Below are 53,935 nucleotides of genomic sequence, written 5' to 3'. Positions count from 1 at the left end.
CATTGTATTACTTCTATTTTAAAATAAAAAAGACTGCAGACAAGCACGATTTTCATCGAGTTTGTCGACAGTCTGAAGAGTACAGTGAAAAACTGTACTCTTTTTATCATGGCAGAAAAATTTTATGCTGATTTAGCAGAAGCCTGTCACTTGATTTTTGAGGACTGGGATCGTTCCATTGCCAGACAGGGAGAGGTGCTGGATAATCTATTATATTATCGGAAGAAGGCATAAAAAAATCATCTTCTATATTGGTTTGTTTTCCATTATTGGGACCCAGACTTTAGCTTCAGCTAAAATAGATATAATATTCCCAGTATAGAGTCTATAAAAGGAAGGCCTAAAAAAGCTGCTGCTGGAAGCTGGATTCCGTCAGTTTAAATGGCTTCACCATGAAGAATCTGGTTTTTCTCAGCCAATTATCATAGCTTATAATTAAAAAAAGGCCGAATGGCCTTTTTTTAATAGAAATTATTTAGAATAACCAGCTGATTATCGCGCCAATTACCACAATTGCTCCAACTACCATAAAAATTGTACGTATCATCTATCTTCACTCCAATCACTATGCAATAAAATGGTCACTTATAGCTGAAATGTTTCAGCTGAATTGATTAAGCGTTTTTCTGACATGCGAAGAACTGAAACATGGTTGCTGCACATTTCTTTGATTTCTTCCAGATGCTTCTGAACTTCATTTCCTTCAACAATGATTTTTAGGGTCGTTTGCGGCTTCACTGTTAATAGGAAAGACACTAATTTAGACAGATTTGAGGCATCCACAGCTTTGTGTTTGCTGTAGAGGTATGTAGTGCCTTCAAATTGTTTTGCTACTTGATAAATTTCAAGCATTTTCTTCATTGTGAACCTATTTTGGACTAAAACATTGGTAGAAATTATTTCTTTCATTTTAAAAATCTCCTTTTCAAAAAGTATTTTATATATTAATCGATTAATGATATTAATGATGTGGTTGTACTAGGGATTTACCCATGTAATCTGAACCGTAAACCACCCTGATTCAAAGTGTGAATAATTACCTTTTTAAGTCGCTAATGATATCAGGGGTGAGGCACTATCAGTCTCCAGCAGGAGATAAAAACCATCAAAAGCCGCTTAATCAATTGTTTGTCACTAATTAAACTGGAGATATAAACCGGGAAACTGAGGTTAAAGGGATGAAAAAATTCAAAGAAATCTTTCAAAATGCCAATTATGTGAAATTGTTTTTCGCTAACTTTACTTCTCAGATGGGCAGTACAATTGGTTTAACAGCATTCATGTTTTATTTGCTTGACCGTTTCTCGGAACAGCCTTTTTATGCTACATTAACTGAATTGATGTTCTCCGTTCCGACTCTGGCGGTGTTTTTTTTAGTTGGAGTGTTTGCGGATAGGATGGATCGCCAGAAAATTGCTTATTATTGTGACTGGATCAGCTCATTATTATCAATTGTACTTTTGCTGACTGTTCTCATTGGCTGGATGCCGCTGGTATTTGCAGTATTGTTCCTGAGGAGTGCAATCCAGAAATTCTTTTTTCCCGCTGAGCATGCAATGATTCAAGGAATATTGAAAAGTGAAGATTATACCACTGCTGCGGGCCTAAATCAGGTTGTGATGAGTCTTTTCATGCTGTTCGGAAATGGTCTAGGCATTTTTGTATACTGGACAGTGGGAGTATACGGCGCAATTATGACTGATGCTCTTACCTTTATCATCAGTGCATTATTAATAAGATCATGCCATATCCCCGAAGAAGTCCGCCTGCCGAATGGCGGCCATAAGCTTAAAGACTTAAATATAGCGCTTGTCCTCAAGGACTTTAATCTTGGAATGAAATATATTCTAAATCACAGGTTATTATCTGCTTTGCTTGTTGGTTTCTTCGTTTTCGGAGTGGTAAACGGCGGGTTTTCCATAATGCCAATTTTTATGCTGAAATATAAGCTGGAGCCGCACGCCTATGAGGAATACTCAGTCCTGCTTGGAATAACCTTTGGGATTGGCATTCTGATTGGCAGCTTTGCTGCCTCTTTGCTTGCTCAAAAATTCAAACTTTATCAGCTGATCATTGCCGGATTATTGTTATCAGGAAGTTTCATCATTGCTGCCTCTTTTGCTGAAAATACGATCATTTTCCTTTCTTTATTATTTGCTGCAGCATTTGGCCTGCCTTTAGTGAACATTGCCATTGGCGGCTGGATGCCAAGCATTGTTGATCCGAAGATGATGGGTAGAGTACAGGGATGGATAAGCCCGCTGATGATGCTTTCCCAATCCTTAACACTCGGATTTATTGCTGTCAGCTTTCCTGGACTCTTCAAAGTAGAAATGCTTTATTGGATGGTAGGGGGCTGTTTAGCACTTGTTGGTGTTTTTTACAGCCTTATCCTTCCGGGATTGACGAAAAAGTCAGAAAAAAGCAGTGAAGCACATTCTTTGAAACAGACTGGTGCAGTATAATGTAATAAAAGACTAAAAGTCCCTATTATAGGGGCTTTTTATGTATGAAAAAAATTTTAAAATAAAATATGAACGATTTCATCTCTTGAACGTCTTATGAGTGAAATAAATAGGTAACAATGGGATGATAGAGAAGAGAGGAAAGAAGCTGATGGAGGAGAAAGACCTTATAATAAGCGCCAAACGAGGAGATCAGCTCGCTTTTGCCATGCTTTTTAAAAATAACTATCCCTTTCTGGTTAAATACTTAATCAAAATCACTATGAATCCCGATGCAGCTGAAGAGCTTGCCCAGGAAACAATGGCCAAATGTGTTGAGAAAATCGGCCTGTTCAATGGCAAGGCGAAATTTTCTTCCTGGCTGATTTCCATTGCGACGAATTTGTATATTGATCAGAAGCGAAAGTCGAAAAGAGAGAGGAACTGGAAAGCAGAGGAAGAAGTATCCAGACGCATGAAATGGCACCTTGAAAGCCGAAATGAAGAATGGAATGATGCCTTATCGGCATTGGGAAAATTAAAAGACGAGATAAGGATACCTATCGTACTTAAACATTATTATGGCTACTCATATGAGGAAATAGGAGAAATGATGAAGATATCTTCAGGCACCGTCAAGTCAAGAGTGCACAATGGGATCATGTCTGTAAGAGAGGAGTTGAAGCTTCATGACGAACAGGAAATTACTGCAGCTCGATCACGATCATCAAGATGAGAATTTTCTGGCTGCTGTAAAGAAGATAGAAGACGGATTGGAATCGCTGGAAGAAAATGTCCCGGTATATACACCTGATCTGCAATTTTTTGAAAACTTAGTTGCAGAGCAAAAACAGTCGATGAAAAGGAAATTGATCAGGGACTTAGCTATCTTCACTGTTGCAGCACTCCTCATTGTAACTTCTTTATTATTCATGCTGTATCAGGTTCCAGCTGTATTTTTTATTCTGCAGGGAATTGTCACTGTTTTTATTATGGCTTATAGTACAGTCAGCTTTGTTAAGCAGGTGAATGGCACATGAGCAGCGAAGAAATTTCCCTCCCTTTGCTGATTGTTGTGGGGATCATCTTAATTGCACAGAGTACCTTCCTATTCCTGGATGCAAGAAAGCATGGCCACAATTATTGGCTATGGGGTATTATCGGTTTAATTCAGGCGCCAATGCCTACGCTGTTTTACTTGATTTTCGTCAGAAAGATTTGGCAGAAAAAAGACTAATTGAGGGATGAAGGATGAAAAAGTTAAAACAGATGCTGCTGCTTACAGCCACAGGAGGCCAGCTGCTTGGAATCGCCATGCTGTTTATCAATATTAAGGCAGCGATTATGTTTTATATCTTATATGCTTTAATGATTTTTGCGATATTTATTGTACTGATTGCAGAAAGAAAAAAAGAAAAAGAGGAGGAAGAGCAAAATGATTATCGTGACTACTGATGCGGTACCTGGGAAAGAGATTAAAGAAATTAAAGGCTTTGTAAGAGGGAGTACAGTACAGACAAAACATATTGGAAAAGATATTCTAGCAGGATTGAAAACAATTGTAGGCGGAGAAATTGGTGAATATACTGAAATGATGGATGAAGCAAGACAGAAGGCAATAGGCAGAATGGTTGAAGATGCAAAAGCTAAAGGGGCCAACGCAATCATTGGAATGCGGCTGCAGACATCAGCTGTTATGCAAAATGCTGCAGAGATCATTGCATACGGAACCGCAGCTATAATTGAAGAATAACAGGAGAAAAACCAGCTGACACTTTAGCTGGTTTTTTTTATTTTGATAGATAGGACTGGTTTTCTTTTGTGAAAAATAGGGAAAGATTTGCAGGTGAATATTTGGCAGAAAATACTTAAAAAGAAACTAGTGAATTTTATATGATTTTAAAAGCAATTTACATTGAAATCCTTTACAATAGAGTGAAACTTCTTTTAATAAGGCTATTTTTGTTTATATAAGTTAGTTTAATTTTCTGAGTTGATTGGAATGGAGGGCACTTGACTCCTCGAAAATGCTATCGCATTTTCTTCGTGCGGTGTTCACTCGAGGAAGCTTATTCAATGTCCTGCGGGAGAAGAGGGAGGAGCTCTTTTCCTCCGCGGAAAGCAACTGCCCGCAGTCGAAATCAATGGGCTTAGTTCATAGGCAAAAAGACAATCTCTAAGAAAATAGCCTTTAAAAACAACACTATGAAAATGACATTTGAATGTAGATTGGAGTTTATATGCTATATTACCGTACGTATGTAAAAGATGAATCATTGCCATGGGTTACCTTTGTTCATGGTGCAGGGGGCAGCTCTGCAATTTGGTATAAACAAATGAGAGAGTATAAAAAGCATTTCAATGTTCTGCTGGTAGATTTGCGGGGACATGGTCAATCTGGAAGAGGCACATGGGAAGAAGGAGATCATTTTTCGGAAGTATCTCTGGAAATAGTTGAGGTGCTTGATCATCTCCATATCCCCGAGTCTCACTTCGTAGGGATCTCGCTGGGAACAATAGTGATTCAGACAATTGCGCAGGATCATCCGGAAAGAGTGGCTTCCATGATTTTGGGCGGAGCGATAACAGAATTGAACTGGCGTACAAGATTTTTGATAGCCATTGCCAATTTAACTAAGTATATGCTGCCGTATATGATTCTTTATCAGCTGTTTGCCTGGATTATCATGCCAAAAAGAAATCATCTTGAATCAAGACATGCCTTCGTAAGACAGGCAGCAAAAATGTGCCAAAAGGAATTTATCAACTGGCTGTCCTTAACAAAGTCAGTCAATCCTTACCTTGGAAAAATCCAGTCAAGCATATCCCACATCCCTACCCTTTTCATCATGGGGCAGGAAGACCATTTGTTTATTAAGTCTGTAAGAAGCATTGCCCAGAAAGCAAAAACAGCTACAGTCAAAGTCATTACAGGTGCAGGACATGTATGCAATATTGATAAACCTGATGCCTTTAACCAGATAACCATCGATTTCATCAGGAGGCAGAAAAGAAGATTGGCATCATAAGAAAGCGGAAGCGCCTTGTCCACAAAAGGAATGCAGACTAAGAACGCTACGTCCTGCGGCAACGTCTGCATGACCCACATCCTATGGGCCTCAAGCACAAGACGAGCCCCCCCGGCATGGCCCATGGACGACAGGCATAAGACGGTTCCTGTAAGAAGGCGTACTTCCTTCTGAAAGGAAACGGTTTATGACCCCGAGTCCATAGGAGCCGCAACAAGACAAGCTTGTGACCTCGAGGGGGGATGCGCTCCTCCTAAAAGCTAGCGCTTTTAGTCGTGCGATGATTAAGCTGTCGAAGCATTCCTTGTGGAGCCAGACAGTTCTCGGGGTTTTAAATTTTTTAAATGAGTTAATGACAGAAAATTTTCAAGAATAGGAAAAAGGCTGATTGACTTTTGGTGAGAGCGGTGATAATCTTACCAATATGGAAAAAAATGAAAAGGAGGGTTACAAAATGATCTTAATTCATCATCATCAAAAAACAATTCAAAAAAGAAAATCTGTAACCTATCCTTTAAAGCATATAAAAATGTAAACAGGATCTGCCTGCACATTTTGAAGGAGCACAGGTTACATTTTGTAACGTGTGCTCTTTTGTCTATTAAGACATATCGCATGCCGCGGTATGTCTTTTTTTGTCCAATTATATAAAGTTGAAAGTAGGAGTTGCAGGCTTAGCCTGTATCCATATATGTACGCTTTTATAAGCGGCTGTTTCGGCAGCAATACAAGGATAGGAGGATAATTTTATGAATGCTTTAAGAATGAGAAAGACAATTTTGCCGGAGGATCTGGATGGAGGCTAGTTATGAAATTTGCTGCTGTTTATGTATGAAAGCTCTTGATTAAAACTTGAGCTTCATGCGGGAAAGGGGAGAGATCGTTGTTTTCGATTTTAGGAAAATTAAGCTGGTTTTTTAAAGAAAACTGGAAGAGGTACACAATTGCTATTACTCTGCTAATCATTGTCGGAATCCTTGATGTAATGCCTCCAAGGCTTGTAGGAATGGCAATTGATGACATTCATCTGGGTGAAATGAGCAGTGCTAAAATCATGGAGTACCTTGGTTTATTGGCGATTATCACAATTGTTTCCTATGGAATTACGTATATTTGGATGTATCAGCTCTTCGGAGGGGCATTTTTGGTAGAAAGAAAACTGCGTTCACAGTTTATGGGACACCTATTGAAAATGACCCCAACATTTTTTGAGAAAAACCGGACCGGTGATTTAATGGCCAGGGCTACAAATGATTTAAAAGCTATATCAGTTACAGCCGGATTTGGAATATTGACACTGGTGGATTCCAGCGTATTTATGCTGACGATATTATTTACAATGGGATTTCTGGTTAGCTGGAAACTAACCTTTGCTGCAATATTGCCTCTGCCTATCATGGCTTATCTGATAAAGATTTACGGGAAGAAGATTCATACACGGTTTATGAGTGCTCAGGATGCCTTCGGAGAACTCAATGACCGGGTTCTTGAATCTGTTTCGGGAGTCAGGGTGGTGCGCGCTTATGTGCAGGAAAGAGCAGATCAGCAGCGTTTCCATGAACTCACTGAAGATGTTTACAACAAAAATATTGAAGTGGCTAAAATTGATTCTCTTTTTGAGCCAACCATAAAGGTGATTGTGGGCTTAAGCTATCTTATAGGACTGGGGTATGGTGCTTATCTTGTTTTCCATCAAGCCATCACCCTTGGCCAGCTCGTGTCATTTAATGTGTATTTAGGCATGCTGATTTGGCCAATGTTCGCTATCGGAGAATTAATTAATGTTATGCAAAGAGGAAATGCATCGCTTGATCGGGTACAGGAAACATTGTCCGCTAAGCAGGATATTAAGAATCCTGAATCCCCGTATATCGTTGAAACGCCTGCCAGTGTAACCTTTAAGGATGTTCATTTCCAATATCCTTCTTCAAAAACGGCTAACCTCAAAGGGATTAAGCTGCATATCGAGCGCGGGGAAACGCTGGGGATTGTAGGGAAAACAGGAAGCGGGAAGACCACTTTCATAAAGCAGCTATTAAGAGAATACCCATCAGGCACCGGGATGCTTGCAATTGCTGATGTTCCAATTGAAGAACAGGAGCTTGAAAGAACGAGGGGATGGATCGGTTACGTTCCACAGGATCATGTTCTTTTCTCCAGAACTGTCCGGGAAAACATCCTTTTTGGAAAAGAGGACGCGACTGTAGAAGATATGCAAAAGGCAATTGATTTGGCAGCTTTCCGCAAAGACCTTGAACTGCTGCCTGAAGGGCTTGAAACACTGGTCGGTGAAAAGGGAGTGGCCTTATCAGGAGGACAAAAACAGCGGATTTCCATTGCTCGTGCACTAGTGAAGGATCCGGAAATTCTGATCCTTGATGACTCACTTTCAGCCGTTGATGCCAAAACGGAAAAAAAGATCATTGATAATATCCGGACTGACCGCAAGGGTAAAACGACAATAATTACAACCCACAGGATGTCAGCCGTCCAGCACGCTGATCATATTATCGTCCTTGATGAAGGAGGAATTTCAGAAGAAGGCACTCATGAGGACTTAATGGCTGCAGATGGATGGTACAAGGAACAATTTTTGAGGCAGCAAACACAAGTCTCTGAGGAAGAGGAGGTGATTTCATGACCACTGGGAAGCGTTTAATCCGGTATGCACTTCATTATAAAAAAACGATTATTGCGGCACTGCTGATGCTTACGATAGCTGTAGCGGCAGACCTGGCGGGGCCTTTCATAGCCAAGAAAATGATCGATGACCATATTCTTGGCATAGAATCAGTCTGGTATCAGACAGAGGGCGGAGAAGGTGCCGTAGAATACGCTGGTCATTTTTATAAAAAAGAGAAAAACCTTGATCAGGGTGAGCAGAAAATAGATCAGGCCCGCATCCTGCAGGCAGGAAGCCAATTCGTCTTTATCAGGGGTGACATTGCTTTTGATGGAGAACGAACCTATAAAGACGGCAAACTGCTTATAGAAAAAAGCGGCCAAACCGAAACATATGAAGGGAAGGCTTTGACTGGTGAAGAACTGATGCTTTTTTATTCACCTGAGATTCCTAAGATCGTTCAGCTTTTGGCCTTTTACTTTGGATTGCTGGTCATCGCTGCTTTTTTTCAGTACGGTCAGCGGTTTTTTCTGCAAAAGTCGGCAAATAGGATCATTCAGCAAATGAGAGAGGATGTCTTTGGGCAGATTCAAAGACTGCCAATCAGTTACTTTGACACTCTGCCGGCAGGCAAGGTGGTTGCCCGAATAACTAATGATACAGAAGCCATACGTGAGCTTTATGTGACAGTACTGGCAACCTTTTTTACAAGTGCCATATATATTTCAGGTATTTATATCGCTTTATTTATTTTAGATGCCAAGCTTGCTGCAATCTGTTTAATCCTGCTCCCGATTTTATATGTTTGGGCGATTGTGTACCGTAAGTATGCATCGAAATACAATCATGTAATCCGTTCCAGGGTGAGTGATATCAATGGCATGGTGAACGAATCGATACAGGGAATGAACATCATCCAGGCGTTTGGCCGCGAAAAAGATACACAAAAGGATTTTGAAAAGCTGAATATAGAGCATTTTACCTTCCAGAATAAACTTTTGAGCCTCAATTCACTGACCTCACATAATCTGGTGGCAGTGCTGAGAAACGTGGTCTTTGTTGCATTTATCTGGTATTTTGGGGGAGAGTCGCTAAATGCATTATCTGTCATTTCACTCGGGATGCTTTATGCATTTGTAGACTACATTAACCGCCTGTTTCAGCCGGTGCAGGGTATTGTTAATCAATTGGCCAATCTGGAGCAGGCACTTGTTGCCGGTGAAAGAGTGTTCAAATTACTTGATGAAAAGGGCATTGATATTAGTGATAATATAATATCCCGCTATAAAGGGGATGTGACATTCGATCATGTGCACTTTGGCTATAAAGAGAAGGAATATGTGCTGAAGGATCTAAATTTTGAAGCAAACCACGGAGAGACAGTTGCTCTGGTAGGCCATACCGGATCAGGGAAAAGTTCAATCATGAATCTTCTCTTCCGTTTTTATGATTGCCAGGAAGGCAAAATTATGATCGACGGAATGGATATAAAACAGATTCCAAGGCAGGAGCTCCGCAAACATATGGGCATCGTCCTGCAGGATCCTTTTTTGTTCACAGGAACCATTGCTTCCAATGTCAGTCTTGATGACCCAGAAATAACGCGAGACAAAGTGGAGAAGGCTCTAAAGGATGTGGGAGCAGATAAGATTTTTCAGCATCTTGAAAATGGTTTCGATGAGCCGGTTATCGAGAAGGGAAGCACGCTCTCCAGCGGGCAGAGGCAGCTCATTTCCTTTGCGCGTGCCCTTGCTTTTGACCCGGCCATCCTGATACTCGATGAAGCAACATCAAGCATCGATACTGAGACAGAATTGATTATCCAGGAAGCCATGGATGTGCTGAAAAAAGGGAGAACCACATTTATTATCGCCCATCGTCTATCGACAATCCGAAATGCTGATCAAATCCTCGTTCTGGATAGAGGTAGAATAGTTGAAAAAGGCAACCATGCTGAATTAATGGAGCAAAAGGGTAAATATTATCAAATGTATCAGCTCCAGCAAGGATCAACACTTGCTGGATAGCAGGAAAGCGCCGGATGGCGCTTTCTTTTTTTGTTTTGAGGCTACTTTGATATGATGAGCATATCCGAGAGAATTTGGATTTATCCGCAAATCGCATTCCAAGTAATTTATACAAACATTTTGTTCAATAAAATTTCACTTTTCAGACACAAAATAGTACTGGGCAAAAAATTTCTGATCAGTCATTTCATGGTACTTTGATATTATCAAACATATCTGGAGGAGATTCATATGGAGGAACTTTCTATTACTTTGGTGATTGCAAGTATTATGGTACTTGGATACTTCATAGGATATACTATTGTGAAAGCATAGCTGCCGGCTTTACCGCCCGGCAGTTTTTTTATTCCAATTTTTATCATTAAAGTTTGGAAATAAGGGAAAAGAATAAATATGAATCATAGTGTTAATTTAAGGAGGTATGAAATTTGGCTGATTTCAGAATTGAAAAGGATACACTTGGCGAAGTGAAGGTGCCTGCGGATAAATATTGGGGAGCCCAGACCCAGCGGAGCAAGGATAATTTTAAAATCGGCATTGAAAAAATGCCGATGGAAGTGATTTATGCTTTTGCTAAGGTAAAGCGTTCAGCTGCAGTGGTCAACAATAGACTTGGGAAACTGTCTGATGATAAAAAGGATGCCATCACAAGGGCCTGTGATGAAGTACTTAATCATAAATTTGACTCTCATTTTCCGCTGGCTGTCTGGCAGACAGGGAGTGGCACACAATCAAATATGAATGTAAATGAGGTTGTCGCGAAAAAAGCAAACGAATTGCTGGGCAAGAAGGGTCAGCAAGAAATTAAAGTTCATCCAAATGATGATGTCAATATGTCTCAAAGCTCGAATGATACATTTCCGACCGCCATGCATATCGCAGCTTATACCGAGGTGGAGGAAAAACTGCTTCCATCCTTAAAGGAATTAATAAAGACAGTCAAATTGAAAGAGGAAGCCTTTAATACAATCGTGAAAATAGGAAGGACTCATTTACAGGATGCAACTCCTCTTACATTGGGCCAGGAGATCAGCGGCTGGCGTGCCATGCTTGAAAAGAACGAAAAAATGCTGATGGATGCAAAGCATTACCTGCTTGACTTAGCCATTGGCGGTACTGCAGTCGGTACAGGCATTAATGCAGATACGTCATTTGGATCTGAAATGGCAAACGAAATATCCAGACTTACAGGCTATTCATTCCGCTCTTCTGAAAATAAATTTCAGGCTCTGACCAGCCATAATGAAATTGTCCATGTTCATGGCACATTGAAGGGGCTTGCAGCAGATTTAATGAAAATCGCGAATGATGTCCGCTGGCTCGCAAGCGGGCCGCGCAGCGGAATTGGGGAATTATCGATACCAGCAAATGAACCTGGCAGTTCAATCATGCCAGGCAAAGTAAATCCGACACAGAGTGAAGCCCTTACGATGGTGGTTTGCCAGGTCTTTGGAAATGATGCGTCGATTGGATTTGCTGCCAGTCAGGGGAATTTCGAATTGAATGTGTTCAAGCCTGTTATAATTTATAATCTTCTTCAAAGCATCAGAATTCTTGCAGATGGAATGGCCTCTTTCAATGAAAATTGCATGATGGGACTGGAAGCTAATAAAGAAGTGATTAAAGGGCATGTTGAAAGGTCACTAATGCTTGTAACAGCACTTAATCCGCATATTGGCTATGAAAAAGCAGCGGAAATAGCAAAACTCGCATTTAGAGAAAATTCAACATTGAAAGAAGCAGCATTAAAAACTGGCTATATTACTGAAGAACAATATGAGAATTGGGTAGTACCCGAAAAAATGATCTAACTATTAAATGGCCCTCCTTTAAGAAAGGAGGGCCAAAGCCATATTTATTCAATTGTTATCTTGCTTTATTAGAAAGAACCGCCGCCAAGTTGTTGTTCAGCCATTTGTACAAGGCGTTTTGTGATTTCTCCTCCAACAGATCCGTTAGCGCGAGAAGTTGTTTCTGCACCAAGGTTTACACCAAATTCAGTAGCGATTTCGTACTTCATTTGATCAAGTGCTTGTGATACTCCTGGTACTAATAATTGGTTTGAGGAATTGCTTCTGCTAGATGATTGGTTGTTCATGTGATTTCCTCCTCGAAATATAAGTGTTGGTTTTTTGGTTGGGTTAGCTGGAATTGCACCAGCGCAAGGATTTTATCCTGCTCCACTGCCTGGCGTAACCCATCGTTTTTTTTTTGCGAGTGCTTGATGTCGCTTTGTTACTCTCTATTATGTTTGATTTATTATAGTTTATTCTTTTAGAAAATCGGGAATTTTTTCCTGAAGAGACTTTCTGATTAGGAGTTTTACATAACGAAGCTTAAACAAACAAACCATAGTAAATATCAGATAAGTTAACGAAAGTGAGAGGATTGGAAATGGCGATATGCCCTGTCTGCAACGGGTTTGAGAAACTGGAAGCAACCTGCAGCACCTGTGGAAGCAGTATGGAGGACAGTGGAAGAGTAATGGATTTTTACGATGATTACAGTGCCTATATGCCAATTGACCAGATGAAACTGGAAGATGGCTATCCCCAGGATTATCAAAGGGAAGAATGTCCGCATTTGCTGAAGTGTCCATCATGCGGTCAGGATTCAGTAAAGTTTATCAAAGAGTAGAATGGAGCTGACAGTATTAAAAAACCCCGTCTTCGACGGGGCTTCAATATTATTCTTTTTCAGAACGAATTCTTCTTTCGGAGTTTGCATCAAAGAAATGAGCTTTATTCATATCGAAAGCAAGCTCAAGATTTTGGCCTGGCTTAATATCTGTGCGGGAATCAACACGTGCAACAAAATCCTGGCCTTCGATGCTTGAGTAAATCATTGTTTCAGCCCCAGTCAGTTCGGAAACGTCAATGCGGGCATTGATTTTAGAACCGGCAGAAGCATCAATAAATACCGGCTCATCATGAATGTCTTCTGGACGAATGCCAAGGACAATGTCTTTGCTTGTATACCCTTGTTCACGAAGCACCTTCATTTTACCCTCTGGGACAGCAATCTGAGTTTTGCCAATGACAAACTTGCCGTCTTCAAGCTTTCCATTAAAGAAGTTCATGGCAGGTGAACCAATAAATCCGCCTACAAATACGTTTTCAGGCTTCTCATAAACTTCTTTAGGTGCGCCAACCTGCTGAATCACTCCATCTTTCATAACAACCAGGCGGGTAGCCATTGTCATGGCCTCTGTCTGGTCATGGGTTACATAGATGGTTGTAGTTTGAAGACGCTGATGAAGTTTGGCAATTTCTGCACGCATTTGAACACGAAGCTTTGCATCAAGATTTGATAAAGGTTCATCCATCAGGAATACCTTTGCATCACGGACAATCGCACGGCCTAAGGCTACACGCTGTCGCTGACCGCCTGACAATGCTTTTGGTTTGCGGTCAAGATAAGGCTCCAGACCAAGAATTTTAGCTGCTTCCTTAACACGGCGGTCGATTTCTTCTTTTGGAAATTTACGGAGCTTAAGACCGAAAGCCATGTTATCGTATACAGACATATGCGGATAAAGTGCATAGTTCTGGAAAACCATTGCAATATCACGATCTTTTGGAGGGACATCGTTGACACGTTTTTCATCGATATAGAAGTCGCCTTTAGAAATTTCCTCAAGGCCAGCAATCATACGGAGAGTTGTGGATTTACCGCAGCCGGAAGGACCGACAAATACGATAAACTCTTTATCCTGTATATGAAGGTTAAAATCTTCTACTGCCGTTACTTTATTGTCATAAATTTTATAAATATTATCGAGCTTTAATTCTGCCATCAGGGTTGCCTCCCAATATTCTTTTCTTAATAACAGTTTAATGGATATCTGGGTTTTCCCATATGGCCAAACTGCACAAAAAAGCTGAAAGCGTTTTTATGCAATGTGCTCAATCATTTTTGCTCGACCAGCAAACAAGCTAAGTAAACAGTCAGGGCACTGTTGAAATCTTTTAATTGAAGGCCGGTTTTCTCAGTGAATTTATCCAGCCTGTATTGCAGCGTATTTCGGTGGACATACAATTTTTTCGCAGTTAATGAAACGTTGGAGCTGTTCTGTAAAAAAACTTTTATGGTGTGCAGAAGTTCAGAGTCTTCTTGCAGTAAAGAAAGGCGTGAAAGCAGGCTCTTTTTTAAAATTGCATCCATACTTCCGGTGACAAGAGATGGAAATAGCGTTTCGTATTTCAGCACCTTTTCGGCTGGAAGCAAAGAGGAGGCTTGCTCAAAAAAACGCTGTTCTTCTTTAAAATAATTGCGCAAATGTGCCTCGAACCTATTCGGAATGCCGATGTAAAAGGCCGTTTTTACAAAAAAATCGCTTTCAAAAGCATTGGAAATAGCAAGGAATTCTTCTTCGGCTAGAGGGGCGTTAGCTTCCTCTACAATGACTCCTCTAGCTGGTCCGTTCCATAAAATCAAAATGTCCTTTTCAAAAAAACCTTTAAAAGCAGCTTCCATATCCTCGCGTATCCAATCGCCTTCAGACATCTTAAATTGAACAAGCCTGTACGGAACATCTTTTGCTAATGATGGAATTTCCCCATTGGAAAATAGGTATTGAAACCAGGCTTGGGATGCGGGAGCATGGTGAATGGAGCAGTCATGGAATTCAAATAAAGTTTTTAAGACCATCAGACTGTCTGCTGATACCTCTTGAGATGGGATGCCCAGCCATTGGCCTGAATCCTCATGATGAAGCCAGTACATATCAGAATAAAAGCTAAAATCAGGTTTTTCATTTTCAAGCAGAGAGCCCGGATATTGGTCATGTAATTTTTTTAACATATCATTACCCTTTAGTTTGATAAATTTTTGTGTTTCTTATATTATAGCAGTTATAATTTAATTGAAAAAATTAACTTATTCTGTGAATGTTTCTATAAAGTGAATTGAAAGTGTAAGGGGGGAGACTCATGGAATATTCACCGGAAATGAAAAACCGCTTGAAGAGGCTGGAAGGGCAGGTGCGGGGTGTTATCCGAATGATGGAAGAAGAAAAACACTGCAAGGATGTTGTAACGCAATTATCTGCTGTCCGTTCTGCAGTTGACCGTGCAATGGGATATATTGTAGCTAAAAATCTTGAGACATGCATTCGGGAAGCTGCTGACGAAGGCAAAAATGCGGAGAATGCAATTCAGGAAGCAGTGAATATGATTGTGAAAAGCAGATGATTAAAAAAGCGGAAGGCGCCCGCTTATTAAAGGAACTCAGACTAAAAACGCCACGCCTGTGGCAGTGTCTGCATGACTCACACCTCCCAAAAGCTCCGCTTTCGGTCGTGCAATGTTTATGCTGACGAAGCCTTCCTTGTCCTGTGGGACTCAAGCATAAGACGAGCATGCTGAAAGGTTGTACTTTAACCTTTTGGGCGGATTGGCTTAGACCCGAAAGCCGATGGTACAGGAGCTAAACGGTATCTAATTCAGAATTAATACAATTTAATCCGTATTAAGAGGCACCTGAAGTCAGGTGCCTTTTAATATTAGTCTGCCTCATTTGGAGGTTCTTCCTCATGCAATTCCCTAGCCTGTTCAATATTAACATCATCACCGCGTCCATGAACGGAGCCTCCAGAAAGACCTTCGTTTATGATTCTGTCTATATCCATATAAGCTTTGTCCCTGCCTTCATAGTTCACGTCCTCTGAAACCTGGCGTTTCTTATCCATGTTTGAATCGCTCCTTTAAATGATATATCCTGGCGGGATTATTTTTCCAAAAGAGCTATAAGGTCATACATGGATCCTCTAACTTTTTTCTCATTCATACACATGAAATAACATTAATTCGTGGATTTGGGATTTCAGGCTATCCTCCTGCCCGGCGGGGTCACCGGAAGTCCATTCAATTTTGCCGTCAGGATGATAGATGCCAGTCATTTTTTGCTTTTTAAAATAAAAAGAAAATGTCCATCCCGGCAATTGTTTATTTTCATATAAAGGTTTGAATTGAAAGTGTGTCAGCATTAGGATTCCTCCAGATGTTGTAATATCCCGTTTAATGTTCCTCAAAAGGGGAATGGAATAGATATAGAAACATTTTAACATTAAAAGGAGGCAAAGATGATGAAGAGAAACAATAAATTTATGATGTCAGCCATGGCACTTGGAGCAGCTTATTTAATGAGAAATCCGGAGGCACGCCAAAAGCTTAAAGACCAGTTTAAATCATTCGCCGGAAGTGCCTCTAAAAAAGATAAAATGAAGACAGCGAAAAGCCCTGTAACGACTTATTAATCCTTTTGCGGTTTTGGATGGCACTTGTAAAAAATCGCATAAAAATAGCCGTGCACACTATGGTGTACGGCTATTTTTATTGATGTGCCAGAACCCCGCCAGCGAGAAAAATAAGCGGGTCAGTTCTTCAATTCTTTTTTCTTCTATCCAGACTTCATCAAAACTCATTGGCTTGGAATTTATTTCATAAATTACATAAGTGCCCTGGTCAGTTAATCCTGCATCAATAGAGTATTCTCCATAAAAACCTTTTGTCTTCTCAAGGAGCTTTCCTGCTTCCACAACTGCAGAATGAATAAACTCATCATGTTCTTGCGTACGGACACTTTCATATGGAATCATTACACCGCCATTCGGTATGTGTGTTGTAATATCCTGTTCCTTAGACTGCCTGATGCCTATCCCTGTAACAGAATAGTTGCCTTCGCTGAAATGGGCCAGAATTCTAAAATCAAATCGCTTCCCTTCCTTTCTGGCAGGGCTGATCGCTTTCTGTGCCATATAAGGTTTATTCGTCAGGAGAATACCCCATTGGTTCCAGAAATTTTTATAATCAGTGTAACTGAATGAATCGTGCAGACCGTTCAATCGCATTCCATTTCCCAGCTGGCTTAAATGATAAATCCCTTTGCCCTTGGACCCGTTTGCGGGCTTTAAGTAGATATTATTATATTTGCGGATAAAGTTCTTAAGCTCTTTTGGACCTGAGACAAGAATGGTTTCAGGAATATACTCCTGTAGCGGGGGATGGTCCTTAAATAACTGGAAAACTTCGAATTTGTCCAGAAAACCCGGGTTGAAAAATGGAATATTATGTTCCTTAAAAAAACGGCTCGCTTTATGAAAAGCTTCTGTTTTTTCAATTTTCCGGAAAGGCACCCTGTTGTAGACAAGATGAGGAAGAGGGCACCTTGCCTCAATCCATTTATCCAGCTGGGGAAAATAAATATAGCCATTTACGGAATTCTCCTCCAGGTCTTCTGCCGTAAATACAAAGGAAACTCCATTTTGCTGTAGTATGTTTTTCTGCAGTGCCTTAAATAAAGGGCCATTGCCTGCGATAGACTGGTCCTTTCCTTTTCCGGTCAGGATTCCTATCACCGGTCCTGCATTATCGTTTTGCATTGACAATGAAAAGGAAATCAAATTTTGTTCCGCCTTCGGTCCAATGGTGCTTAAAGGATGAGGATCCCTTCCAAGTGTACAGCTGGTGCTGCTGAACCATGTCCTGCTGGCCCAGTCATAATAAATCTTCATCTGAATATTTCCTGGGGCTTCATAATGGATGCTTCGGCAAGGAAGACTGCAAATGCAAGCGAAAGCTTGCGGGTAAGAAAGTCGAACTCCCGGAGTTGAGGATGTTTAAATATAGATCTGCCAGGCTTTGAGTTTGCTTCGAAAAGCCATACATGGCCATTTCGGTCCAATCCAAAGTCAAAGCCGATTTCACCAATGATTCCTTCTATGTTCCGTTCCAGGGCCTTGCTGATTTTTAATGCCGCCTCACTCAATTTTTCCACTGCTGCCGCTTTTTCAGCATCGGATTCAAACAATTCTTCCAGGGTTTTGATTTCACCGCCGCTTTTAACATGAGTTGTAACACTGCCATGTCCAGCCATTTTTGCAGCTGAAGCTGTTACATTCCATTCCCCATTTTCATCTTTATTCGTATGAATCCTGAAATCAATTGTCCTCTGTTCATGGCGGAGCAAGTGGATTCCCTGCTGAACAAGCATCCGGCTTAAACTCCGTCCTGCAAAAATATTCCCCATCAAATTTTCCAGACTGTTAAACTTTCTCAGGCGGTTTTCATCCCGAACTCTATACCGGCAATAATAATGCCCATCCTTTTTATCATAAATTATTTGATGAATTCCAAGCCCCAGGCTTCCATTAATCGGTTTTAGGAAAACATGACCATAATCAGCCAGCATTCTTTCAATGACAGAAAATGAAGAAAAAGGGTGGGTTTCCGGCAAGTAGTGACTAATATCCTCATCGTTCTGCAGTCTTTCATAAACATCCAATTTATTAAAGAATCCAGGATTATACCAGGGAATTAAATAGTCTTTCTGCAGGCGGTCACGAACTTCTTTAAGTTCGTTTCTTCTTTCGCTTTTCCTATTGGGAAGCCGATCATATACAACATTCGGAAAAGGCACTTCAAACGTTTCCCATCCTTCCTCATGATAGAAAAGCCCCCTGATTGTTCCTTGTTCCCAGTTGATATGCTGGTCACCGAACAAAAACGGAATTGCTCCAACCGTTTTTTTGACAGAAAGCAACTTGGCAAAAAACAGGGTCCGGTCCCCGACTGGCCTTAAAGGAAAGGAGGTGAAGCCTGATGTGAAGATTCCTACAAGCGGGCCGAGGTACAGTGTCCCCTTATTGGCAAATGCATGCAAAGGAATCTTGAGATCAGGGAAATGCAGTGCATCTGCCACATCTTTACTTATGACGATGGAGTTTTTCTTTGTTTTCTGAAGTAAGAAAGCAGCATCTTTTGAGTGTGTGCCAAAGGCCAATTTCGTCAAATGAGTATGAAGGTTAAGCTCGTTAGGAATATAAACTGTTTTGGAGGCAGAATCGGAAATTTCAATTTGATATTGTTTTCTCATGATTCGTACTCCTTTCTAATTCCTTATTGGCTGCCAGGAATTTGGCATAGTGAAGGGGAGCAGTATATAATTCTTCCTTCTTTTCAGGCTGGCTGTTCAGGATGGTTTTTCTGCCTGGTTTTGAGTTAATATCCAGAATCCAAATGGAGCCGTTGTTTTCCACTCCAATATCAATTCCTATTTCAAATAGCGGAGGAAGCTTTCGTTCAAGCGCAGCGGGAAGAGTATCGATAATGTCATAAAGCTCATCGCAAAGAAAACTCCTCAATGAAGATGGGTATTCAATAATCCAGTCCTCAAAAGAAATATTGCTGCCGCCAGTGCTTAAATTGGAAACGATGCCGCCATTTCTGCCTGCCCGGATGCCCCGGCCCAGCTCCTTCCAGGTGCCATTCATGTCCTTTTGAAGTAAAATCCTTATATCAAAGGGCTGTTCTTCCTTGTTCGATAGATTCACATATGGCTGGAAGAGGTACTGCCGTTTTGCGGTCAGGTTATTAAGCCAGCCCGCTGCTTTTTCAGCGCTTTCAAAGCTGCGGGAAACCTGAGCATTCTTTTTATCTGTTTTAACAAGAATGTTTTTGCCTGTTTTCTCAATATAATAGATTCCGTGCCCCTGTGAACCGCTAGCGGGTTTTAAGATGAGGGGATGATCAGACAGGAGGCTATCTAAGAACCTGTCAGCATCAGTATAGGGTGCTGTTTTCAGCAAATAGGGTGAAATGTTTGTGCAGGAGAGGATTTCATATAATTCAAGCTTATTAGGCAAGCCGTAGCCAAGAAATTGGATGTCACTTCTTGCCTTGAGCCAATTCACGATGGAAATGCATTGTTTCGAGTGGGAATCATTTCCGTAAAAACAGCGATCATAAAGGATTTCTGGCGCTGTAAATTCTGCTGGCTCCCATCCGTCTGAAGCAGGGTTATAGAAATCACCTGTAATTCTTTCTGTAATAGGATTGATATCTGAAGGCACAAACCGGAAGCAGTTAATGTTATATTCATTAGCTCTTCTGGCCAATTCCATAAAATATGGCTGTTCACTCCGTTTGTTCAATGTCATGATTCCGAATGAAAGCATGCTGTAATCCTCCTCCTTTTTGGATAAATGATAAAGCCGTTGCATATTCGATCAGTGCCTTGGCTGATGGCCTTACTCTTTTTTCTTTGTCTTCGAAATTTTTAGAGGGCTTAGAATTCACTTCGATGATCCATAGCTTTCCATTTGTATCTAAACCAATATCAATTCCGAGTTCTCCGACAAGCCCTTCGCATTTCTGGCTGATGATTGTTGCTGTTTCAACAGCAAGCTCTTTCAATAAGGCCAGCTGCTGAACCGCTGTTTTCTGATCAGACAGCAACGAGAAAATTCTGAGAGGTTTCATGATTTCACCGCCTCTGGCAATGTTTGAAACAAATTGCTGCTCAGCAGAAATCCTTGCCACTGCAGAAGTGGCTTTCCAGATATCCTGAAAATTTTTGTGGCAGAGCACCCGGAAATCAAGCTGCCTGTTTTTAAAGGTTTGCAGAGGGATGGCCTGCTGAGCCAGAAAAATTGATTTTCTTTGGTATTGCTGGAACCACTGTACAAAACGGGTATAATTTTTGAAAGTGATTGTATTCTCCCTGCCGTTTCCGGTCGATAGTTCTGTCATGATTTCTTCGCCGTTTAAACTTAGCCTGATAATATTCCGGCCCTGGCTGCCGTGGACGGGCTTTAGGAATAATAATCTGTGTCTGGCCAGCATATCTTTGATGGTTTGTTCATTTGCAATGGCCGTATCAGGCAGATAAGGCTGCATATGATCCTCAGAAAAGAGCAGGTCATGAACTTCCTGTTTTGATAGAAAACGGTCATTAAACACTGGGATATTAAATTTTATAAGGCTGTTTTTAAATGATTGAAAAGAGGTACTTGCTTCAAGTATTCGGGAGTGAATCCGGTTATAGATTACACTCGGCAAAGGAACCGGACTTTTTATCCATTTTCTATCCTGCAGGCAGTATCCATGCAGACTGCCTGCAATGAAGTCCCGAAAGTGAAACACATAAAAAAATCCTCCCATAGTTGAAACAACTTCATGCAATTCTTCGCAAAAAGAATGAATAGAGCGGAAATCAGGCTCTTCGCCATTATCATTGAAATCTGTCATCAGCCCTATAATCGGTCCGGCAGTAATAGTAAGGTCCTTTCTGGAATAACTGGCAACAAAATGGAGATCTTCAATTGGCAAGCAGCATTCCTGAAGAAGCGGCTCACTGAAACCAAGCTCATCTTTCGTAATGTTTGCTCCTTCAATGGTTATCTGAAAGGTGTGCTTGCCGATCTGCAGCAAATGGGGCATTTGCAAATCAATATTCCAGTAATGGACGAGAGAATGGCTAATTTTAATGCGAAATTGATTTTCCTGAAACATTTTTACCGGAACAATCGTAATAGGCAATAAAGAAACTGACATGATCATTCCTCATTTGCTAAACTTTATTTGAGCCTTTTCAAAAAATCCGCATGCTGTGTACAAATTGAATGCTAATTTTAACCTGCGGCAGAAAGTGCAAAACTCCCATTGACTAAGTTTTCACTGTATAATGAAAAAATAGGCAAAAGCTGATGCCATATCGTATGTTCTGGGCAATAAAATGGTGCGTCTGGAGAGGCGCTTGTAACTTAAGGAAGGTAGAGATGAGTATGGAAATTGCAATGACAATAATTTTGATGATGTTAATTGGGGCTCTCATTGGCGGGTTTACTAATTACCTGGCTATTAAAATGCTCTTTAAACCTTATAATGCCGTTTACATAGGTAAATGGAAGGTGCCATTTACCCCGGGGCTGATTCCTAAACGACGGGATGAAATGGCTGATCAGATGGGTAAGCTTGTTGTCAATCATCTTTTGACACCGGAAAGCATCAAGAAAAAGTTCATCAATGCTCAATTTCAGCGTGATATGACTGGGCTGGTACAAAAAGAGCTTGAAACTATCATGCTGTCGGAAAAATCAGCAGAAGACATACTTGAAGCGTTTGGAATCACGGATGGGCAAGCGAAAACAGAAAACCGCATTAACTTATTAATTGAGCAGAAATATGAAAAAATCATTAGTGAATATCGGAGCCGGCCCCTTAAAGATGTTATTCCTCAGACTCTTTTGGATAAAATGGATGAAAAAATCCCGGCAATCAGTTCAACGATCCTTCAAAAGGGGATTGATTATTTTTCCAGCATTGAAGGCAAAATGAGAATTCAAAGAATGGCAGATGATTTTGTCCGTGAACGCAGCGGAATGCTGAGCAACATGCTGCAGATGTTCATGGGGAACATCAATATTGCAGATAAAATTCAGCCGGAAATCATAAAGTTTTTAAGTAATGAGGGAACGTCGGATTTGATTACAACCCTTTTGAAAAATGAGTGGAGAAAAGTTCTTGAAATGGAAGCTGCAGTTATTGAAGAGCAGCTTGAAAAAGAACAGATTCTTTCAGTAATAAAGAATATTGCCCATAAGGTCATTAATCTGGAGAGTTTATTTAAAACGCCTTTATCATCTTTTATGGCCCCTTATAGGACTGTATTAATAGATGAACTGGCTCCTAAAAGTGTTCAGATGCTTTCTGATTGGCTTTCAGGAAAAACTGAAATGTTCATGGAAAGACTTCGTCTCGCTGAAATTGTCCGTGAACAAGTCAGCAATTTTTCGGTAGAACGATTGGAAGAAATGGTCTTTTCCATAATAAAAAGCGAGTTAAAAATGATTACTAATTTAGGGGTCCTCCTTGGGGGGATTATCGGGCTCATTCAGGGATTCATAGCCATATTGATTAATTAAGGGTATCGCCTCGCGTTTACCATCATAGTTTGTTATAGTGTAGTGGATGTTCAAAACGGGGAAGATGAATTTTCCTTTTGAATGAGAATCGGAAGGAGTGTTTTTATGGCAGTAAATTTATATGATTCAGCCTATGAATTAGAAAAAGCGGTGCGGGAAAGCGATGAATATAAGGCATTAAAACAAGCATACGATGATGTAAATGCAGATCCGTCTGCCAAGGCAATGTTTGATAACTTCCGTAAAATCCAGATGGAACTTCAGCAAAAACAAATGATGGGCCAGGATATTACACAGGAAGAAGTAGAACAGGCACAAAAGACAGTCGCACTTGTACAGCAGCACGCCCAAATTTCAAAGCTTATGGAAGCAGAACAGCGCATGAGCATGATGATTGCAGAAATGAACAAAATCATCATGAAGCCTCTTGAAGATCTTTATGGTGCAGTTGAATAAATCAGCATTGGAAACCCCCGGAATTAATTTCGGGGGTTTTTTAATAAGAAAAAGCATCATCTTATATTAAACTGAACGAGGTTTGGGTACCTTTATGATAGATATTGATTTAAAGAAAGGGGCAGCAAATTGAAAAAAGCCATTTTTCTGGACCGGGACGGCGTTTTGAACGAGGTTTTATCAGAGAGGGTGAAATTCGTTAATAAGCCTGAGCAGTTATACTTACTTGAAGGGGCAGCAGAAGCTGTGGCAGAGCTGACCCAAGCTGGATATGAGATTTTTGTTGTGACCAATCAGGGCGGCGTAGGACTCGGTTTTTTGAAAGAAAGAGAGCTAAGGAGAATCCATGAAAGACTGCAGGAGCTTGTTGCAGAAAAAGGCGGTCATATTAAAGAGGTGGCCTATTGCCCTCATAAACCAAAAGCAGGGTGCGAATGCCGTAAGCCAAATGCAGGCATGCTGGTGGATTTGGCGGAAAGGCACCATCTTGATCTGGCTAAGAGCATTATGGTAGGCGATCACGAGCGGGACATTGAGGCAGGCAAGAAGGCCGGCTGTAAAACTGTTTTCATCGGCTCTGATCCAACAAGTGCAGATATTCAGGCCTCATCACTTTTTGAGGCAGTGGAAGATATTTTGCAAATGCTTAAATAGGGGAGTGAAAAACCGCTTCCAGGATTGGCTGGAAGCGGTTTTTTATTTTACTATGATTGCACGAAAAAAGACTAGCGTGCTCCGCCAAGCTGCTGCTCAGCCATTTGCACCAGGCGCTTTGTAATTTCTCCGCCTACTGATCCATTTGCTCTTGAAGATGTTTCCGGGCCAAGGTTCACACCGAATTCTGTTGCGATTTCATACTTCATTTGATCAATTGCCTGGCTGACTCCTGATACTAAAAGCTGATTAGAATTGCTGTTTCTTGCCATGTAAATCATCTCCTTGGTGTAGTTTTCTTGATTGTTACACTCATAGCTTTAGGAGAGAAAATAAGATTTATTCATAGTTGCATGTGGTAATTTATGGAACTTTCCTGCGGAATCTAATGTGGATTTGACTTGAAATCAGCCTTGCGCATATAAATTGGGCCTAGGTGCACAGAAAAAATCTTATCCGCACATAAACTTCCTCCATCCGCACATAAATAAATGCCATTCGCACATAACTTTCTAAAGTTCGCCATTATAAAGCTGCAGAAAGCCGAATAGCCATGAAATATAGGCACTTGCCAGCACTGCACCTATAAAAAAGGCGAAATATGCCCAATCCTTCCAGGAAACTGAAATTTTTTGATAGAAATCCCGGTTCCTATCTCCGGTAAACCCTTTTGATTCCATCGCCATTGCCGTCCTTTCAGCTTTACGAATCGCTCCGGCAAGAAGAGGAACTGAATACCTCTTAAGTTCTGCCATTTTTTCAGAAAGTGTCCGGGCTTTGGGTATCCCCCTAATCCGGTGGGCGCTTCTGATAATCTCAAATTCTTCTTTCATTAATGGCAGAAATCGATATCCTGCCATGATTCCATATGCAAGCTTTGGAGAGAGCCGGCATTGCTGCATGAGACTTAGCAGGAACTCTGTCGGCTTGGTGGTTAAAATGAACAGAAGGGACAGCGAGGTAAAGCTTAAAACCCTCATTCCAAGAGATAGGGCACGCTGAAAGCCCTCTTCAGTCAATGTGAAGATCCCCCATGTCCATAGGATGGTTTCACCTTCAATAGTCTTTGAAAAAATCATAGCTGACCAAATATATATTATAGCCATGAAGATAAATGGCGAGAAAAGCAAAATCCATCTTTTGAATGAAACATTACCAAAAATAAAGGTGGTTCCTGCAGTCACCACTAAGGTCAGAAAAGGAGTAACCGGGTCAAAGAAAACGGACAAAATCAATACACAGACAATCACAGTCAGAGCTTTTATGCTTGGGTTAAATTCATGTAAGAGCAAGCTTGTTCATCCCTTCCACGGCAGCCAGTTCGTTCCTGAGTTTTTCTGTGTAAGGAACCTTTAGAGAAGCAATTTTCATAATCTCATGTTCCTTCCATAATGAATCAGGCAATCCCTCGTATATCTTCTCTCCTTCTGAAAGGACAATCACTTTATCGGCATAGGAATGCAGGATTTCCATGTCATGAGTGATCATCACCACGGAGCCTCCGCTATGGATCCTTGTTTCCAAAAGCGCCATTAGGTCAGCAGAGGTCCTGGCATCCTGTCCAAATGTTGGTTCATCAAGGAGCAGCAAATCCTGTTCATTCACCAGCATCGATGCAACACTAAGCCGCCGCTTCTGTCCCTGACTTAAGGAAAAAGGATGCATGTCAGCGTGCTGGAGCAAGTTCACTTGATGCAGAACAGCTTGAACCACTTTTTGTATTTCGGCATCTGTCATTCTCTGTATTTTCAGACTGAAGGCAATTTCATCATAAACAGAATCTGCAATAAATTGGTGTTCGGGATTCTGAAAAACGTATCCTAATTTTAGTCTTAACTCTTGCTCCTGCCACTGGGAAAGGGAGCGGTCATCAAAAAGGATGTTGCCTTTGGATGGAGCATATAATCCTGCAAGCAGTCTGGAAAGCGTTGTTTTTCCAGATCCATTTGAACCGGCTATTGCCACAAATTCACCTTTTCTAACTGAAAAACTAATATTTTTAAGCAAATCCTTCCCATTCTTATGAAAAGAAAGATTCTCCGCCGACATGATGACCTGATCTTCAAAGACTTGATGTATAGTCTTCCTGTTATCTAAAATCTGAAGTGCAGCATAGGGATTTACAAATCCAGCAATTAATTCCCGGTCAGTTAACGGAAGCTTTTCCCCTTTGTAAATCCCTGCCTTTTTTCCTAATAGACCTGCTCTTACTGTGCTTGGAAGCCAGATACCCTCAAGCAGTAGTTCTTCTGCATATTTATTAAAGCAGTCTGCAGTGCTTCCATTAAATAAAATTTCGCCTTCCCGGTTTAGCACCACACAGCGGTCGGTCAAATCAATCCAATCATCCAGCTTGTGCTCAATGATTAGAAGGGAAAAGGATTGCTCCTCTTTTAGCTCTTTGATGATACGGGTAAGTTCATAGCTTGAAGCCGGGTCAAGATTTGCTGTCGGTTCATCCAAAATCAGGATATCCGGTTTTAATGACAATACACATGCAAGTGCAAGTTTTTGCTTTTGTCCCCCCGAAAGGGTGTGGATTAAGGCGTGCTTAAATGGCAGAAGATGAACAAGTTCCAGTGCTTCATCAATCTTGGTCTCAATTTCTGCAGGAGGTGTTTTCATATTCTCAAGGCCGAATGCCAGCTCCTCTTCAACTGTTGTCATGCAAAACTGGCTTTCAGGATCCTGAAACACAATGCCAATGTGCTGATTAATTTCACCTGGCGGGAATTCATCCAGTATCTTTCCTTTGAAGGAAATGGTGCCATCCAAGTCGCCATCAACGGCTTCCGGATACAATTTATTTAAGCAGAAAGCAAGCGTGCTTTTTCCGCAGCCGCTGGGGCCCAATAATAGAACAGCTTCCCCTGAATTAAGGCTGAAATTCACATTCTTAAAAACAGGATTCTTCACATCTTCATGCCGGAAGGACAGCTTTTCTGTTATTAATAAAGGCTGGTTATGCTGAAATGCCATTTTGTGATTTTTCCCTTCTCAGCTCTTTTCCGATAGGGAAGCTGTTTAATGCCCCAGTTTTAGCAAGACTCTTACTCAGCCATTTCCCCAGCAATCCAGCGAGCAAAGCACCGCTAACCAGTCTCACAAAAAACATGGCAGTTACATAACCGGGTGAGAGGGCTGCGTAGCCGGAAATGAAATAGCCCCAAATAAAGCTCGTAACAGAAGAGCCCATGCCGGCAGCAATTAAAACCCATGTCCGGTAATTGTTCCATTTAGTTGCCGCAAAAACAGCTTCTGCTCCAATCCCCTGAATCATGCCTGAAAGAATCAGGCGAGGGCCTACTGCATTGCCAATCATGACTTCAATGGCCGCTGCGATGGTTTCCGATAAAAAGGCTGCTCCGGGTTTTCTGATTATGTACGCTGCGATGATTGAAACAATAAACCAAATGCCAAAAATCAGATCAAAGCCAATTAAGCCAAACATCCCATATAACACGTTGCCAAATTGCATGAACACCAGGTATACAACTGCAAACACAACAGCGAGTACAGATAGGACAATGACCTCACGAAGCTTCCATTTTTCGAGCATTTTACACAGCCCCCTTTTTGGAAGGACTGTTTGCAGACATATTAACCGTCATGACAATATGAGTGGAATCGCTTTTCTTACAGCTTTCGAAAGCATCTTCCAGCGTTTTAAAAACATCGTGTGCATTCCCATCTAATCTTGAAGCATAATGCACTCCTTCAGTAAACGTTCCCTGAGCCTTTGCAAGCTCGACTTGGTTCATAATGACGTTCATGTATCCAGGAATCCCCATCGGATAAAGTGCGAACTGGACAGCGACTTCCTGGCTGATTCCAGCAGATTTTTTTTCATTCGCCTTCTCTTCATTTTCAGCAAGATAAGCATCTCCGGCAGTATCGCCAGGGCATCCATTTGAAAATGTGCCGTTAAATACTACATGATCACCATGCTTAGCAGCTTCAAGATAAATCGCTTTGACTACATCAAAAACATGAATGGACCTGCCGCGCACACAAGTGCTCACATCATCTGTTTCCATCCATATCTTGCTTGTATCCACTTCTTTTAGAGCAGATAAAATAACATCCACAAACCTGTCAGTCATTGGATAAATCGAAAACCTGCACCCTGTAATCTCGCTTGTTCCGCATAAGAAATTTTCCTGCATTTTGCCATCCTCCTGGTTTATATAAAATTAAAAAACTGCATTCCCAAAAGGAAATGCAGTTGAATGATATCAATACACTAGAAATGATAGCCGTTCACCTGCACTTCCCCACGCTGGTATTATCCAGATCGGGTGATAAGAGTCAGAACGGATTGTTCTTCTCAGCCTAAAAGCTCCCCTAGTGCAAAATAAGATATGCAGTTTTTATTGACTCCATCTTAATACGGAGCATCCAAATTGTAAATGACTAATTTACAATTCTTTAAATCAAATGATCTATGAAAACAGATAAACGCCTTCAATAACACAGATAAGCTATGAAAAAATTTCTGCATTGTCCATGTCATGTTCTAATCCAATCCTTCCCTTCATAAAAGTGTAATAGGACAATTTTACACCGAGAATAGGGGGCAAATTGGATGATATATAGAATGCTTGCTTTAAATATTGACGGAACACTACTCCAATCAAATGGAAGACTTCATAAATCAACAAAAGAAGCGATTGAATATGTGCAGCAAAAAGGAATTTATGTAACACTTGTCACATCCAGAAGCTTTCCATCCGCGAAAAAAGCGGCCAAAGCATTGAAAATCAATTCCTTGCTGGTCACACACAGGGGAGCTTATATTGCAGCTTCTCAGGAAAAGCCGATATTTGTAAAAAGGATACAGGAAGATGAAACGTTTGAAATCGTGCGCCTGCTTGAAGGCTTTACCTGTCAAATCAGGCTGGTGCACGAAAAATATTCCCTTGCCAACAAAACCAAGCTCAATACCAATATGCTTGCTAAAACTGTTTTTACAACCGGCGATCCCATTTTTTACTCGCAGCAATTTGTGGATTCATTAAGTGACACCATTTTAGATGAGCCGGTCACACCGCCAAAAATTGAAGTGTATTTTGAAGATAAAGACGACCTTGAGGATGCCCAGGCAGCCATTAGGGGCATGTTTGAAAATGTAGAAGTCATTAAGTTAAGTGATCTGCGGATGGATATTGTACCTGCCGGAGTTTCAAAGCTGAATGGTTTGCTCTATTTATGTGAACATCTCGGAATTTCCCGAAACCAAATGGTCGTTATAGGCGACTCGGAGGATGATCTGGAAATGATTGAAGCCGCCGGCCTCGGTGTGGCTATGGGTAATGCACCTGCCGAAGTCAAAAAAGCAGCAGACTGGCTGACACGATCCAATGACCAGAACGGTGTAAGCTACATGGTCAAAGAACATTTCCGCAAACAGCATCCAATTGATTTCCTGAAGAAAATGAATCTATTAAAATAAAATCAATCAAAGAGAGCTCGATTAGTAAATCGGCTCTTTTTTTGCTTTGCGATACTGGGTATCCATTAGGAATCATTTCCCTTATATTGACCTTGTTTCCCCATTTCTGTACACTAAAAGAAGTTTGTCAACATGAAAAATAGACACTATGCAGCTGCCCCTAAGAAAACAAAGACATCGGCAGATTAATATATTTTCTAAAAAAGGTGATCAATTTGAACATTTCAATTTTAGGTGTACAGGATGAACGTTTCCATCGTCCGCTCCGGCTGATCGGGAACCTCTTTTTTGAAGAATGTGAAGTGATGCTGGGTGAGAATGATGCAGCCGACCTTACAATTAATCTTCAGCTTGAACATGGAAAGCACATTAAAGCCATTGCAGAGCTTTCTGATAAAGATGGCAAGAATCATTCAGCGAATTTTGAGAAGGAATTCGTACCGTCTGAGACAGAAAAAGAGAATTTTAAACAAATAAAAAATGCAGTATCCCACGTATATCTGACTGTTTTGCAGGAATGGACAGGCATTACCCAGAAGTGGGGAATTCTGACTGGGGTACGTCCCACAAAATTGCTTCACCGTGCCATACAGCATCAGACACCTCTCCATGAAGCCCATCAGCAGCTTAAGGAAGAGTATTTGATTACAGATGAAAAGATCCAGCTTATGCAGAATATCGTAGACAGGCAGCTTGCTGTCGTACCGGATCTTTATAACTTAAAAAATGAAGTCAGCATATATATTGGCATTCCATTCTGCCCGACAAAATGCGCGTATTGCACTTTTCCTGCATATGCGATTAATGGCAGGCAGGGTTCAGTAAACTCGTTCCTTGGCGGCCTGCATTTCGAAATGCGTAAAATTGGCGAGTGGCTGAAAGAAAATGATGTGAAAATTACTACTGTCTATTATGGTGGAGGGACTCCGACAAGCATTACGGCGGAAGAGATGGATATGCTTTATGAGGAAATGTACGACTCTTTTCCCGATGTCGAAAACATACGGGAGGTCACTGTGGAAGCCGGACGTCCGGATACAATCACACCCGAAAAGCTTGAAGTGCTGAAAAAATGGAAAATTGACCGCATCAGCATCAATCCTCAGTCCTATATTCAGGAGACCTTGAAAGCCATTGGCCGCCACCATACAGTGGAAGAAACCGTGGATAAGTTCCATCTGGCCCGCAATATGGGAATGAATAACATCAATATGGATCTGATTATTGGGCTTCCTGGAGAAGGTGTGCCGGAATTTTCGCATACTTTGGATGAAACTGAGAAATTAATGCCGGAATCTCTGACAGTTCATACTTTATCCTTTAAACGGGCTTCGGAAATGACGAAGAACAAGCAAAAATATAAAGTTGCCGAGCGGGAAGAAATTGAAAAAATGATGGACATGGCTGAGGATTGGACAAAACAGCATAATTACCATCCTTATTATCTTTACCGTCAGAAAAATATTCTCGGCAATCTTGAAAATGTCGGCTATGCCCTTCCGAATCAGGAAAGCATCTATAACATCATGATTATGGAAGAACAGCAGACAATCATCGGGCTCGGATGCGGGGCCTCCAGTAAGTTCATTGATCCTCAGACAGGGAAAATCACTCATTTTGCAAACCCGAAGGATCCTAAATCGTATAATGACAGTTTTGAGCATTATGCAAACGAGAAATTGAAAATATTAAAAGAACTTTTTAATAAACACGAATCCCTGGCCGAATAGGCGGGGGTTTTTTAAAAGTTTATATTTTAGAAAATTCAGAAAGAAATTAAAGGAATTACTGAAAATAAAGAGAATGAATATAGGTAATAAAGATCATAGAATTCTATGAATCCAAATGTAAGCGTTTTCTAAAAGGGGGAATTGTAATGATGATGCAGACACCTTTGACTATGACGCAAATGATAAAGCGTGCAGAAAAGTATTTTCCAAGGAAAACAGTCGTTTCAAGAACAGCCGGCGGAATTCAGAGATTTACATATAAGGAGATTGCAGAACGGACAAGGAAGCTGGCAGAAAGCCTGCAAAACATAGGGGTGGAAAGAGGGGACAAGGTCGGGACACTTGCTTGGAACCATCATCGCCACTTGGAGGCTTATTTTGCCATTCCATGCAGCGGAGCCGTTCTTCATACGATTAATATACGACTGTCACCTCGACATATTACTTATATAATTAACCATGCTGAAGATAAGGTGCTTTTGATTGATCCTGATATTGTCCCTTTAATTGAGAAGGTTAAGGATGAACTGAAAACGGTCAAGGCTTTCATTATTATGACTGATGAAGATGAATTGCCTGAGACTACTCTTTCGCCGGTTTATCACTATGAAACGCTTATCAATGAAGCAAGCGGTGCATACGAATATCCTGATGATCTGGATGAAAATTCAGCAGCTGGAATGTGCTATACCTCTGCGACCACAGGCAATCCTAAAGGTGTCGTCTATTCCCACAGGGGTATCGTCCTTCACAGTATGGCACTGGGAATGGCAGATAGTGCAGCGGTAAGCGAGAAAGATATCGCCCTTCCGGTAGTGCCGATGTTCCATGTAAATGCATGGGGGCTCCCTTTTGCTGCTGTCTGGTTTGGAACGACTCTTGTGTTGCCGGGCCCATATTTTACACCTAAACTTTTGGCTGAGCTTATCCAATCAGAAAAAGTTACGATAACAGCCGGAGTACCGACAATCTGGCTCGGATTATTAAAAGAGCTGGATGAAAATAAATATGACATGAGTTCACTCCGATCGGTTCTGTGCGGAGGATCGGCTGCACCAAAAGGCATGATTAAAGCTTTCGAGCAAAAACACAATATTCCATTCATGCACGCTTACGGAATGACTGAAACAAGCCCTCTTGTTGTTATTTCGACTTTAAAAAGCTATCAGGAAGAGTTATCACCCGATGAGAAGCTGGACATAAAAGCTAAGCAGGGCATACTTGTCCCCGGATTGGAAATGAAGATTGCCGGCAAGGATGGCGAAGCAGCATGGGACGGAAAGGAAATGGGGGAACTCGCCATAAGAGGACCATGGATTGCTTCTGAATATTACAAGGACGAGCGGACTGATGAGTCGTTCCAAGATGGCTGGCTCTACACGGGTGATGTCGTAACCATTGATGAAGAAGGATTTATGAAAATTGTTGACCGGACAAAAGATTTGATTAAAAGCGGAGGGGAATGGATTTCTTCTGTTGATATCGAAAATGCCTTGATGGCTCATGAATCGGTATTTGAGGCGGCGGTTGTTGCTGTCCCGCATGAGCAATGGCAGGAACGGCCGGTGGCATGCGTTGTTCTGAAAGAGCCATTTAAAGGACAGACAACAAAAGAAGACCTTTATGAATTCCTAAAGCCGCAATTTGCAAAATGGTGGCTTCCGGATGAAATTCTTTTCTTTGAAGAAATACCAAAAACATCTGTAGGAAAATTCCTCAAAATGGCTTTAAGAGATCAGGTCCAAAAAGAATATACAGGTAATGCAAAGTAAATATAGTGCAGCATCCTTCTGAGGATGCTGTTTTTTTGTGCAGGTTTTGGAATACAGCACAATACCTTAATAAGTGACAAAATTAAAAATTTTTAGACAAAACGCTTTTTAAATATAATAATACTCTTTATAATAGAAGAAGCACAAAAAGGAGGGAAAGGATTTTGACAACAGACTTTGTAACTGATACTGTCAGCGTACAGCTTGATGGCCGAGTGGCCACAGTTGAGATGAACAGGCCGGAATCACTGAATGCATTGAATGTGGAAATGATTAAGGGGCTCTTGACTGCGATGAAGGATATAAGCCAAATGGATGAGGTGGATATCGTTGTATTAAAAGGAAAGGGCCGCGCATTTTCCTCAGGCGGAGATATTAAAACAATGCTTTTGGAAACAAATGAAAGCGATTTCCCTGTTGTGATGGATTGCATCAACGAGCTGGTTGTGTCTCTTTATAGCATGCCGAAGCTGACAATCAGTGCTGTAACAGGCGCAGCAGCTGGTTTGGGCTTAAGTCTGGCATTGGCTACTGATTATATTTTGGCAGACAAGAACAGCAAGCTTGCCATGAATTTTATTGGAATTGGATTAATTCCTGATGGAGGGTCTCACTTCTTCCTGCAGCAGCGAATCGGCGAGGATAAAGCCAAGCATTTAATCTGGGAAGGAAAAGTGCTGACTGCAAATGAGGCTTTACAAATGGGGCTGATTCACGAAATAGCAGAAGCTGATTTAAATAATGCTGTTGATGCAAAATTGAGCAAATGGCTTAACAGCCCAACTGAAGCAATGATTAAGACAAAGAAAATTCTTGCTGATAAAAACCGCCCCCTTCTGCTGAAAGTGCTTGAGCTTGAAAAGCTCGGCCAGCATAAAATGAGGCAAACAGAAGATCACCAAGAGGGAATCCAGGCCTTCATCGAAAAAAGAAAGCCTGTGTTTAAGGGGAAATAAGAATGGAAAGAAGAAAGCAAAGAGCTGAGCCCTTTGCTTTTTTTCTAATCTGAATGTACATCGGTGAACTATCTAAGCTGTCCTGCTCCAAAAGGAACGCTTTGACAGCATCAATCTCTCACGGCTCATAGCTTTAGCTTTTAGGAGAAGCGCCTACCCCTCGAGGTGCAGGGGCGGACAAGGCGCTTCCGTTTTTTCTTGTTATCTATGAAACAAAATCAGCTTGCCGGCCGGTGAGGTGCAGCGGTGCGTTTTTTCATCCAAACCTTTTTCCTTAAGGAGGTTTTCTCCCACACTTTTAGCTTCGTCATCTGTAGCTGCCTGAAATGCTTCATCCAATATCTTTTCTCCGTCCTGTTCAAATGCAGTTAGCTTGTATGTTTTCATAATAAGATACTCCTTTATTATAAAATTCAGATAGTTACTATTATTCTTGCATAATTTTTATAAATGTGCAAAATATTTTTTAAAAGAAATGCCGTAAATTAAAATGCTAAATTTTTAAAAATAGTGAACCTTTTTTTATGTTATGGCCGTATTACCTATTAGGCAAAGGAGGAGTTCGATATGGCTTTAGAGCTTGAACATGTAACAAAGCGTTTTGGTAAGTTTACTGCAGTTGATGATTTATCTCTAACTATTCCCGAAAGTGAGATGTTTGGGTTTCTGGGGGCGAATGGCGCCGGTAAAACGACTACCTTCCGAATGATATTGGGGCTATTGGATCCCAGCGGGGGAAAGATTACGTGGAATGGAAATCCAATTGATTATTCAACTAGTCCGCTGATAGGCTACCTTCCCGAAGAAAGAGGCCTATATCCAAAGCTAAAGGTCAAGGATCAGGTAGTCTATTTAGCTAAGCTGAGGGGGATGGCAAAGCAAGACTGTTTAAGGGAATTAACATATTGGCTTGAGCGCTTTAAGGTTCCCGAATATGCCAATAAAAAAATTGAAGAGCTATCAAAAGGCAACCAGCAAAAAATCCAGTTTATTACTGCAGTTATACATAAGCCTAAGCTATTAATATTGGATGAACCATTCAGCGGGCTGGATCCGGTTAATGTAGAACAGCTGAAGGATGCTGTGCTGGATTTGAAGGATAGCGGCACAACGATTGTTTTTTCCTCCCATAGGATGGAACATGTAGAAGAACTTTGTGAGCATTTATGCATCATGCAAAAAGGACGGCCTGTTGTGCACGGGTCTCTAAAAGAAATTAAACGTTCATTTGGAAGGAAGAATCTTGTTATCCACGCAGACTATGATTTAAGCTTTTTGGCGGATAGCAGGGGAGTGGTGAAAGCCAGGCAGACAGCTGAGGGAATTCAGCTGCAGATTTCCGGAGAAGAAGCAGCTGAAGACATTTTCAGGGAGGTTGCAGAGAAGGGTTTTGTCCGTAAATTTGTACTGGAAGAGCCGTCCCTGAATGATATTTTTATAGAAAAGGCTGGTGCTTCCTATGAATAATTTTTTGACGATCCTTCTTCATACTTATTTAAGCAAGCTGAAGACCAAGTCTTTTATTGCAACGACACTCATTACTGTGGTGATTGTTGCAGGGCTTGCCAATTTATCAGGTATTATTGATTATTTTAATAAGGATGATGAAGAAAGAGTTGCAGTGATCGATGAGACTGGTGTGCTGTTAACTCCTCTTCAGGAACAAATGGATGCCCTAAATAACAAGATAACTTTAATTGAATACAAAGGGTCTGAGGCAGAAGGGGAAACTGCTGTTAAAGATGGAGATTATAAAGGGCTTTTGCTGTTATCCTTTAGCACAGATGAGCTCCCTGAAGCGACCTATAAAGCCAGAAGCATAGCCGATTCAGCCATCCCATCCGAATTGCAGGGCGGGCTGCAGCAGCTGAAAACACAAATGGCTGCCACTCAAATTAATCTTAGTCCAGAGCAATTAAGCAAGCTATATGAGCCGGTACCTTTTGATAAGACCGCTCTTGAAGAAAACGCCAAAACAGAAGAAGAATTGAATCAGGCAAGAGGGCTTGTTTATGTTCTATTATTTATCATTTATTTTGCTGTAATCTTGTATGCCAATATGATTGCCATGGAAGTAGCAACAGAAAAGTCTTCCCGTGTCATGGAAATCTTAATATCCAGTGTTTCTCCAATCAAGCAGATGTTCGCGAAAATATTGGGGATTGGGCTGCTTAGCCTGACACAGATGGCACTTATTCTATTAGTAGGCTATTTTTCAGTCAAACAAAATCTTGATACGATGGAAGGCGGCTTTTTTGAATTCTTTGGCTTTGGAAACATTCCGGCTTCGACCATCGCTTATGCAATCATCTTTTTCATTCTTGGATATTTCCTTTATGCCACACTGGCTGCTTTTCTTGGTTCGCTGGTAAGCAGGATTGAAGATATCCAGCAGATGATTACTCCAATGACCATGATGGTTGTAGCAGGCTTTATGATTGCTATGTTTGGCTTAGGCCAGCCGGAAGCATCTTTTGTAACAATCACCTCTTATATTCCATTCTTCACTCCAATGCTCATGTTCATGAGAGTGGGGATGCTGTCACTGCCTGTATGGGAGCCAATTCTCGGGATCGTGATCCTGATGGCTGCCATAATATTACTGGCTGTCTTCGGAGCGAGAGTCTACAGGGGCGGAGTATTGATGTATGGGAAGTCAAATTCCTTTAAAGATATCAAAAAAGCATTACAGCTTACTAAAAACGAATAAACAGGCTGTTTATCAAAGTTTATGTCTTGAAGACGGTTAATTTAGTTTAACCACTGAGTTGGTTGGAGCGGACGGCGCTTGATCCTCGAAAATGCATACGCATTTTCTTTGTGAGCCGCTGATTCTGGGAAGATTATTCAATGTCATGAGGAAGCAGCGGATCAGGTGAGTCTCCGCAGACACAGAGTGTCGAGGAAGCTCACCTCACGCCCCAGGGAAAGCAAGTGCCTGCATTGGAAATCAACGGACAGAATTTATAAGAAAAATTACTATCTATAAGAATAGGCCCTATTGAAAAAAGCTCCGTATTTTAGAAACGGAGCTTTTTTCAATAGGGTTTTCTTATGCAAACAATGCCTTTAATCCTTCGAATGCAAAATAAAGCCCAAATCCAATCAGCGATATTCCTGAAAGAATCGAGATGACGATAATTCCTTTTGAAGTAAGGAATCGGCGAAACCCTGTGGTCAGTCCAGCTACAAACAAATCCCAGAGCATGAGACCCAGAAAAATCATTGTACTGTATAAAAAGAGCTCTGTTTTTCCATAGGATGCTGCTGTTTTTGCAAGAACTGATCCGTAGATACCCAGCCAGAACAAAATGGAAAGAGGACTGGATATGGACATAATAAATCCGGAAAAAAAGCATTTAAACAATGAATCCCGGCTTCGCACATAGCTCAGGGAAATTTTATTGGCATTTGCAATGCTCTCGATCCCTGTATATAAGAGTATAAATCCTCCAAAAAGCCACAGGAAGATCTGAACGATAGGGGTGTCCAAAAAATGGACAAGCCCAAGGTATACAACAAGCATATAAAAGGCATCAGCAAACATGGAGCCAACTCCAACAATCCAGGCATGCCAAAATCCATTTTTTATCCCCTTTTCAAGCCTGACAGCATTTACCGGCCCGATTGGAGCTGCCAAAGATAGTCCGAGAAACACATAACTTAAATATATTCCAATTCCCAATATACCACTCCGCCCTTTATATTTTCCTTGAGGCTGCAAACCTGTCCTCGAGGAAAGAGTCCTTGTACATTTTTATGCACAAGCTTCCCGGTCTAAAACAAACTTCAGGAAAATTTTCAGACGGCACATATAGCAATTTAATTTCGAATAGGAACGTGCATTCGCTTTTTGAATGAGGTAAAATGAGAGAAAAGGAATGAAAGGAAGTTAACATGAAAAGGGTTACGTTTATTCATGCAGCTGATTTGCACCTGGATAGTCCAATGTCTGGACTGAAGCATTTGCCCCCATCCATTTTTAAAAAGCTCCAGGAAAGTACTTTTGAAGCATTTACGAAAATAGTTGATTCAGCCATTTTCCATAATGTAGACTTTATCATTTTAGCCGGAGATTTGTTTGATGGTGAAGACAGAAGTATAAGGGCACAAACACGTTTTCGGAAAGAGATGGAGCGGCTGGCTGAATGCGGGATTGCTGTATATGCGGTCCATGGAAATCATGATCATATGGATGGGAGATGGGCACACTTGCCATTGCCGGAGAATGTCCATATCTTTTCCCATGAAGTCGAAGTGGCAAAGCATATTGCTGAAAATGGTACATCCGTTCACCTCTATGGTTTCAGCTACCCTAAAAGACATGTGGCGGAACGGATGATCGATCAATATAGAAGGGAAAATGGAGCTGATCTGCATATTGGAATCCTTCACGGTTCTTTTGAAGGCAGCAGTGATCACGCTCAATATGCCCCATTCCGAATAAATGATTTGCTTGAAAAGGACTTTGATTATTGGGCTCTCGGACATATACATAAACGAGAAATCTTAATCACCCAGCCACCCGTCATTTACCCTGGTAATATACAGGGAAGGAACCGGAAAGAAACTGGTCCCAAAGGATGCTATTTAGTTGAGCTGGATAGTTCTGGTGCAAAGACGGAGTTTCTGGAGGCAGCTCCTGTTATATGGGAGAATGCAGAAATAGATGCTTCAAAATCGGAAAGCTATCAGGAGATTTATGAGCTTTGCATAAGTTTGATTGAAGAAAAGCGCCAAAACAGAAAGGGAACAATTATAAATCTGACACTCAACGAAGTAGGCTTGTCGGATCACGAATTAAGAAGCATAACGAATGGTGAGCTGCTCGAATATTTGCAGGAAGAAGAGGCAGAAGAGGAGTCTTTTGTATGGATTTCCGGCCTAGCCGTAAATGAAAAAAGGATGTGGAATAAAGAAAAGCTGGCACATGAATCGGATTTTTTCAGTGAGCTTTTTAAAACTGCGGGTCATTATGCAGAGGGCAGTGAAAGTGCCCTGATCTTGTATGCACATCCCCTGGCAAGAAGATTTTTGGGTGAGCTCAATAAGGATGACAAGCAAAGAATCGCAGAGGAAGCCGAAGCACTGCTTGTGGATCTTCTACACAAAGCTTAAGGACATTGAATGGAGGTGGAACTTTGAAAATTACAGATATACATATTTACGGATATGGAAAGCTTACTGACTTTATGCTAACCGGTATTCAATCATTGCAGGTGATCTACGGGGAAAATGAGGCAGGTAAATCTACCATCATGTCTTTTATACATAGTATTCTTTTTGGCTTTCCAGCAAAGGTCCAATCGGAATTAAGGTATGAGCCCAAGGAAGGAGCAAAATATGGCGGCAGGCTTACCGCGATTTTTCCTGATAAAGGGAAGGCAGTCATAGAGCGTGTTAAAGGAAAAGCATCCGGAGATGTGAGTGTCTTGCTTGAAGATGGAACAAAGGGAGGGGAAGAGCTTTTAAACGATCTCCTTCATCACATTGATAAAGGGCTGTATCAATCTATTTTCTCCTTTAATATTCATGGGCTGCAAAATGTAAATCAAATGAAGGGTGAAGAATTGGGGAGGTATTTGTTTTCAGCAGGTTCACTGGGAACGGATCATCTGGTTTCTGCGGAAAATATACTTCAAAAGGAATTGGAAAGCCGCTTTAAACCAAACGGAAAAAAGCCTTCTCTGAATGTAAAGCTAAAAGAGATGAAGCAGCTGCATCAGGATCTGAAAAAAGCGGAGCAAAATAATGAGCAGTATTGGACGTTGCTTCGTGAAAAAGAAAATCTTGAAAACGATTTAAACAGATTGCATCAGAGGCTGGACCATGCTCAGCAGGAGCTTTTCCGTTTAAAAGAATGGCAGGACTTATATCCATTAATAGCAGAGGAGCAAGAGCTGATTAAAGAACGGGAAAAATTTGCACACATTTCCTTCCCGGCAAATGGGCTTTCTCTTTTGGAGAAACTTGAAAGTGTGATTCAGCCCCTGGAAGGGCGCAGAGCTAGTCTGGAATCGAGAATAATCCTCCTGGAACAAGAGCTGGAAAATAATCAGCCAGATCATTTTCTCCTTAAGCATGAGCATTCCATCAATGCAGCGGTAGAGGGGCTGCCGTTTTTGGAAAAGTTAAACCAAGAAGAAAAAGAATTATCAATTAAGCTGGAAAATATTACAGAAGAAATTTTAAACCTTCAGGAAAGACTTCATCTTCAAATTGACGAACAGCAGCTTGAACAAGTTGATACGAGTGTTTTTATGATGGAAAAGGTTAAAAATGCGCAAAATCGCCGTAACCGTCTTCAAGCAATGAAACAGGAATTGGATGATCGATTTAACGATGAAAAGTCAGTGCTGGAGAACACGGAACGAAAAATTGGCGAATTGAAAGAACAGCTTCTTAATGAAGAGGAACTTTCAGCCATTAAGGAAACATTAAGCTTCACTGCAGATAGGCATAATATCGAAAAAGAACTGCAGGATACACAGGAAAGACTTCAGTTCCTTCAAAGAGCAGAAAAAAAGGAACAGGAAACAAGACGGCAAAAAACATATCAGGAGAAAAGGCAGCTGTTTTTTTTGGGAGTCCTTTTTGCTGCTTTGTTCGGCTGGGGAATCTTTAGCGAATCATGGGTGATTGCAGGTGCAGGATTTGCAGGTGCAGCCTTTTGTTTTGCCATTGCAAATAAAAAAGAGCCTAAGGGGCAAGACAGCTTTATTAAAAATGAGATAAAAGCTCTGAATGAAAAAGAACGCTCACTGCTTGATAAATTAAAGCAGCCTGACATTCAGCATGCAGCCAGCCTGGAGGCACAGCTGAAGAAAGACAGCGACCGGCAAAATCAGCTTATCCAATTGCTGTTTCAGCTCGAACAGGCAAATGAAAAATACGAAAAGGTCATTGCCTCATTTGAAAAATGGGAGAATGAATGTGCCGAACTTGAAAATGAACTGCTGCAGCTGGGTAAACAGCTATTTCTGCCTCATGATATCTCCAAAACCTTTTTGAGTGAAGCTTTTAATATGATTGAACAGTTAAAAGTCCTCTATAGGGAAAAGAAATACACTGCTGAAAGAAAGGCATCAGCAGAAAAGGGAATCAATGAGAAGCTCCATACTTTTCATAAACTAAAAGGCTTATTGGATAGCGAGCCTGGGAGTGTACAGGAAATTGGCTATCAATTGAAAAAAAGACTGAAAGAAGAAACGGAAAAACATATTAAGCAGGGTGAAAGGGAAGCGGCGCTTCATGAGTTAAAGCTAGAACACAGCACAGTGCTGGCAGAACTTAGCCACTTTCAAAAAGACTACGAACATCAGCTTTCCCTTGCCGGAACCGATGCAGCCGAAGAGTACAGGGAAAAGGCTGCTGAAGCACAGAAATTAGCAGAACTAGAAGAAAAGATTAAACAGGTCCGCAAGCAAATTAATCTTAACTCTTTTTCACAGGAAGAAATTAATAAATATTCCAATGTAACAAAACCAGAAGCAGAGATCCAAGCTGTCAGTGAAGAAGCTGCTCTGCTCCAGGAAAGCATTCCTGGTTTGCAGAGAAAACTTGCAGAGGTCAAATATGAAATTCAAATCCTTGAAGAGGGCGGAACCTATGCGGAACTCCTTCATAAGTTCGCCTTGCTGAAATCTGAGTTTGAAGAAGAGGCAAGGGATTGGGCAAAATATGCTGCTGCCAAGGATATATTAGATAGAACGATAAACAGTTTTAAAAATGAGCGTTTGCCAAAAATGCTGGCAAAGGCAGAGCAATTTCTTTCTTTTTTAACCAATGGAGGCTATGTACGGATTTTTCCTAAAGAAGAAGGAAGCGGGTTCCTTATAGAAAGCAAGACAGGAGCAGTTTTTGAAGCAAAAGAACTGAGTCAGGCGACTGCTGAACAGATATACGTATCCTTCAGGCTAGCACTTGCCATGACGATTTATGGCAAGTATCCCTTCCCTATTATTATAGATGATAGCTTCGTGAATTTTGATCATGTCCGCACTGAAAGAATGATTAACCTGTTAAAGAACCTTACAGGCAGGCAAATTTTATTTTTCACCTGTCATAAGCATCTTCTGCCGCATTTTCAGGAAGAACAAATACAATCCGTTGCAAAGGAAAAGCTGTCTGTCTAATTAACAGGCAGCTTTTTTATATGTATGTAAGTAAATCTTACAAAAACTCATAAACATTAAAAAAGTGTGTAAAGAAACCTTACAAATATCATGTTTTTTCTTTTGTTATTCAGTAAGATGATAAAAAGCGGTTAGGAAGGAGAATAAAATTTGCCCTGGCTGATTCAAGTATTGTTACTCGCTATTTTTCTGATTGCAGGGAATTTTGCGGCTGCGTTCTTTCATATTCCGCTTCCTGGAAGTGTCATAGGGATGCTTATGTTATTAATCCTATTGGTAACCAATTCAATTAAATTAGAATGGATAGAGAAAGCAGCATCTTTTCAAATTAAACACATGTCCCTGCTGTTTATCCCCTTTGTCATTGGATTATTCTTATCTCCCAATTTTATTCCTCTATTAAATTTTCATTTCCTTTTGGTCCTGATTCTAAGCAGCTTTTGCTGTTTATTGGGCACAGCGTATTCTGTTCAAATGTATGAGAATACAAGAAGGAGGCGCCAAAAATGAGTTCTGTTTTATTCAATAGTATAGGGTGCATCTTGATGACTCTTGCCAGTTATATCGCAAGCCTGCAAGTTTTCAGGAAGTTTAAGAAGAGCTGGTTAAATCCTTTATACACCGGAACTGCGCTCTTGATTACCATTCTTCTATTGTGCAACATCCCACTAACAGTCTATCAAAAAGGAAGCAGTCTGTTTGAGCTGCTCCTTCAGCTTTCGGTTGTCTCTTTTGCTGTTCCTTTATATAAGGAGTGGCCCTTAATGAAAAGACATCTTAAGAAAATATTCTCAGGAGTCTTTGCCGGAACCTCCTTAGGCATATTTTCGGTTTACATCATGTCACAGGTTTTTCAATTTAATCAGGAGATTATTGCATCTCTTATTCCGCGTTCAGTAACACTCCCGGTAGCCTTAACGGTCTCTGATGGCTTGGGAGGGTCTACAGCCTTTACCGTTTTCTTTGTGCTATTTTCTGGTCTTTTTTCCGTTATGCTGGGCCCAAACCTATTGAAGTGGCTTGGAATAAATAGTAAAGCCGCTAAAGGATTGGCAATGGGCACTTCAGCACAGATGCTGGGAGCCAGCCGTTCACTTATGTGGGGAGAGGAAGAAGGTGCCATGGGGTGTATAGCCATGACAACTTCTGCAATTATCCTTTCGTTATTCATTCCAATATTGCTTCTTTTGCTGTAACCTTCAAATACCATTAAAAACCCATTCATGAAAACGTGAATGGGTTTTTATAGCGAGCAAAAGTCATGATTAATTTAGGAGAGTGCAGGGTCTGTGTGGTATACTAGTTTAATAGAATTGCATGTTTAAGGAGGCTGCCAAAGACTGTCTGGTCCGGTTCATAGTGCCCTTTTTAAACAACCTCGTGAAGGGAGCGTCGGTGCGCGTATGTCAAAAGGAATTGTTTATTACGAAGTAGGAGAACAAATCGAGCTTTTTCTGCTAATCAAAAGTGCAGCTAAAGGGATTGCAAGTAATGGAAAACCGTTTTTGACCCTAATTTTCCAGGACCAAAGCGGCGAAATTGAAGCAAAGCTTTGGGATGTGTCTGATGATGATGCGAAAAACTACAGCCCTGAAACCATTGTAAAAGTGGCAGGGGATATTTTAAATTACCGTGGACGCAATCAGCTAAGAATCCGCCAAATTCGGCCGGCGTCCCCAACAGACCCGGTCAAGCTGGCAGACTTTCTCGAAACAGCGCCATTAAGTACAGATGAGATGATGAGTAAAATCACTCAATATATATTTGAAATGAAAAACCCGAATATCCAAAGGGTTACTCGCCATTTATTGAAGAAGCATCAAAAAGACTTTCTTGAATATCCGGCCGCTACGAAAAATCATCATGAGTTCGTATCCGGTCTTGCCTATCATGTAGTTTCCATGCTGGATTTGGCAAAGGCAATTTACGGTTTGTATCCAAGCCTGGATAAGGACTTATTGTACGCTGGAGTCATTTTGCACGATTTAGGAAAGATTACAGAACTGTCTGGACCGATTTCAACATCTTACACAATAGAAGGAAACTTGCTTGGACATATTACCATTATGATCAATGAAATTGGAAAAGCTGCTGAGGAGCTGGGAATCAGTGGTGAAGAGATTATGATCCTTCAGCATATGGTTTTATCCCATCACGGCAAAGCGGAATGGGGCAGTCCAAAACCGCCGCTTATCAAGGAAGCAGAAATTCTTCATTACATTGATAACATTGATGCAAAAATGAACATGCTTGATAGAGCCCTTGAGAGGGTGAAACCAGGAGAGTTCTCCGAGCGGGTATTTGCTCTGGATAACCGTTCATTCTATAAGCCTAGTTTTCATAAATAATAACCGCCATCCTTCCTAATGGAAAGGGTGGCTTTTTTATAGATATCCATATAAAATTCTAAAGTTAGATAACTGTCTAGCTCCAGCACCTACCCCCTCGAGGTGTCATGCAGACGTTGCCAAAGGACGTGGCGATCTTAGTCTGCGTTCCTTCTTGGGCAAGGCGCTTGCGCTTTTCTTTTTTCCTGTTTATCATATTTTTCCTGGTTTAACATACATTTATAGTAAATGGACAACCATTATGAAAAGAAAGAGGGGAAACAGATGATTCCAATTTGGGTATATTTTGTTGCAGCCGGAATCGTTGTAAGTGCATATATGGCGGTGACGACGGGCAGGGAAGAGAAAAAGGTGGAGCAGGACAGCATTGAACGTGAGGGTGAAATTTATATGAAGCGTCTTGAAAGGGAAAAAGAAGAGCGGAAATCCACTCAGCAATCTGCAGGCTGATTTGGAATCCATCTAAAAAACATAAAAAACGGGACTCCAGCATGGAGCCCCGTTATTCATTATTTTTCTTCAGTCCCTGCTTCACCTTCAGCCCCAGCTTCCGGTTCTTCAAGAACTCCTTTTAGTTCCTTATCTTTAATATCAACATCAGCAGCTTTTAATTCACGATCCATTGCCTGCTGAATTTTGTCACCGTCAAGCTTGGACACTTTCACTTGATATTCCATTTCCTTCTTCATTTCATCAAATGATTTTTTCTCTTTTTTCTCTGTTACTTGAATGATGTGGAAACCATGCTCAGATTTAACAGGAGCGCTGATTTCGTTCACATCAAGGGCATAAGCTGCCTCCTCGAATTCAGGAACCATTTTACCTGGGCCGAACCAGCCTAAATCTCCGCCATTTGCAGCAGATCCTGGGTCTTTTGAATATTCTGTGGCCAGGTCTTCAAACTTTCCGCCTTCGTCCAGCTTTTTCTTTACTTCGTCAGCAGTTTTTTCATCCTCTACAAGGATATGGCGTGCTTTAATTTCCGGTTTGTAGTTATCGTAGTATTCTTTAACTTCTTTTTCTGTTGCTTCAATATCTTTAATAGCAGCTTTTTCCTGAAGCAAGCCTGTTTTGAAAGTTTCTCTTAGGTCTTCTTCATCCTTATAGCCATATTGCATAAGCGCCATCTCGAAGTTAGCGCCAAGCTGCTGTTTTAATTCGTCGATTTTCTCGTTAAGTTCCTCGTCTGTTACTTCGTATTTATCAGAAAGAACTTTTTCATAAATGAGCTCCTGGAGCGCCTGTTCGCCGTACTTTTCCTTCATTGCTTCATAAAGCTCGTCCTTCGTAATGTTTCCGCTCTTTGTTTCAACGACAACATCTCCCGATTCCCCGCCGGTGCTGCTGCATGCACTTAATCCAATTACTCCGGCTGCAATGGAGAGGGATAGCATCCATTTTTTCATGTTGAACACTCCTAAATTAATTTTCAATTCGGCTCTGGTGAGCTGGAACTGGAATTTTTATACTTCTCAATAACAGCAATTTCCTTCACAGAGCCTGCATTTATCACAATCCCTACTATACCATAAATGTAAAAAATAACAAAAGAAGAAAGTAATGTTTGGTCGATAAACACAGCGTTTTTTATAAAAAACTGGGTATTCGCCCATCCCCTTCAGGACAATTGTACATATGATACATGGAACCCTCTGATGGCAGGTTCAAACACCTAAAAAAAATTAGGGTAGCCGGGATATAAGCCTATCCGACCACAGAGGCAAATGAATAGGATATGGTAGCGACCTGAAGGGGAGGTGTTATCCATGGGTGCTGGATACGGCGGAGGTTTCGCGCTAATCGTTGTATTGTTTATTTTATTAATCATTGTAGGATGCGCGTGGCTGTAATCTAAGATGGGCATAGGGTCTAGTCAAAGAGGGCCCTGTGCCGGAATTTGAGAGGAGGCAACCATATGTCTGGAGGACATGGATGTGGCGGAGGTTTTGCGTTAGTTGTCGTGCTGTTCATTTTGTTAATCATCATTGGAGCTGCTTGTTTTTGCTAAGCTTTTGATGTTTACAATTAATGTATATAAAAAAGCGGCGGAAAATTTCCGCCGCTTTTGCTCATGTTTAAGAGCTCTCAGGATATCCTAAGCATACAAGATTTCTACAAAAGAAGAGATTAGCAATATGGTAATAAGAATGTTAATGGTTCTGAATACTTTGGGCTGCCGTTCCTCAGGAATCTCTTTTTGGAGACAAAGCGAATTTGTCATCTTGTTGATATAAAATAAAATAAAAACGGCAAAAATAATAAAGATGGAGATCATCCAAGATTCCCTCCTTGGGCAGTCATATTATTGCTTTTACATGTTTTGTCTGTTATTTACAATAACAAAGTTCACAAAAAAAAGATAGTATTAAAGATTGCCTGTCCGGTAAGTAAAAGGTATCCTTTGTCAGGATACCCGGGATTTATGTTTATGCTACTGGTTCGAATGAAGCAATATCTCAAACCCATCTTCATTTTCTTCAACATAAGATTGATTTGGAGCAGTCAGCACATTTTTGGCGCACACAATGTCAGAAAAAGATAAGCCTGCATGGAAAGCAAACAGAATTATTAAATAATGAACATAATGCGGAAAAATAAAGCAAGCAGCCAGGAGCATGCTGTTTATGATAAACATAGGGGCCAAAGTGGCAGTCAGGAATAGCCGTTTTGAAATAGGCTCCGTTATTCGAATATATAGAATTGGCATAAAGCCATATTTAATTTTCAGCTGTTTTTTAACGATACTTCCAAGGTGTGCAATAGGCAGATAGTGAAGCAGCTTATGCACAGGATACAACAGCCATAAGCCGGCTGCAAAGAAAATAAAATAATTATCGTAAAAGGAGCCCGGTACAAATACATACGTTGCAGGAACATATGTAAATATGAAAGTAGCCAGCATGGTTAAGGAAGACAGTATAAAAAGCCTTTGCGATCCATATTGCTTCGTGAAGTTAATCGTCTTCCAGCAATTCATCATAAAAATACCTCCAGAAGGAGTAAAATAGTAATCTTTCAAACTTACTTAAGATACTTTACGATGAATAAATAAAAAAATCAATAGGGAAAGCTAACACATTTTGTCGAAAAACATTTTTTATATAATAAAACTAATGTGAAACTATGAGCAACTGAATTCATAAATACAAAGCGAATAGTATGTATTCGCTTTGTAAGGGCTTACATATGGATAGAAGGAACTTTATCTATTTAAACAAGTTCCTTTTCAGCTGATGTTTTTTTCTTTAATTTACCCTCATCTTCATCAAATTGATTTTCAAGGTTAGCAAAAGACTTTTCAAAAATCTCCATGAAATCGTCACCGTATATATTGCGGACGATCGCCATAATCTCAATGATATCTGGAAATTTCCCATACAAATCCCTTAATGGCATCGCACCTGAGAACACGGCATTTTTCTCAGGTGAATAGGTTTCCATAAGACTTAGTAACACCTTTTCGCCGTCATCAGTCAATTTAATATAGGTATTTCTTTTATCGCTTTCTTTTTTAGAAAACTGAAGAAAGCCTCGTTCTTCAAGCTTTTTGGAGAAATTGAATGCAGTAGAAACATGCATTACGCCAAACTTGGCAACATCGGAAATCGATGCTCCGTTTAAATGATAGGCAATCCATAAAATATGGTGTTCATTAATATTTAAATCGTAGGGTTTTATCCATTGCTGCCAATCTTTTTCTATAGACTTCCACAGGGCTTTACTCAGCTGTGCCACTCGCTGGCTGAAGATCATTGCTTCCTTCATAGAAATTGGTTTATCCGACATTCAAAAATTCACCTACTTTGTAAGATTAATTATTTCTGGTCAAACAGCCAGAAGTTCATTTTCTTTTTATAGTATCATTATGCCAATAAAACAAAAATTAATAAAGATATAAATTTACAAAATTTTTAGAAATATAATTGGATATTTCTATAAAAGGCTTAAGGACAAGGGATGAGAGCTTGTTCAAAGCTTTATAAAAATTTGAAGCATTTTCATAATATATTGGTTTTCGGTCAAAAATAAAAAAATCCTTCTTTTTTACTTAAGAAAAAAGAAGGATTTTTTTATTCACTTATTATTTAAATTTGTTTCAAGTTCATGGATGGCCGCTTCAATTTCCTGCAATTCTCTTTGCAGTCTGTGCTGATGTGGAAGGATTTCGTTTTTCCAATTGCTGATGGAATATTTGATGTCGTTTGAGAATTCCTTAAATGCGGTTTTTCCTTCCTTCGAAGCAAATGATGCTGAATCCTTTATGGCGAGCAATTCGGATTTTAATTCGATCAGCTGCTCCTTCAGGGTGTTTGTAGTATTTTTTAACTGCTGTCTTGTATCCCTTCCTGAAGCAGGTGCAGTCAATAGGGTTGATATGCCGGCTGCAGCGCCGCCAGCTAATAGTCCAAGCAATAACGATTTGGCTTTCATAACCATCACCTCAAAATCCTGTATATATGTCTATTTTACTACATTACTCATTTTTCTAAAGCGGAAAATGAAAAGTTCCCGTTTCTTATCTATATCACAAAAATTAGAAGGGTAAACCACATCCTCATAGCTCCCGGTATACAGGCATACAATTCAGTAGAGGGGTATAAAGCGAAAGGGGGAGAGAGGTTGTCCGGAGCGGCGGCTGGAATTTTTGCATTGAGTGTGGTTCTGTTTTTAGGAGGTATTCATTTTTTTCTTTCTATAAAGAAACCCGGAGTCTATCCTCCGAAGTATGTTCTAAAAAAAAGGGCAGCTGCTTTAGCGGCAGGCGGTGCACTGTTGTTCCTGCTGGGAATGATTGTAGGAAGTTTCCAATAATATAAATATAAAAAGCCCGCTTTATTTTGCGGGCTTTGTCTATTACTGGCTGATCGTCTGCTGAGTCAGCTTTGTTCTGTTAGCAATTGATTGTGCTACTGGATATAGGATAACCATTGCAGCCGTGTTAACTGCAGCTGCGGGCAGTACAACTGCTGCAAATAGTGCCGTGAATGGCCCTGGCAGTCCGACAATCAGGTATGCGGAAGTTAAAAACACAATTCCGGATACAATTGTTCCTGCTGCTGTTAAGACAGCTGCACTGATAATATTCTTGCGGAATTTCTTTAAACTCAGGAACAAAACAAAAAAGGTGAATGCAGTAACAGGCTTATCAATAATATTCGGGATTAATCCTCCAGGAAAAGTTGTGGTAAGTCCGGATATCAGGCCTGTAACCAAACCTAAAAGCAAAACGCTTTTGCTGTCTGGAAAAAGGATTATGCCCAAAAACATCATGGTAAGCATCATGTCCGGTTTCATCCCAAGAAAGAACCCTGGAACCACTGCATGAAGCACTGCGCCCATCCCGACCAATAGGGATAAGGCCACTAAATTTTTTGTATTCATTTCTCATCTCTCCTCTGCTATTCTCTGACTAAGCTCTGTTCGTCTCTCCTGCAGTGCACTCTTTGCCTGCAGCGAAAAACTTTAACTAATTATAACACATAACCCCGGGATGAAAAGGTGTTATATTTTTAACTATTATTCTTAAAGGCTTTCATAAATGCGGCCAGTTTTTCAACATGCTGTTCTGGCACAGCATTATAAATGGAAGCGCGGCAGCCGCCTATAGAACGGTGTCCTCCGAGCCCAACAAACCCTGCTTCTTTTGCCTGGTGCAGAAATTCCCTGGAGAGGTCCTCATTTTGAAGATTAAAAGTGACATTCATAAGGGATCTGGTGTCTTTATGAGCATGCCCTATGTAAAAGCCTTCGCTTTCATCTATTACATCATAAAGCATTTTCGCCTTCTTTTCATTGGCCTTTTCAATCTGCTGAAGGCCGCCTTTCTTATCCGCCCATTCAAGCACCAGGGAAAGCAAATAAATAGCCAGAGTGGGAGGTGTGTTATATAAAGAGTTATTATTGGCAAACGTATTATAATTCAGCATTGCAGGGAGATTTTCTGATGATCTTTGTAATAGTTCTTTGCGGATAATGACAACTGTTACACCGGAAGGGCCGAGATTTTTCTGGGCGCCTGCATAGATCAAATCAAATTGCTCCACTCCCAATGGACGGCTTAAAATATCGCTGGACATATCAGCTACAAGTGGTGTTTTTTTATTTGAAGGAAATGTTTTCCATTGTGTGCCGTAAATTGTATTGTTGCTGGTAATATGAAGATAGGCAGCATTATCAGGAATGTCATTTTGATTGTATGCTGGGATGAAGCGGTATTTTTGATCCTTGCTGGAGGCAGAAATAACGGTTTTGCCAATTTTATCTGCTTCTTTTAAAGCTTTCTCCGACCAGGAGCCGCTGAGGATATAATGGGCTTCTTGATCTTTTCCCAGCAGGTTCATCGGAACCATAGAAAACTGGAGACTTGCACCTCCCTGGATAAATAGCACTTCATAATCATCCGGAATGGCCAGCAGTTTTCTCAAAAGTGTTATTGCCTGATCATGTACTGCCTGATACTCTTTGCTTCTATGGCTTAGTTCCATTATGCCCATTCCGGTATTGCTGAAGTTCAGTAAATTCTTTTCCGCTTCTTTTAATACCTCTTCCGGCAGGGCCGCGGGACCTGCATTAAAATTTAGAGCTCGGTACATTTTTCTCCCTCCAAAAATATAAAATCAATTCACTATAACGCTGTAAAGAAATAAAGATATTTAATATGTTAACAAAATTTACTGATTTGTACAGAGAAAAAAATGAACATTTTGAAAATTAGGGGATGAAGGAGGTAAAAAAATTCCCCCTGCAAAAACAGGAGGATGCGAGAGTTACAGGTGTTTTGCTATGGCTTCAGAGATCTCCTTAAGATCTGAGGCTGAATATTCCGATTGGTGTGATTTCCACACAACTCCTAAGCCATCTCCTTCTCCATAACGGGGAATAAGGTGGGAGTGAAAGTGGAAAACGGTCTGCCCGGCATGTTCACCATTGTTATTAATTAAATTCAAACCAATTGGATCAAATTCAGCCTTGATGGCTCTTGCAATTTCCGGAACAGATTCGAAATAGCTGCGGGCTGTTTCCGCATCCATTTCATATAAATTTTCTTTATGTACTTTCGGGATAACAAGTGTATGCCCTTTAGTAACCTGGCTTATGTCCAGAAATGCCATCACATGCTCGTTTTCGAAAACTTTGGCCGAAGGAATCTCGCCATTGATTATTTTACAGAAAATACAATCGTTCATTATGTCAGCTCCTAACCAAATATACTTTTACACAATTCTACCATATCCGCCAAAAAACAAAAAAGTGAAACATATTATTGCGGAGAAGGGATGATTGCATTGTCCTATTAATAAAATAAAAGGCAGGATCCGCTTGGAATCCTGCCTTCGGTGAAGGGGAAGCTTCTATTGGAACGTTTCTACTTCAGGTAAATTCTCTTTAACAAACACCTCATTTATGAATGAATTGTGTTCATATCTAGAGAAAATCGATCTTTGTTCAATCGGACCATCCCCTTATTATCTTTATATGCATTCACGGGCGTATAAAGCATGGATGATAGTCTTTAACAAACACCTCATTTATAAAATGACTTAGTGACCACTTTTGATTAAGCGACCAAGTGTTTAAGATCATCAGGTTTCATGTGCAATGCAACCATCCCCTAATTAGGAACGTTTGAAGCTTATACTGAAAGGAAACTGTCTGCGACAGACACCTCATTTCAAGTTTTGATCATCTGAATGTTGTTCAAATGATTTGTTTCCCCTTCATAGATTAGAATGTCCGGATTCGGGATTTATATGCAGGGATTATCCCCAAACTGGACAATATCCTTTGGCTTTTTTTACAATGGTCTTACATATATAGTAGGAAGGACGTTGAAAATGGCGCTGCTCGAAATTAAAAACGTTACCGGCGGCTATACAAGAAACCCGGTTTTGAAGGATGTCTCCTTTGATGTGGCAGAAAAAGAAATTGTCGGCCTGATTGGTCTTAACGGAGCCGGAAAAAGTACGACCATCAAACATGTAATTGGTTTAATGGAACCAAAGGAAGGCGAAATAACGATCAATGGCACGCAGTTCCTTAAGGATAAGGAAGGGTATCGCAAGCAATTCACCTTTGTTCCGGAAACGCCGATTTTGTATGATGAATTAACACTGGAAGAACATTTGCGTTTAACAGCCATGGCATACGGCCTGCCTGAAGCAGACTATAAATCAAGAGTGGCGACACTCCTAAAGGAATTCAGAATGGAAAAAAGACTTAAGTGGTTTCCTGCCCATTTTTCTAAAGGGATGAAACAAAAGGTAATGATTATGTGCGCCTTTCTGGTGCAGCCTTCATTATACATTGTTGATGAACCGTTTGTAGGTCTTGACCCGCTGGGCATTCAATCACTTCTTGATTTGATGAAAAAAATGAAAGAAAGCGGTTCAGGCATCCTTATGTCCACCCATATACTGGCAACTGCTGAAAGATATTGTGATCGTTTTGTGATTTTGCATGAAGGAAAAGTGAGGGCGAAGGGAACTTTAGCAGAGCTGCAGCAGCAATTTGCTATGCCGGGAGCAACCCTTGATGATTTATATATCCAGCTCACAAAGGAAGAAGATTATGTTTGATGAAAAACAGTTATGGAAGGAGAGATTCGGGAGGACAGTCAAAGAGCTTTCCCGCTATCTCCGTTATATTTTTAATGGCCATATTGTCATTGTCATGGTGTTCCTTCTGGGTACTGCCGCTTTTTATTATCAGGAGTGGATAAAGACACTTCCCAGTCATTTTCCTGCTGCAGCGGTAATGGCAATTATTTTAGCCCTTCTGGTTACATACAGCCCGATTTATACATTTTTTTCTGAGGCAGACAAAATTTTTCTTCTGCCGCTTGAAGATAGGCTCTCAAGTTATTTTAGACGCTCGCTGGCAGTCAGTTTTTTGGTGCATGCATACATCCTGGTAATGGGGCTGGGGATTTTTATGCCCTTGTATGCCAGAGTGAATGATGGCAGTTTTAATACGTTTTTACCTTTTCTGCTTATCCTGCTGTCGTTAAAAATTATCAATTTGCTGATCCGCTGGAAGATACAATATTACATTGAAACTAGCGTGCATATCCTGGATGCATGTGTCCGCTATGCAGTAAACGCTGTGTTTCTATATTTCCTTTTTAGCGGTGCTTCCCCCATTTTTATGCTGGCTGCAGGCGTGCTGCTGATTCTGCTGTACTTGTTCTTCAGCATGAAATCCAGGGATAAAGGATTAAAATGGGAGATTTTGATTGACCAGGAAGAGAGGAGAATGACGTCTTTCTATAGGCTTGCCAATATGTTTACAGATGTTCCAAAACTGAAAGATCGCGTAAAAAGGCGGAAATGGCTTGATTGGCTGATATCAGGCATTCCTTTCAAACAGGATGCGACTTTTAAAAACCTTTTTGTTAGAACGTTTCTCCGTTCTGGTGATTACTTCGGTATATTCATTCGTTTAACATTTATTGGTGCTGGAGCGATTTATTTAATCTCGTATGGAATGGGACAAATACTGCTTGTACCGCTCTTCATGTACTTAACAGGCTTTCAGCTCCTGCCTTTATGGAATCATCACCAGGATAAGCTGTGGGTGAATTTATACCCGGTTAAAGGGGACATAAAG

General features: G+C 40.8%; 59 protein-coding genes and 1 riboswitch (1 of these 60 only partly in view). Of the genes, 34 read left to right on the top strand and 25 right to left on the bottom strand.

The annotated features are described in order from the left end of the window. Positions 1-108 precede the first annotated feature (108 nt). On the top strand, positions 109-234 hold the full coding sequence (locus NR125_RS13560) for a hypothetical protein (protein ID WP_256815488.1): 126 nt from the start codon (positions 109-111) through the stop codon (positions 232-234). 351 nt (positions 235-585) lie between these two features. Here the strand turns inward: NR125_RS13560 and NR125_RS13555 are convergent, their stop codons facing one another. Further along, positions 586-909, bottom strand: coding sequence for an HPr family phosphocarrier protein (locus NR125_RS13555; RefSeq protein WP_009331477.1), 324 nt, complete (start codon positions 907-909; stop codon positions 586-588). Positions 910-1,178: 269 nt separating this feature from the next. On the opposite strand from NR125_RS13555, the gene NR125_RS13550 reads away from it, so the two are divergent. From NR125_RS13550 to fumC, 10 genes are all read left to right on the top strand, one after another. Continuing rightward, complete coding sequence (locus NR125_RS13550; protein WP_256815487.1) at positions 1,179-2,465, top strand: MFS transporter; 1,287 nt, start codon at positions 1,179-1,181, stop codon at positions 2,463-2,465. Positions 2,466-2,589: 124 nt separating this feature from the next. Then, on the top strand, positions 2,590-3,180 hold the full coding sequence (sigY, locus tag NR125_RS13545) for an RNA polymerase sigma factor SigY (RefSeq protein ID WP_009331475.1): 591 nt from the start codon (positions 2,590-2,592) through the stop codon (positions 3,178-3,180). After that, positions 3,134-3,484, top strand: coding sequence for a YxlC family protein (locus NR125_RS13540; RefSeq protein ID WP_019381402.1), 351 nt, complete (start codon positions 3,134-3,136; stop codon positions 3,482-3,484). Before sigY ends, NR125_RS13540 begins: the two co-directional genes overlap by 47 nt. Continuing rightward, entirely contained in the window at positions 3,481-3,681 is a 201-nt protein-coding gene (locus NR125_RS13535; RefSeq protein WP_009331473.1) for a hypothetical protein, read from the top strand. Before NR125_RS13540 ends, NR125_RS13535 begins: the two co-directional genes overlap by 4 nt. 14 nt (positions 3,682-3,695) lie before the next feature. Continuing rightward, entirely contained in the window at positions 3,696-3,899 is a 204-nt protein-coding gene (locus NR125_RS13530) for a hypothetical protein (RefSeq protein ID WP_019381403.1), read from the top strand. Further along, a complete protein-coding gene (locus NR125_RS13525) occupies positions 3,880-4,197 on the top strand; it encodes a YbjQ family protein (RefSeq protein ID WP_019381404.1) in 318 nt (105 codons plus the stop codon). The genes NR125_RS13530 and NR125_RS13525 overlap by 20 nt, the downstream gene beginning before the upstream one ends. 487 nt (positions 4,198-4,684) lie before the next feature. Further along, positions 4,685-5,473, top strand: a complete 789-nt coding sequence (locus NR125_RS13520; protein WP_256815486.1) for an alpha/beta fold hydrolase — start codon at positions 4,685-4,687, stop codon at positions 5,471-5,473. Positions 5,474-6,356: 883 nt separating this feature from the next. Then, positions 6,357-8,114 (top strand): ABC transporter ATP-binding protein, encoded by a 1,758-nt coding sequence (locus NR125_RS13515; protein ID WP_019381406.1) that lies wholly within the window; start codon positions 6,357-6,359, stop codon positions 8,112-8,114. Continuing rightward, the gene (locus tag NR125_RS13510; RefSeq protein ID WP_256815485.1) at positions 8,111-10,123 is read left to right on the top strand and encodes an ABC transporter ATP-binding protein; all 2,013 of its coding nucleotides are present in this window, start codon (positions 8,111-8,113) and stop codon (positions 10,121-10,123) included. The genes NR125_RS13515 and NR125_RS13510 overlap by 4 nt, the downstream gene beginning before the upstream one ends. 428 nt (positions 10,124-10,551) lie before the next feature. Further along, complete coding sequence (gene fumC, locus NR125_RS13505) at positions 10,552-11,934, top strand: class II fumarate hydratase (RefSeq protein WP_256815484.1); 1,383 nt, start codon at positions 10,552-10,554, stop codon at positions 11,932-11,934. A gap of 68 nt (positions 11,935-12,002) precedes the next feature. On the opposite strand, the gene NR125_RS13500 is transcribed toward fumC, so the two are convergent. Then, positions 12,003-12,221, bottom strand: coding sequence for an alpha/beta-type small acid-soluble spore protein (locus tag NR125_RS13500; RefSeq protein ID WP_009331467.1), 219 nt, complete (start codon positions 12,219-12,221; stop codon positions 12,003-12,005). A 296-nt stretch (positions 12,222-12,517) separates the two neighbouring features. On the opposite strand from NR125_RS13500, the gene NR125_RS13495 reads away from it, so the two are divergent. Beyond that, positions 12,518-12,760 carry a hypothetical protein gene (locus NR125_RS13495; protein ID WP_019381408.1) on the top strand — a complete coding sequence of 81 codons (243 nt, stop codon included), beginning with the start codon at positions 12,518-12,520 and terminating at the stop codon, positions 12,758-12,760. Between the two features lie 49 nt (positions 12,761-12,809). On the opposite strand, the gene NR125_RS13490 is transcribed toward NR125_RS13495, so the two are convergent. Together NR125_RS13490 and NR125_RS13485 are read right to left on the bottom strand one after the other, a co-directional pair. Beyond that, on the bottom strand, positions 12,810-13,919 hold the full coding sequence (locus NR125_RS13490; protein ID WP_256815483.1) for an ABC transporter ATP-binding protein: 1,110 nt from the start codon (positions 13,917-13,919) through the stop codon (positions 12,810-12,812). 113 nt (positions 13,920-14,032) lie between these two features. After that, positions 14,033-14,926, bottom strand: a complete 894-nt coding sequence (locus NR125_RS13485) for a PucR family transcriptional regulator (RefSeq protein WP_009331464.1) — start codon at positions 14,924-14,926, stop codon at positions 14,033-14,035. A gap of 128 nt (positions 14,927-15,054) precedes the next feature. Here NR125_RS13485 and NR125_RS13480 point away from each other — a divergent pair, with 128 nt between their 5' ends. Beyond that, positions 15,055-15,315 (top strand): metal-sensitive transcriptional regulator, encoded by a 261-nt coding sequence (locus NR125_RS13480; RefSeq protein WP_009331463.1) that lies wholly within the window; start codon positions 15,055-15,057, stop codon positions 15,313-15,315. Positions 15,316-15,626: 311 nt separating this feature from the next. On the opposite strand, the gene NR125_RS13475 is transcribed toward NR125_RS13480, so the two are convergent. Continuing rightward, complete coding sequence (locus NR125_RS13475) at positions 15,627-15,812, bottom strand: hypothetical protein (RefSeq protein ID WP_009331462.1); 186 nt, start codon at positions 15,810-15,812, stop codon at positions 15,627-15,629. A gap of 90 nt (positions 15,813-15,902) precedes the next feature. Continuing rightward, entirely contained in the window at positions 15,903-16,109 is a 207-nt protein-coding gene (locus tag NR125_RS13470) for a YheE family protein (RefSeq protein ID WP_009331461.1), read from the bottom strand. Between the two features lie 96 nt (positions 16,110-16,205). On the opposite strand from NR125_RS13470, the gene NR125_RS13465 reads away from it, so the two are divergent. Next, complete coding sequence (locus NR125_RS13465; RefSeq protein WP_009331460.1) at positions 16,206-16,379, top strand: hypothetical protein; 174 nt, start codon at positions 16,206-16,208, stop codon at positions 16,377-16,379. A 57-nt stretch (positions 16,380-16,436) separates the two neighbouring features. On the opposite strand, the gene NR125_RS13460 is transcribed toward NR125_RS13465, so the two are convergent. Genes NR125_RS13460 through NR125_RS13445 form a run of 4 tightly spaced genes read right to left on the bottom strand, consistent with a single transcriptional unit; the run spans position 16,437 to position 21,456 of the window. Beyond that, positions 16,437-17,636, bottom strand: coding sequence for a YheC/YheD family endospore coat-associated protein (locus NR125_RS13460; RefSeq protein WP_071157605.1), 1,200 nt, complete (start codon positions 17,634-17,636; stop codon positions 16,437-16,439). Further along, the gene (locus tag NR125_RS13455; protein ID WP_256815482.1) at positions 17,633-18,997 is read right to left on the bottom strand and encodes a YheC/YheD family endospore coat-associated protein; all 1,365 of its coding nucleotides are present in this window, start codon (positions 18,995-18,997) and stop codon (positions 17,633-17,635) included. Before NR125_RS13455 ends, NR125_RS13460 begins: the two co-directional genes overlap by 4 nt. Then, positions 18,975-20,078 (bottom strand): YheC/YheD family endospore coat-associated protein, encoded by a 1,104-nt coding sequence (locus NR125_RS13450; RefSeq protein WP_256815481.1) that lies wholly within the window; start codon positions 20,076-20,078, stop codon positions 18,975-18,977. The genes NR125_RS13455 and NR125_RS13450 overlap by 23 nt, the downstream gene beginning before the upstream one ends. Next, positions 20,038-21,456 (bottom strand): YheC/YheD family endospore coat-associated protein, encoded by a 1,419-nt coding sequence (locus NR125_RS13445; RefSeq protein WP_256815480.1) that lies wholly within the window; start codon positions 21,454-21,456, stop codon positions 20,038-20,040. The genes NR125_RS13450 and NR125_RS13445 overlap by 41 nt, the downstream gene beginning before the upstream one ends. 242 nt (positions 21,457-21,698) lie before the next feature. Here NR125_RS13445 and NR125_RS13440 point away from each other — a divergent pair, with 242 nt between their 5' ends. The 3 genes from NR125_RS13440 (at position 21,699) to NR125_RS13430 (ending at position 23,936) form a co-directional block, all read left to right on the top strand. Then, positions 21,699-22,826, top strand: a complete 1,128-nt coding sequence (locus NR125_RS13440) for a DUF445 domain-containing protein (RefSeq protein ID WP_256815478.1) — start codon at positions 21,699-21,701, stop codon at positions 22,824-22,826. 105 nt (positions 22,827-22,931) lie between these two features. Then, positions 22,932-23,282, top strand: a complete 351-nt coding sequence (locus tag NR125_RS13435; protein WP_009331454.1) for a YlbF/YmcA family competence regulator — start codon at positions 22,932-22,934, stop codon at positions 23,280-23,282. A 129-nt stretch (positions 23,283-23,411) separates the two neighbouring features. Then, positions 23,412-23,936: a D-glycero-alpha-D-manno-heptose-1,7-bisphosphate 7-phosphatase gene (locus tag NR125_RS13430; RefSeq protein WP_019381412.1), complete on the top strand. Its 525-nt coding sequence runs from the start codon at positions 23,412-23,414 to the stop codon at positions 23,934-23,936. Positions 23,937-24,007: 71 nt separating this feature from the next. Here NR125_RS13430 and NR125_RS13425 read toward each other — a convergent pair whose 3' ends face one another. From NR125_RS13425 to NR125_RS13405, 5 genes are all read right to left on the bottom strand, one after another. After that, the gene (locus NR125_RS13425) at positions 24,008-24,208 is read right to left on the bottom strand and encodes an alpha/beta-type small acid-soluble spore protein (protein ID WP_009331452.1); all 201 of its coding nucleotides are present in this window, start codon (positions 24,206-24,208) and stop codon (positions 24,008-24,010) included. Between the two features lie 240 nt (positions 24,209-24,448). Continuing rightward, entirely contained in the window at positions 24,449-25,228 is a 780-nt protein-coding gene (locus tag NR125_RS13420) for an energy-coupling factor transporter transmembrane component T family protein (RefSeq protein ID WP_009331451.1), read from the bottom strand. Next, on the bottom strand, positions 25,215-26,915 hold the full coding sequence (locus NR125_RS13415; RefSeq protein ID WP_256815477.1) for an ABC transporter ATP-binding protein: 1,701 nt from the start codon (positions 26,913-26,915) through the stop codon (positions 25,215-25,217). Before NR125_RS13415 ends, NR125_RS13420 begins: the two co-directional genes overlap by 14 nt. Beyond that, a complete protein-coding gene (locus NR125_RS13410; protein WP_256815476.1) occupies positions 26,899-27,495 on the bottom strand; it encodes an ECF transporter S component in 597 nt (198 codons plus the stop codon). The genes NR125_RS13415 and NR125_RS13410 overlap by 17 nt, the downstream gene beginning before the upstream one ends. A gap of 1 nt (position 27,496) precedes the next feature. Further along, entirely contained in the window at positions 27,497-28,102 is a 606-nt protein-coding gene (locus NR125_RS13405; protein ID WP_192908320.1) for a YkoF family thiamine/hydroxymethylpyrimidine-binding protein, read from the bottom strand. 88 nt (positions 28,103-28,190) lie between these two features. Next, a riboswitch (TPP riboswitch) is annotated at positions 28,191-28,292 on the bottom strand. 229 nt (positions 28,293-28,521) lie between these two features. Here NR125_RS13405 and NR125_RS13400 point away from each other — a divergent pair. The 4 genes from NR125_RS13400 to NR125_RS13385 all read left to right on the top strand — a co-directional run bounded on the left by NR125_RS13400 (position 28,522) and on the right by NR125_RS13385 (position 33,846). Next, on the top strand, positions 28,522-29,388 hold the full coding sequence (locus NR125_RS13400) for a Cof-type HAD-IIB family hydrolase (protein WP_009331447.1): 867 nt from the start codon (positions 28,522-28,524) through the stop codon (positions 29,386-29,388). Between the two features lie 215 nt (positions 29,389-29,603). Continuing rightward, complete coding sequence (locus NR125_RS13395; protein WP_256815475.1) at positions 29,604-31,118, top strand: coproporphyrinogen III oxidase; 1,515 nt, start codon at positions 29,604-29,606, stop codon at positions 31,116-31,118. 146 nt (positions 31,119-31,264) lie between these two features. Beyond that, on the top strand, positions 31,265-32,890 hold the full coding sequence (locus NR125_RS13390) for a long-chain fatty acid--CoA ligase (RefSeq protein WP_256815474.1): 1,626 nt from the start codon (positions 31,265-31,267) through the stop codon (positions 32,888-32,890). 164 nt (positions 32,891-33,054) lie between these two features. Next, positions 33,055-33,846 carry an enoyl-CoA hydratase gene (locus tag NR125_RS13385; protein WP_009331444.1) on the top strand — a complete coding sequence of 264 codons (792 nt, stop codon included), beginning with the start codon at positions 33,055-33,057 and terminating at the stop codon, positions 33,844-33,846. A 201-nt stretch (positions 33,847-34,047) separates the two neighbouring features. Here NR125_RS13385 and NR125_RS13380 read toward each other — a convergent pair whose 3' ends face one another. Beyond that, positions 34,048-34,233: a YhzD family protein gene (locus tag NR125_RS13380; RefSeq protein WP_009331443.1), complete on the bottom strand. Its 186-nt coding sequence runs from the start codon at positions 34,231-34,233 to the stop codon at positions 34,048-34,050. A gap of 180 nt (positions 34,234-34,413) precedes the next feature. Here NR125_RS13380 and NR125_RS13375 point away from each other — a divergent pair, with 180 nt between their 5' ends. Continuing rightward, complete coding sequence (locus NR125_RS13375; protein WP_009331442.1) at positions 34,414-35,313, top strand: ABC transporter ATP-binding protein; 900 nt, start codon at positions 34,414-34,416, stop codon at positions 35,311-35,313. Continuing rightward, the gene (locus tag NR125_RS13370; RefSeq protein WP_256815473.1) at positions 35,306-36,556 is read left to right on the top strand and encodes an ABC transporter permease; all 1,251 of its coding nucleotides are present in this window, start codon (positions 35,306-35,308) and stop codon (positions 36,554-36,556) included. Before NR125_RS13375 ends, NR125_RS13370 begins: the two co-directional genes overlap by 8 nt. Positions 36,557-36,898: 342 nt before the next feature. Here the strand turns inward: NR125_RS13370 and NR125_RS13365 are convergent, their stop codons facing one another. Continuing rightward, complete coding sequence (locus tag NR125_RS13365) at positions 36,899-37,531, bottom strand: LysE family transporter (RefSeq protein ID WP_009331440.1); 633 nt, start codon at positions 37,529-37,531, stop codon at positions 36,899-36,901. Positions 37,532-37,743: 212 nt separating this feature from the next. Here NR125_RS13365 and NR125_RS13360 point away from each other — a divergent pair, with 212 nt between their 5' ends. From NR125_RS13360 to NR125_RS13335, 6 genes are all read left to right on the top strand, one after another. Beyond that, a complete protein-coding gene (locus NR125_RS13360) occupies positions 37,744-38,964 on the top strand; it encodes a metallophosphoesterase family protein (protein WP_256815472.1) in 1,221 nt (406 codons plus the stop codon). Positions 38,965-38,987: 23 nt separating this feature from the next. Continuing rightward, positions 38,988-41,981, top strand: a complete 2,994-nt coding sequence (locus NR125_RS13355) for an ATP-binding protein (RefSeq protein WP_019381420.1) — start codon at positions 38,988-38,990, stop codon at positions 41,979-41,981. Between the two features lie 150 nt (positions 41,982-42,131). Next, positions 42,132-42,491 carry a CidA/LrgA family protein gene (locus NR125_RS13350; protein ID WP_009331437.1) on the top strand — a complete coding sequence of 120 codons (360 nt, stop codon included), beginning with the start codon at positions 42,132-42,134 and terminating at the stop codon, positions 42,489-42,491. Next, on the top strand, positions 42,488-43,177 hold the full coding sequence (locus tag NR125_RS13345; RefSeq protein WP_009331436.1) for an LrgB family protein: 690 nt from the start codon (positions 42,488-42,490) through the stop codon (positions 43,175-43,177). Before NR125_RS13350 ends, NR125_RS13345 begins: the two co-directional genes overlap by 4 nt. A gap of 207 nt (positions 43,178-43,384) precedes the next feature. Then, positions 43,385-44,329, top strand: a complete 945-nt coding sequence (yhaM, locus tag NR125_RS13340; RefSeq protein WP_256815471.1) for a 3'-5' exoribonuclease YhaM — start codon at positions 43,385-43,387, stop codon at positions 44,327-44,329. A 264-nt stretch (positions 44,330-44,593) separates the two neighbouring features. Continuing rightward, entirely contained in the window at positions 44,594-44,779 is a 186-nt protein-coding gene (locus tag NR125_RS13335) for a sporulation YhaL family protein (RefSeq protein ID WP_009331434.1), read from the top strand. Positions 44,780-44,838: 59 nt separating this feature from the next. Here NR125_RS13335 and NR125_RS13330 read toward each other — a convergent pair whose 3' ends face one another. Further along, the gene (locus tag NR125_RS13330; protein ID WP_009331433.1) at positions 44,839-45,735 is read right to left on the bottom strand and encodes a peptidylprolyl isomerase; all 897 of its coding nucleotides are present in this window, start codon (positions 45,733-45,735) and stop codon (positions 44,839-44,841) included. Between the two features lie 360 nt (positions 45,736-46,095). Here NR125_RS13330 and NR125_RS13325 point away from each other — a divergent pair, with 360 nt between their 5' ends. Both NR125_RS13325 and NR125_RS13320 read left to right on the top strand, forming a co-directional pair. Continuing rightward, positions 46,096-46,179, top strand: coding sequence for a YjcZ family sporulation protein (locus tag NR125_RS13325; protein ID WP_019381424.1), 84 nt, complete (start codon positions 46,096-46,098; stop codon positions 46,177-46,179). Between the two features lie 65 nt (positions 46,180-46,244). Continuing rightward, positions 46,245-46,337: a YjcZ family sporulation protein gene (locus tag NR125_RS13320; protein ID WP_019381425.1), complete on the top strand. Its 93-nt coding sequence runs from the start codon at positions 46,245-46,247 to the stop codon at positions 46,335-46,337. A gap of 87 nt (positions 46,338-46,424) precedes the next feature. On the opposite strand, the gene NR125_RS13315 is transcribed toward NR125_RS13320, so the two are convergent. From NR125_RS13315 to NR125_RS13300, 4 genes are all read right to left on the bottom strand, one after another. Continuing rightward, entirely contained in the window at positions 46,425-46,604 is a 180-nt protein-coding gene (locus NR125_RS13315; protein WP_009331432.1) for a hypothetical protein, read from the bottom strand. Positions 46,605-46,760: 156 nt separating this feature from the next. Beyond that, the gene (locus tag NR125_RS13310; RefSeq protein WP_009331431.1) at positions 46,761-47,309 is read right to left on the bottom strand and encodes a DUF3267 domain-containing protein; all 549 of its coding nucleotides are present in this window, start codon (positions 47,307-47,309) and stop codon (positions 46,761-46,763) included. A gap of 230 nt (positions 47,310-47,539) precedes the next feature. Then, positions 47,540-48,115, bottom strand: a complete 576-nt coding sequence (locus NR125_RS13305) for an HTH-type transcriptional regulator Hpr (RefSeq protein ID WP_009331430.1) — start codon at positions 48,113-48,115, stop codon at positions 47,540-47,542. 288 nt (positions 48,116-48,403) lie between these two features. Beyond that, on the bottom strand, positions 48,404-48,760 hold the full coding sequence (locus tag NR125_RS13300; RefSeq protein ID WP_009331429.1) for a YtxH domain-containing protein: 357 nt from the start codon (positions 48,758-48,760) through the stop codon (positions 48,404-48,406). A 189-nt stretch (positions 48,761-48,949) separates the two neighbouring features. Between NR125_RS13300 and yhzF the strand changes: the two genes are divergently transcribed. Next, the gene (gene yhzF, locus NR125_RS13295) at positions 48,950-49,141 is read left to right on the top strand and encodes a membrane protein YhzF (RefSeq protein ID WP_009331428.1); all 192 of its coding nucleotides are present in this window, start codon (positions 48,950-48,952) and stop codon (positions 49,139-49,141) included. Positions 49,142-49,183: 42 nt separating this feature from the next. Here yhzF and NR125_RS13290 read toward each other — a convergent pair whose 3' ends face one another. The 3 genes from NR125_RS13290 to NR125_RS13280 form a co-directional block, all read right to left on the bottom strand. Then, positions 49,184-49,711 (bottom strand): tryptophan transporter, encoded by a 528-nt coding sequence (locus tag NR125_RS13290; protein ID WP_009331427.1) that lies wholly within the window; start codon positions 49,709-49,711, stop codon positions 49,184-49,186. Between the two features lie 128 nt (positions 49,712-49,839). Then, on the bottom strand, positions 49,840-50,922 hold the full coding sequence (gene serC / locus NR125_RS13285) for a 3-phosphoserine/phosphohydroxythreonine transaminase (protein ID WP_256815470.1): 1,083 nt from the start codon (positions 50,920-50,922) through the stop codon (positions 49,840-49,842). Positions 50,923-51,096: 174 nt separating this feature from the next. Continuing rightward, positions 51,097-51,516, bottom strand: coding sequence for an HIT family protein (locus NR125_RS13280; RefSeq protein WP_009331425.1), 420 nt, complete (start codon positions 51,514-51,516; stop codon positions 51,097-51,099). A gap of 648 nt (positions 51,517-52,164) precedes the next feature. On the opposite strand from NR125_RS13280, the gene NR125_RS13275 reads away from it, so the two are divergent. Both NR125_RS13275 and NR125_RS13270 read left to right on the top strand, forming a co-directional pair. Continuing rightward, positions 52,165-52,905, top strand: a complete 741-nt coding sequence (locus tag NR125_RS13275) for an ABC transporter ATP-binding protein (protein ID WP_009331424.1) — start codon at positions 52,165-52,167, stop codon at positions 52,903-52,905. Then, positions 52,898-53,935, top strand: partial view of an ABC transporter permease gene (locus NR125_RS13270; protein ID WP_019381426.1) — the 5' portion only. It continues 183 nt past the right edge of the window; only the first 1,038 of its 1,221 coding nucleotides appear in the window; its start codon is at positions 52,898-52,900; its stop codon lies off the right edge, out of view. The genes NR125_RS13275 and NR125_RS13270 overlap by 8 nt, the downstream gene beginning before the upstream one ends.

Origin of the sequence: Cytobacillus sp. Bac17 (genome assembly GCF_024519925.1) — a bacterium.
In the GTDB taxonomy this organism is placed as follows: Bacteria; Bacillota; Bacilli; order Bacillales; family Cytobacillaceae; genus Cytobacillus; species Cytobacillus pseudoceanisediminis.
The sequence above is the reverse complement of the archived record's forward strand: the minus strand, read 5'-3'. Positions and strand labels throughout refer to the sequence as shown.

Coding starts and splice junctions, on each gene's coding strand:
- NR125_RS13560 (WP_256815488.1), top strand. CDS start 109: ATGGCAGAAAAATTTTATGCTGATTTAGCAGAAGCCTGTCACTTGATT.
- NR125_RS13555 (WP_009331477.1), bottom strand. CDS start 909: ATGAAAGAAATAATTTCTACCAATGTTTTAGTCCAAAATAGGTTCACA.
- NR125_RS13550 (WP_256815487.1), top strand. CDS start 1,179: ATGAAAAAATTCAAAGAAATCTTTCAAAATGCCAATTATGTGAAATTG.
- sigY (WP_009331475.1), top strand. CDS start 2,590: ATGATAGAGAAGAGAGGAAAGAAGCTGATGGAGGAGAAAGACCTTATA.
- NR125_RS13540 (WP_019381402.1), top strand. CDS start 3,134: ATGACGAACAGGAAATTACTGCAGCTCGATCACGATCATCAAGATGAG.
- NR125_RS13535 (WP_009331473.1), top strand. CDS start 3,481: ATGAGCAGCGAAGAAATTTCCCTCCCTTTGCTGATTGTTGTGGGGATC.
- NR125_RS13530 (WP_019381403.1), top strand. CDS start 3,696: ATGAAAAAGTTAAAACAGATGCTGCTGCTTACAGCCACAGGAGGCCAG.
- NR125_RS13525 (WP_019381404.1), top strand. CDS start 3,880: ATGATTATCGTGACTACTGATGCGGTACCTGGGAAAGAGATTAAAGAA.
- NR125_RS13520 (WP_256815486.1), top strand. CDS start 4,685: ATGCTATATTACCGTACGTATGTAAAAGATGAATCATTGCCATGGGTT.
- NR125_RS13510 (WP_256815485.1), top strand. CDS start 8,111: ATGACCACTGGGAAGCGTTTAATCCGGTATGCACTTCATTATAAAAAA.
- NR125_RS13500 (WP_009331467.1), bottom strand. CDS start 12,221: ATGAACAACCAATCATCTAGCAGAAGCAATTCCTCAAACCAATTATTA.
- NR125_RS13495 (WP_019381408.1), top strand. CDS start 12,518: ATGGCGATATGCCCTGTCTGCAACGGGTTTGAGAAACTGGAAGCAACC.
- NR125_RS13490 (WP_256815483.1), bottom strand. CDS start 13,919: ATGGCAGAATTAAAGCTCGATAATATTTATAAAATTTATGACAATAAA.
- NR125_RS13485 (WP_009331464.1), bottom strand. CDS start 14,926: ATGTTAAAAAAATTACATGACCAATATCCGGGCTCTCTGCTTGAAAAT.
- NR125_RS13480 (WP_009331463.1), top strand. CDS start 15,055: ATGGAATATTCACCGGAAATGAAAAACCGCTTGAAGAGGCTGGAAGGG.
- NR125_RS13475 (WP_009331462.1), bottom strand. CDS start 15,812: ATGGATAAGAAACGCCAGGTTTCAGAGGACGTGAACTATGAAGGCAGG.
- NR125_RS13470 (WP_009331461.1), bottom strand. CDS start 16,109: ATGCTGACACACTTTCAATTCAAACCTTTATATGAAAATAAACAATTG.
- NR125_RS13465 (WP_009331460.1), top strand. CDS start 16,206: ATGATGAAGAGAAACAATAAATTTATGATGTCAGCCATGGCACTTGGA.
- NR125_RS13460 (WP_071157605.1), bottom strand. CDS start 17,636: ATGAAGATTTATTATGACTGGGCCAGCAGGACATGGTTCAGCAGCACC.
- NR125_RS13455 (WP_256815482.1), bottom strand. CDS start 18,997: ATGAGAAAACAATATCAAATTGAAATTTCCGATTCTGCCTCCAAAACA.
- NR125_RS13450 (WP_256815481.1), bottom strand. CDS start 20,078: ATGCTTTCATTCGGAATCATGACATTGAACAAACGGAGTGAACAGCCA.
- NR125_RS13445 (WP_256815480.1), bottom strand. CDS start 21,456: ATGTCAGTTTCTTTATTGCCTATTACGATTGTTCCGGTAAAAATGTTT.
- NR125_RS13440 (WP_256815478.1), top strand. CDS start 21,699: ATGACAATAATTTTGATGATGTTAATTGGGGCTCTCATTGGCGGGTTT.
- NR125_RS13435 (WP_009331454.1), top strand. CDS start 22,932: ATGGCAGTAAATTTATATGATTCAGCCTATGAATTAGAAAAAGCGGTG.
- NR125_RS13425 (WP_009331452.1), bottom strand. CDS start 24,208: ATGGCAAGAAACAGCAATTCTAATCAGCTTTTAGTATCAGGAGTCAGC.
- NR125_RS13415 (WP_256815477.1), bottom strand. CDS start 26,915: ATGGCATTTCAGCATAACCAGCCTTTATTAATAACAGAAAAGCTGTCC.
- NR125_RS13410 (WP_256815476.1), bottom strand. CDS start 27,495: ATGCTCGAAAAATGGAAGCTTCGTGAGGTCATTGTCCTATCTGTACTC.
- NR125_RS13405 (WP_192908320.1), bottom strand. CDS start 28,102: ATGCAGGAAAATTTCTTATGCGGAACAAGCGAGATTACAGGGTGCAGG.
- NR125_RS13400 (WP_009331447.1), top strand. CDS start 28,522: ATGATATATAGAATGCTTGCTTTAAATATTGACGGAACACTACTCCAA.
- NR125_RS13390 (WP_256815474.1), top strand. CDS start 31,265: ATGATGATGCAGACACCTTTGACTATGACGCAAATGATAAAGCGTGCA.
- NR125_RS13380 (WP_009331443.1), bottom strand. CDS start 34,233: ATGAAAACATACAAGCTAACTGCATTTGAACAGGACGGAGAAAAGATA.
- NR125_RS13375 (WP_009331442.1), top strand. CDS start 34,414: ATGGCTTTAGAGCTTGAACATGTAACAAAGCGTTTTGGTAAGTTTACT.
- NR125_RS13370 (WP_256815473.1), top strand. CDS start 35,306: ATGAATAATTTTTTGACGATCCTTCTTCATACTTATTTAAGCAAGCTG.
- NR125_RS13360 (WP_256815472.1), top strand. CDS start 37,744: ATGAAAAGGGTTACGTTTATTCATGCAGCTGATTTGCACCTGGATAGT.
- NR125_RS13345 (WP_009331436.1), top strand. CDS start 42,488: ATGAGTTCTGTTTTATTCAATAGTATAGGGTGCATCTTGATGACTCTT.
- yhaM (WP_256815471.1), top strand. CDS start 43,385: ATGTCAAAAGGAATTGTTTATTACGAAGTAGGAGAACAAATCGAGCTT.
- NR125_RS13335 (WP_009331434.1), top strand. CDS start 44,594: ATGATTCCAATTTGGGTATATTTTGTTGCAGCCGGAATCGTTGTAAGT.
- NR125_RS13330 (WP_009331433.1), bottom strand. CDS start 45,735: ATGAAAAAATGGATGCTATCCCTCTCCATTGCAGCCGGAGTAATTGGA.
- NR125_RS13325 (WP_019381424.1), top strand. CDS start 46,096: ATGGGTGCTGGATACGGCGGAGGTTTCGCGCTAATCGTTGTATTGTTT.
- NR125_RS13320 (WP_019381425.1), top strand. CDS start 46,245: ATGTCTGGAGGACATGGATGTGGCGGAGGTTTTGCGTTAGTTGTCGTG.
- NR125_RS13315 (WP_009331432.1), bottom strand. CDS start 46,604: ATGATCTCCATCTTTATTATTTTTGCCGTTTTTATTTTATTTTATATC.
- NR125_RS13310 (WP_009331431.1), bottom strand. CDS start 47,309: ATGATGAATTGCTGGAAGACGATTAACTTCACGAAGCAATATGGATCG.
- NR125_RS13305 (WP_009331430.1), bottom strand. CDS start 48,115: ATGTCGGATAAACCAATTTCTATGAAGGAAGCAATGATCTTCAGCCAG.
- NR125_RS13300 (WP_009331429.1), bottom strand. CDS start 48,760: ATGAAAGCCAAATCGTTATTGCTTGGACTATTAGCTGGCGGCGCTGCA.
- NR125_RS13290 (WP_009331427.1), bottom strand. CDS start 49,711: ATGAATACAAAAAATTTAGTGGCCTTATCCCTATTGGTCGGGATGGGC.
- serC (WP_256815470.1), bottom strand. CDS start 50,922: ATGTACCGAGCTCTAAATTTTAATGCAGGTCCCGCGGCCCTGCCGGAA.
- NR125_RS13280 (WP_009331425.1), bottom strand. CDS start 51,516: ATGAACGATTGTATTTTCTGTAAAATAATCAATGGCGAGATTCCTTCG.
- NR125_RS13275 (WP_009331424.1), top strand. CDS start 52,165: ATGGCGCTGCTCGAAATTAAAAACGTTACCGGCGGCTATACAAGAAAC.